The organism is Halostella pelagica (assembly GCF_004762015.1).
Classification (GTDB): domain Archaea; phylum Halobacteriota; class Halobacteria; order Halobacteriales; family Natronoarchaeaceae; genus Halostella; species Halostella pelagica.
The window spans coordinates 391,001-448,671 of sequence record NZ_SJES01000003.1; the positions used below are offsets into that span (position 1 = coordinate 391,001).

Genomic DNA, 57,671 nt, shown 5'->3' on the forward strand with positions numbered 1-57,671 from the left:
CGCAGAAACGGTGCCGACACTGGCGAGCAGCCGGCGGCGAGACGTTTGCTGCGTATCGTGGGACCGAGAGGGACTCGAAGACATCGTGCGTAAGTTCATCAGTACACCCCTCAATGTTTTCATTCGAGCACTCTACCAGTTCGAACCAGTTGTCTCAGAGTGATCACCTACATTTGTCTGTACCAGTAGATACCGCTACCGGCGAGTAAGAGGCCGGATATCAGGTGGAACGCGCCTGTCGGAAGAATTCGCGAAAATCCGACTATCGGGTTGGCAATGAGCATCAAACCGATAAGTAGCGTGATGAGACCAACGGCTTTGCTGGTGGTATCTGTGTTCCCGCCTGTATCCATATATGCCCGTTTATTTCATATGAATTTACAAATTTGGATCCGCGGAAAGATGCTGTTTCCTAGTCTCGGAACGGGCTACGGTCATTTGTCGATTACTACGCCCCAGTGTGTGACTCAGGCCGTACCCAAACGATATATGTGTAGTGTTTCTTCATTTACCAGAGGTTACGTATCAAATGGGACTTCTCGATTCGTTCGGCGCGTTGGTCAGTAGTATCATCGCCGGAATCGTCATGCTGGTGTTCGGTATCCTCAGTTTCTTCGTTACGGTGTTTATCGTGCAAATGGGTGCGGAGTTGGCAGGATACACCCCTAGCGGGGATTTCGTCGTTCTGTCCGCCGCACTTCTCGCAACGGGTGCGATCATCGCCGGCGCCACTCCGATGTCGGGTTCGACCGACACCGCTGAATAGCGGCGTCCGGGGCTGCGTTTCGGCTGAAACACTCTCGTAGCCCGCTATATTCGATAGCGAGAGCCCCCGCCACTTGCGGGCGAGATCAGTCTCAACTGTCACGACACGCGCACTGCGTCCGAGTGCGTCTAGTGCTATCTAGAGGCAGATTTCAAGCGAACTGATAGCGAGGAAGAGAGCGATACCGCATGGGAGAGGCCCCGCTGGACGCCGAACGGGACGTTCCTGCCGTTCGGGAGCGAAAAAGTACGCTAGCCGCGTGCGACGGGGACATCCTGTTTCTCGGTCTCGGCGTTGTCCGTCCTGACGCGCTGGGGCGGCCCGCTGGCCGGCAGACGGGCGCGACAGTTCAGCCAGCCGATACTCCCTTTGGTCGGTGCCGCATAGCGAGCGGTTACCTCGACCAGTTGGTCCGCGGCGTCGGTCTCGGCCGTCGCTCCGAGAAACTCGATGTCTACCCCCTCGCGCTGCATGCGCCCGATGGTCTCTTCGATGAGCGAGACGGCGTCAGTGTACTCGGCCCGGGAGCGACCGTCGAACACGTACGTGACTGTGTATCGTGTCTGTGCCATTGTCAGTGTCCCCACGTCTCGGTCGTGCCCTCGGGATAGAGAGCGGGCGCTGCTACACGCAGCGTGATCAAAAAGCACCGCTCAAACTATCGCTAGACCGGCGTCGTTACCGCTTCTCGAAGTCGACGAGTGTCGACGAGAGCGTGTGGAGCGCGTTGCGCAGGTGGTAGTGAAAGGTGGTCTCTGCGAGGTCCATCGACTCGGCGATGTCGCCTGCGGTGCTCCGGCGCGGCCAGTCGAAATACCCGGCGTGATAGGCACGTTCGAACGCCTCCTGCTGGCGTTCAGTCAATCGGTCGTCGATAGATTGGCGCATCTCTAGGGCTTTCTGAACGGGACGGTCGAACTCGCGCTGTGCGATCAACGTCGAGTCTGGGTACACGGCCTGAAGCCTGTCAGTCAACCGTCGAACGTCGGCCGACGGTGGCGCTTCGACGCTAAACCGTCCCCGTCCAGCGTCGGCGTGTCCCGACGTGAGGATGGCACCTTTCTCCGTGATTTCGTTCAGGGCCGGTCCCTTCAGAACGAACTCGACCAGGCCGCTGTCGCCCTCGTCTGCGATCACCCGAACGCGGTCCACGTCCGGGTCCTCCGTCGCGACGTCGCGTACGCCCGCCGGTGTCGCGCCGTCGACCGAGAGATATACGCTCCAGCCCCCGGACGCCGACTCGACGTATCCGGTGATGGTGAGTTCACAGTCCAGGCGGTCGGACGCCCGGACGAACACCAGTTCGGAGTCCGTGACCTCGAGCTCGAGTTCGACTACCGAATCGGCGAACAGGAGTCTCCGGTTTTCGATAGCGTTGATAGCGAATCCGACGGCCTTGCCGAGAGTTTCGAACCCCGCTTGTTCGCGCTGACTGAACGCGAGTGGTCGGGTCGCGTACACCGCCAGAACGCCGTACGTCGTGTCACCGTGGACCAGCGGGACGGCGGCGACCGACTTGACATCGCGGTCGAGCGCCTCCTCGCGCCAGGGTTCGAACGAGGGATCGGAGTGAATGTCCTGGCTGACCTGTATCCTCCCCGTGCGAAGCGCGCGACCGCCGGGACCCCGTCCGGGGCCCTCCTCCGCGGTCGTGACCGTTATTGCCTCGACGTACCCGTCGTCGATCCCGGCACTGGCGCGGGGGACGATCCGCTTACCGCGCCGTTCGGGTTCGCCGATCCAGGCGAACTGGTACAGTTCGGACGCCGCCAAGCGGTCACAGACGACCTGCTCGATCTCGGTTCGCGTCGGCGACTCGAACAGGTCACGGGTCACCTCCAGAAGAAGTTCGTTGATTCGGTCCAGCGTCGTCAATTCGTCGCGCTGGCGCTCTAGTTCCCGCTCGTGCCGCCGACGCTCCGAGATGTCGTTAGCCATCAGGAGCGCGCCGTCGAACTCGCCGTCTCGATACAGTGGAACCCCCCGTCCGGTGAAGTACGCCTCCGCGCCGTAGATCGATTCGAAGGGAAACTCGAACTCGATCGTTTCGCCCTCTAGCAGACGAGAGAACAACTCCGCCTCGCCGGTTTCGACGATAGAAGGGAGTTCGCGGATGTCCACCCCGATCGCGGCCGACGACTCCTCGTCGGTAGGGAGGCCGATGATCTCCTCCGCCCGCGGGTTTTCGTACGTGATCCGGAGGTCATCGTCGAGACGGAACATTCCGAACGGCGCGTTTTCGACCAGTTCCTGGTTGAACTGACGGGCGGCACCGAGTTCGCGCTCGCGCTCCGTGCGGTCGGTGATGTCGCGGGCGATACCGCACCGGTAGATGCCGCCCGTCTGTGGGTCCTCGAACGCCGACTCCCGGAACTCGTGTGGGATGCGTTCGCCGTCCCCGGTGACGATATCGAGGTCGGCTTGTCGGTCGCCGAGTTCGTCGACGGCCCCGGCCAGACACGGCAGGTGGTCGTGCTGGTCCGTCGCAACGAACTCCGTCGGGTCGGCCGCGGCTATCTCCGCGTCCGTGTAGCCCGTCACTTCGCGGAGTTTCGCGTTCCAGAGGACCAGAGAGCCGTCCTCGTCGAGGACGTACACGATGTCGTCGACCGTGTCGAAGACGCGTTCGACGAGTCGGTTCCGTCGCCCTGGTCGCTCGTCGTCCGCGGTCGCTCGCACGATACAGATGAACTGGTCGTCAGCCAGACGGGCGATCGAGAGTTCCTGCGGGAAGGTACTGCCGTCGCGTCGCCGGCCAGCGACCCGGCCTCGCCACTGGCCATCCGCGCGGCAGGTCGGTAAGACATCCAGTTCGAAGCGAGACCGCTCGCTCTCGGCGAGACGACGGTCCCAGGGCTCGCTATCGAGGTCCTCCGGTCGCGCAAACCCGTAGAGATCAGCGTACGGCTGGTTGACCGAGACGTACTGTTCGCCGTCTATGACGGCCATCGCATCCATCGACGCAGCCATCACTTGCGCCCCGTCCAGAGTGATCTCGGCTGCGTTTGCCATGGTGTGGTGTTTGCTAGCACTGTTCTTAAAATCCGGCACACAGCAGGCACGGAGGACGGAGAAAAGGAATTATTTCCTAGAACTATATCTGGAAATTTAATTCTGGGAATTATCGATTTGATCCGCTGAACCCCGGCGCATACGCCTGGGTTTCCGAAGTGCCTGACTCCGACGAGGAGGGGGTCCTGAAGCCGGTTACCGTCCCGTTCGACCACAGTTTCGGGCGTCGATAGGCACGGCGGACGGTCAGTACTCCCAGAGCCGCTCGATCCGCGATTCGATGTCGGGGTGGTCGTCCCGGAGCGCGTCGACGGCGGTTTCACCGCCGACGTTGATGACGTGGACTTCCCCCCGACGCCCGGAGTAGGCGTCTTGGAAGTCGTACACGACGCCGACGACCTCGACGTCCTGCGGAACGTCGTCGCTCTCTATGAGGAACTCGACCTGTCTGTCGACGTTGTACTCGACGAGCCGATTGATGGCCTCCGTGCGGTTCACGTCCGACGGAAGGAGTTCGACGCCGCTTTCGAGATGCGGCTTCAGTAGCTCGAGGCAGTGGTCGATACCCGCAGGCTCGGCACTCTCGCCCGTGAGCGCGTCGTACGTCGCGGTAACGGCTCCACAGCCCGTGTGTCCCACGACGATGATAGTGTCCGTTTCGGTGTGTTCGACCGGATAGAGAACGTCTCCCGAAACCACGTCGCCGGACTCCGTCCGCTGAACGACGCGGTTGCCGATGTTGCCGCACGTAAAGATGCGTCCGGGTTCGTCGTTCCCCCAGATGTGGTCCTGAAGGACGCGGGAGTCGGAACAGCAGACCGTGACCGCGTCCGGCCGCTGGGAGTCCTGTACGTCGTCGAACCGTGACTGAAACCGACTGGCGTGGTCCGAATTGCTCCGTAGCAGGTCGAGTAACGCCTGGCTCATGGGCGTACAGCGACTCTCGGAGAAGTATAATCTTGCGACTGCGCGGAGAGTCCTCCGATCCGAAAACGGTGCGTTCCCCGCGGCGACGAAGGCGTACATGATCAGTCGTCGTTCTACCCGTAGATGTGTTCCTAGTGCAGTAACAGGAGGATACCACCAGTGGTCCTCACAACAGCGTTTAACGTTTCGGATCCGTACCTTGCAGTAATGGTTATCATGGGGAAGTGTACTCGGTGTGGACACACGCAACCGGGGACGGAAAACGGGAAGACTGTCGACCCACTCGCGGAGGGCGGGTGTGCAAACTGCGACAACGGGACGTTCACCGTCGTGGAAGAGGACAACGCCGCGGCGCTGCGTCATGGGACGGCGGACGTAACCGTATCGGCCAGGTCCGGCTAGCGTCAGAAGTCAGCGCGTCCGATCAGGTCGACGACGGTCAGCACGAACCAGCCCATCCAGACCGCGAACGCGACCAGAGCAGCGCCGTAGTACGCGGTGCTGGAGGCAAACATCGTCGCGACCGCGAACGCGACGACGACCAGAGAGACTGCGACGAGGTGCCGCCGCCAGTTCGAGAGGGCGGCCGCGAGCGCAGTGGTAGCCGGTCGGTTCGCCACGGGTGAGTGTTTTCGAGACGCGGGAACATATAGTAGTGCTTGCAACTGTTTACAGATCCGATCGCACGCAGTCGTGCGATCGAGTGTGTGATGACTTGCAAGCGCTACTATAACTGTGGGCCACTGCGGAGAGGTCGGGGCCGAGTGCTCCGGCAGTGACCGCCGCTCGGGCCGGGCGGATCACCACTCCAGTCCGCGAGGGTCGTCCGGCGGTGAAAGCGGGGACGACGGAAGGCCGTCCGGTGGTTCCGGGTCGTTGTAGCCGCCGGGAGCGACGTCGTTCGGACTCTCCGGATAAAACAGCGACGCGAAGGCGTGAAGGTGCTGCCGGCCGACACCGAGTTCGAACTGGCCGCCGCCGTACAGTCGAATGTCGCGTTTGCGGGCGAACTCGATGGTGTCGAGGAGGGATTCGACGCTCCCGAACCGCGACGGTTTTACGTTGAGCCAGCGCGGTTCGAACGGCAGCGATTCGACGCTGTCGACGCCGGTGATGGGATGGTCCCACGAGACGCGGTCGGCCACCTCGTCGACGAACGCGTCCGTCTCGGCCGTCAGGGCGGGGTCTTCGATGACGGCCTTCGGGAACGCGTCGGCGACGAGTCGGTAGAGGTCGAGGTCGGCGCTCTGGTCGACGTCCGTTCCCTCGTACTGACCCTTCAGGTCGACGATGCGGACCGTCGCCCGCGACGCCAGGTCGGCGTCCCAGTCAGATGTCGGGTCGAGTTTGAACGCCAGATCCGGGTTGGCGTCGAGCAGCGTCTCGATGCGGTCGACCGTGGGCGGGTCGCCCAGACGGGTCGAGACGACGAAGTTCACCGGGTCGTACGTCCGTCCGAGCGCGGACGCGAGCGACTCGCCAGCCTGTCTGAGCGCCAGGTCGAGCGCCGCGCTCTCGAACCCCCAGCGGCGGTAGTTGCGTGCGGCCGCCTGCTCCGGGTCGACGTCCGGGAAGAGCTCCACGTCGTCGAGTGCCTCGGAGAACGCTGCGACGGTGTACTCCCCGGCCAGGTCGAACGGCTGGCGGTCGACGAGAGCGTCGTGGGGGGCCGCGTCGTACGTGACATCTTCCCCGCGGCCCGTCTCTCCGTCGCCGCGAAGGGTTATCTCGGTCGTCACGCGCGTGAACCCGCTGGAAGTGTCCCGTTCGCGTCGCGTCAGTCCGACCTCGTCGATCCGTAGCGGATGGTCAGCAACTGCGTCGTACAGCGCCATGGGCTACTCTGTGGTCCGGGAGACTATCAGTGTATCCGAGTTACCGTTTCGCGCCGGTCCTCCGACGGTGGTCTCGGCGGATGTCTGATCAGTTTAAGTGACACATCAAATCTGCCGACAGGAATATGACGGAGTACGCCCACTAGAAACATGATGACTGCAATTCGGACACAGAGCGTTCAGAAGTCCTACGGCGATCTGGAGGCGTTATCCGGCCTCTCACTGTCCGTAGACGAAGGCGAACTGTTCGGTCTGCTCGGCCCGAACGGAGCGGGAAAATCGACGACTATCGAGATCCTCACGGGACAGCTCCGGCCCGACGCGGGCGACGTGTCCGTTCTCGGGACGGACCCGACGACGAACCCCGCCGAAACCCGACGACGGGTCGGTATCCTGCCGGAGCGGGAGTCGCCGCCGAGTTTCCTGACGCCGCGCGAGTACTTCGAGTTCGTCAGTACAGTTCGCGACATCGACGACGAGACGCGAGAGCGCCGAGTCGAGGAGTGGGCGGACCGGCTGTCGTTCGCCGAACAGCTCGATACGCTGGCCACCGACCTCTCGCGCGGGCAACAGCAGAAGGTGATGATCGCCGGCGCGTTTCTCCACGAACCTGACCTCGTCTTCATCGACGAACCGCTGGCGAACCTCGACCCGATCGTCCAGGAACGCACCAAGCGGTTCTTCGAGTCGTACGCCGCCGACGGCAACACGCTGTTTTTCTCGACACACCACGTCGAGGTGGCGGAGGACATCTGCACCCGCGTCGGCATCGTGAGCGGCGGCGAACTGATCGCCGAACGCGACCCGCGAGCGCTGGACGAGGGGTCGTCGCTGCTCGACGCCTTCCTCGCGAACGTCGACGCGCCCGAATCGCGCGAGGCGCTGGCGACGGAACCATGAGCCTGCACTGGACGCTGTTTCGCGGCATGCTCGCCGAGGAGTGGCGGCTCCACACCGAACTGTTCGGCGGCCGGCGCTTCGCGGTGTTTCCGCTCCTCGTCACGGTGCTCGCCGCGGGGACCGCGTGGTTCCTCTCGCTCACCGAAGTGACCGTCGCGACGGTCGCCGCCGGTCTCCACGGGCTTGCGTTCGCGTTCGGGCTTCACACGGGTTCTATCGGCTTCGTCGGGCGTGACGCCATGGAGAATTTGCTCGGCGATATCACGATGCTCGTGTTCTCCGGGCGGACGCTTCCGGTGTCGCGGCGGACGCTGCTTTCGGTCTTTCTCGTCAAGGATATCGTCTACTACGGCGTCCTGTTCCTGCTCCCGCTCACGGTGGCAGTCGCGCCGCTCGCCTACGCCCGCGACCCGGCGCTGCTCGCCCGCCTGCCGCTGCTCTGGGCGACGACGACCGCAACGTTCCTGTTCGGTGCCGCTGTCACGTTCGCGTTCGTCGGCCTCTCGACGCGCGGCCTGCCTGGGCGCGTGGTCGGTCTCCTGGCCGCGGCGGCCGTCGGCCTGGCCTGGGCCGCAGGCGTCGACGTCGGAGGAGCAACGCCGTACGCGCTGTACGCCGACCCCTCACTCGCCACTGCGGCGATAGCCGTTGCCCCGTCGGTGGCCTTCGCTATCGTCGGCCTGTACGCCTACGACCCGTCGGTTCGGAGCGGGGTGCGAACGATCGACGCCGCGTTCGGACGGTGGCGTCGCCGCCTCGGCGACGACACCGGCCTGTGGACGAAGAGCCTGCTCGACCTGCACCGGAGCAGCGGCGGCATCTGGAAGGTGCTTTTCTCCGGCGGCGTCCTGTTCGCCGTCAGCGCCGCACTCATCTTTCTCACCGAATCAGTCACCGGCGTCGAGCCGTCGATCGGACTCTCGTTCGGTGCCATTCTCGGTCTGACGGCCTTCACGACGTACAACTGGCTGACGCAGTTCGACGACCCGGACGACTACCTGATCTACCCCGTCGGCGTCGCAGACGCCTTCGCCGCGAAGTTCCGGGCGTTTCTCGTCCTCGCCGTCCCCAACGGCCTGGCGTACTTCGCGCTCGCAGTGGTCTGGTTCGGGGCCGACCCCGCCCACGTCGCCGTGGGTGCCGTCCTCCTCGTCGGGATCGAACTCTACCTCTTCGGTCTGACGGTGGCGCTCGCCGGCCTACAGCCGAACGAGTTCCTCTTCGACAGCGTCCTGTTCGCCGCGTTCGGTGCCGCCGTCGCCGCGGCGCTCGTCCCGGTATTGATCGTCAGCTTAGTCGTGACGCCCGTCTCGACGACGCTTCTGGGCGCTCTCGCGGCCGCCGCAGTACTGCTCGGCGCTGTCGGCGTCGCCGTCTACCGCCGCGCTGTCCCGCGGTGGGAGCAACGCCTGCTTGCCTGACACTGATCAGACCGCCAGGCCGAACCCGAGTTCGTCGCTCCCGCCGTGGTCGCCTCGACCTCGTCCGGATCGACCTCGTGTTTCGCCGCGGCGTCGGCTACCGGAACCGCCGGCGGCCGAGAAGCGTAAGCGTCAGCGCGAGGACCGCACCGACCGGTCCGACGCCCGGTTGCCCGTCGCTTTCCGTCTCAGCGTCCCGGTCCTCTGCAGTGGTGGTCGACGGTTCGCCGGTCGATTCGGTCTCTGACGGATCGCTCACCGTCACGGTCCCGACGTCCGTTTCGCCGATGTTCAGGTCGTGCGTGCCCGGTCCGAGCGTCGGAGCGAACGACACGGTCCGCGCCTCGCCGGGCGCGAGAGAGACAGTTCGCTCAGCGACGACCTCGCTGTCCCGTTCGAGCGCGACGGTGGCGTTACCTCCGGCGGTTCCGGTGTTCGTCACCGTCGCCTCGACGGGAACCGACTCGCCGTCCGCGACTTCGGTCGCGCCGAGCGTCGCGTCGGTCACGGAGTACTCGGGGTGTTCGACGCCAACCGCGAACGCCGAGAACCCCGGAGTCGCCGCCTCGTACTCGTTCCCTGTGTGATTCGTCGGGAGGTCGCGCCACTCGCCGTCGTGATACCGATAGAGCGTCACGTCGTCCGGGTCGGCACTGTCGGGGAGCGCCGACTGGGACACGCTGAACCGGAGCGACGCCTCGGCGATCGCCTCCTCGGAAACACTGTCGCGGCCGACGTCGAAGTAGCCAAGCGCCGTCGACCGGTTGTAAGCCGGGACGTCCCCCGGCGGTTCCGCGGACGCCCCGACCGACAGGTCGAACTCGGGGGCGTTCTCGGCGAGAGTCACGTTGATACCGGTCGCACCGACGCCGTTCGCGGTCACTGACGCCGGGAGGTCGGCCGACGCGGTGTCGCCTCGCAGGCCGCGGACGACGGTGACTGTCGCACCGTCCGCGGTGGCCGTCACGTCCGTTCCGACGCCGAGCGACGGTTCGAGCCCCGACGACGGTGCGCCGCCGCTTCCGCCCCCGCTACTGTCGTCGCCGTCGTTGTTGTCGCCGCCGTCGCTGCCATCGTTCCCTTCACCTCCGCCGCCGTCATTACCGTCTCCGTCGCCGCCATCATCTCCCCCACCACCATCGTCGTTACCGTCTCCGTCGCTACCGTTGCCGCTGCTGTTATCCGGTCTGGCTTCGACCGAAACGGTCACCGTGTCGGTAGCCGAGACGCCGTACTCGTCGGTGAGCGTCAACGCGGCCTCGTACTCGCCGGGCGACTCGTACGCGTGCGAGACGTGTTCTCCCTTGGCGGTCGCGCCGTCGCCGAAGGACCAGTCGTACGCGACGACTGCGCCCTGCGCCGCGCTGTCGGCGGCGTCGAACGTCACCGCGTCGCCAACGGTCGCCGTCGCGGGGTCGGCAGTAGCGTGCGCGACCAGCGACGGCTCTTCGAGCGTCACCGTGAGGTCCCGCGGGCCAGTGGCGACGACGGTCCGTTCGGTCGTCGTGGGGACGAACGACTCGTTCTCCGGCGGCGTGACCGCGACTGAGACGTTCCCGGAGAGTTCGAGTCCGTCTACGGGAAGTCGTCCGTCCGCCGTCGTCAGGAACTCGCCGACGCGGACCGACGCCCCGTTCGCGCTCACGTCGACCGCGACGGACGCGTTCGCCACCGGCGCTCCCGACTCGTCCGTGACCGTCATCGTCACCGGATGGCCGTCCGGTATGTCGTGCGTTCCGAGGTCAGCGTCCGTTTCGGTGACAGTGTTCGCCAGCGGGTAGACGTCCGCGACGCCGTCCTCGGGGAAGAACTCGTCTGCGGTCGTGTCGTACTGACGGTAGCCCACGTCGACGGTCGCGTTTCGGCGAACGCCGACGGCGTACGACCCGTCCGCGTCGGTTCGCGAGACGTTCGTCCGCCTCGCCCCGTCGTGTGTCGTGACGACATCGTCGGCCGCGGCGGTACCGTCCGGGCCGCGGACCGTCCCTTCGAGCGTCACCGTCGGCGGCGCAGTCGACCGGTAGGCGTCGTACACCGTCGACTCCGCGAGGTTGCCCGACGCGTCGACGAGCGCGACGTTCAGGTGGAGCGTCGACGCGGTGATCCGCGACCCGTCCAGTTCGACCGCGTACTCGCCGTTGCCCGTCCGCTCGACCGCCGCCTCGTGCCACGCCTCGCTCGTGTTCGTGACGTTCCCGTCGTGGGGGGCGGTCGTCACGGACCCGTCCGCGTAGCGCACGCGGACGCTGCCGTTGGCGAGGTCCATGTCGTCGCTCGCGGCGAGCGACAGCGTCACTGGAAGCCGGTACAGGGAGTTGCCTTCGCCACCGTCCGTCACCCGGATCCCCCGGAGTTCCGGCGGCGTGACGTCCTCGCCGGGACGGTACGTCGCGGCGTAGCGAGTGATGGACCGCGTCGACAGGCCGTCGGAGCCGTTCGCCGTCAGCACCGCTTCGTACGTCGCGTTCTCGACGAGCGGGTCGTCGCCGGCGTACGTGAACTCGTCACCCGTCGTCGTCCGGGCGGCCACCGTCGTCCCGTTCCGGCGTATCTCGTAGTGGTTCGTCGCCGACGACCGGTGGACGAACCGCGTGGGGGGTTGGTCGACCTGGAACCGCGCGCCGACGCTGACGTTGGCGGCGGCGGGTGTCGCCCCCAGATGCCAGTGCCGGCGGTCCACCGTGAGCGGGTGGGCGCGGACGCTCACCGCTCTGTTCTCGCCGACCGCGAGCGACTGCATCGGCGAGACGAAACGCCAGTCGCCGCCGTTGTCGACCGCTGTCAGCCCGTACGCCGTCCGGACGTCGCTCCCGGAGGGTGTGACGTACACCGTCTGCCGAGTTCTGTCGCGACGGTCCCAGCGGGCCGTCGTGAGGCCCCGTGTCGGGAACGCCGAGTGGGTGACAGTCCGCACGACATCGTAATCGTCACCACTGCCGGTCCGGCCGTAGGTGACGGTCTGTGCGGCGAGGTCGGACTCGTCGGGCGCGACGGTCCGCGGCCCGTCGACGCCGACGGTGGGATACACTAGATGATACGCCTCGGAAACGTCGAGGTGGTGCCCGCCGTCGTCGTACGCGCTCGCTGGCGCAAGCAGGTACGAGACGCTAGCGTTTGCCGTACCCGTGCTGAATCGAACTGACGGTTCGTCGGGGAACGTCCGGAACGATTCGTACGTCAGCGACCGACCGTCGGCGGTCGTCCGCTGCATTTCGCCCGCCGCGCGGAGCGTCTCCAGTTCGGTTCCGTCGCCGAGGCCGCTCGCGTTCAAGCCGTACCGAACGGCGTCGTTCTCGTCGAACGAAACCGTCGCGTCGTCAGACACGGTCAGCGTCTCCTCCACGAGAACCGTCTCGCCGGTCGACTCGTCGACGCCGCCGCTGACGACCGTATACGTGCCCTCGAAAACGAGCGTCTCCGCGTCGTCGCCGGAGAGAGACAGCACCTCGGTCGATCCGCCGTCACCGTGGCGGTAGAGGACCACTTCGTCGCCGGCGACGTTCGTCCCGTTCGCGCCGTGTTTCGAGACGGAGAGGCGGTGGCCGATGGTGTATCCGAAGCTCCCGCGGTACTCGCCGCCGTCGACTAGCAGTCGACCGGAGTAGACGCCCGCGTCGGTGGTCCCGTTGACTCGCACCGCGACGGCCTCGGTGTCTCCGGGCGCGACCGAGACGGCCGTCCGGTTCAGCGACACGTCGCCGGTCGTGCCGTCGTCGATATCGGTCGCGTGGGCGGAGACGTCAAGCGTTACCGTTTCGGTTCCGCGGTTAGTGAGTTCGACGACGCGCGTCTCGTTCGCAGACGGCCGGACGACGCCGAAGTCGACGGTCGACGGCGCGACGGTCACGTTTGCCGTCAGCGCGGCGGTCGCGTTGACGCGGCCCGACCCCGCCTGGTAGATGTCGTAGTTGCCCTCGAGACGGTCCGTCCGCGTGACGAGCGCGCTCCGCACGTCGGTGGGGGTCCAGTCCGGATTCGCGTCGAGCAAGAGCGCGGCGATGCCGCTGACCGCGGGTGCCGACATACTCGTTCCGGAGTACTCGACGTACCTGTCGGTACCCGCCCTCGCGCTGGCAATGCCGACGCCGGGCGCGACGAGGTCGGGTTTCACGCGGTTCGTCGCCGTCGGGCCGCGGGAGGAAAACGGTGCGAGACGGTCGTCACCGTCGCTCGCGCCAACCGTGAGTGCCGAGGGAACCACGCCGGGCGAGAGAACGGTGCCGTAGCCGTCGTGGCCGGGGCGGCCGTCGTTACCCGCCGCGACGACGACGGTAACGCCGTTGTCGACGGCGTACTGGACCGCGTCGAAGTAAGGGTCCTCGTCGTAAACGGGTCCGCCGAGGCTCACGCTGATCACGTCTGCGTCCGTCTCGTCGACGGCGTACTCTATCGCGTCGATGACGTTGGAGCGACTGCCGTATCCGTCGCTTTCGATGACTCGGAGGTTCAGGACGCTCGCGTTCGGTGCGATGCCGGTGTAGGTTCCGTTGCTCGCGGAGCCGTCGCCCGCGACGATTCCGGCGGTGTGGGTCCCGTGCCCGTACGGGTCGTCAGTGGTCCCCTCGCCGGTGAAGTCGACCTGACGGGTCACGGCGTCCTGCAGGTCGGGATGAGAGTCGTCGACGCCCGAGTCGAGGACGGCGACGGTGACGTTCTCACCGTTGACGCCGTATCGAGAGCGCGCCGCGCCCGCACCGGTGAGTTCCGAAACGTCGTCGAGGGAGACGCTCACGCGTGCGTCGAGCGACACGTGTTCGATCTCGGCGCTCGTCCGGAGGGTCTCGTAGACGGCCGCAGACTGGTCTTTTGACACCGAGGCAGAAACCGCGTCGACGGAGTCGAGCGTGCGTTCGGCCGTCAGACCGCGCGTTCGGCCCATGTCGTCGCGCAGGGCCGCGGTCGGACTCCGCTCGGCATTGCCGTCCGTTCGACCGACTTCGTCCGGACTGCCTCGGCGCTCGACGATCACCGGGATCGAGTCGACGTTCGCGTCCGTCAGGTTCTGTTCCACCAGCAGGTCCACGTTGAACAGACGAGGATCGAACCGCTCCAGGTCGGCGTTCTCGGGGAACACGTACGTCCCGTCGGGTGTCGATATCCGCCGCATCGCCGTCTCCGCATCGGTCGTGTAGACGGTTTCACCGCGGCGCTTCTCGACGGTCACCGTCTGGCCGGTGATGAGCGTCAGCGTTACGGCGGACTCGTTCGCCGCTCCGGCGCGGTCAGCGCCCGGACCGGCAGTCGGGGAGCCGGTAGTTCTCCCGTCAGTCGAAGCGTTCGTGACCGAGAGGTTCGCATGGGTGTCCGATATCTGAACCTCTCGGTCGCCGGGCGGAGCCGCTTCTGCGTACGCGACAGCGGGTGCCGCTGTCGCCGAGACCAGCAGTAGAGCGACCAGAAACAGCGTCCGGAGAGACGCGTTGAGGCGAGACGATACGTCGTGGGACTCGCCTCCGCAGGGGCTGTCAGATTTCATATCAGTCTGGATATCAGTATCGATAGCTGATATCGCCAGTACCTTGATGTGAAACGTAAATCTTGTGGTGGTACCGTCTCTACTTAGTAAGATTCAATTCGTAACTCAGAGAGAAATAGCAGACGTTCGGAGCGGTCGGCGGCACTGCCGGCGGCGACATCTGCGTCGGGAAATAGCGGTCGACGAGTCCGGGAACAACCGCTCCGCCTACGACGGTTCTACAATGTGCTGTTACCCACGTCCGTCGTAGAATGAAAGCCGGAGGTTTGAACCACGCCCGCGTCGGTCGTTTCACTTCCCCGTTCCGTATTTCAGTCCCTTACGAGACGTATTGATCGCTCGCAGGATCGCTTGCGGCAAAAGTAAGCCGGTGGGGGGATTTGAACCCCCGGCCTAATCCTTACGAAGGATTCGCTCTAGCCAGTCTGAGCTACACCGGCGCACTGCGCGCCGAACCCTGCATCGCTACGCTCTGCAGGACACCGGTACACTCCACCTCAACATAGGCGCGATAATCGGTTTAAGGATTCCGAATTCCGACGCCGTTATCGAGTCAGTCGCACGTCGAGACAGACGTTCAGTTCGTGCGGCGCGTACGACCGGACGGTGTGGCGCGTCTCGACGGCAACCTCGTACTCCGGTTCCGCTGCCGCCCTGATCGCCGCCTCCCCGGGACCGAAGGGGTCGTCCTCGTGCTGGATATCGTAGTAGTGGACGACGCAGTCGTCGCCAGCGACGGTGACGGCGGCGTCGAGGAACTCGTCGGCGCTGTGTGGCAGGTTCATCACGATCCGGTCGGCCCAGTTCTCGTACTCCGGTGCGTCATCTCGCACACCGTCGCTTCTCTCCGGCCGCTCGCGAGCCTGCGGCCCGCTCGTCTCATCGATGCCCTCGCTTCGTTCGCGTCCCGCAACTCGCGACGAGCCTGAGACAACGTCTCGGACGTCGCCCGCGATAGCGGTCACACGGTCGGCCACGCCGTTTCGCTCGGCGTTCTCGCGGAGGTACTCGACCGCGCGCTCGTTCAGGTCGACGCCGACTACCTCCGCTCCGCGTTTCGCCGCCGGGATGACAAAGGGGCCGACGCCGGCGAACATGTCGAACACGCGCTCGCCCTCCTCGACCTGCTCGGCGACGCGGTGGCGCTCCGTCGCCAACCGCGGCGAGAAGTACATCTCTGCGATGTCGAGCGCGTACTCGCAGCCGTACTCGCGGTGAGTCGTTTCGGTCCGCTCTCCGGCCAGTAGCTCCCAGTCCCTGATGCGGAGTTCGCCCTGGATCTTCGACGCTCGGTCGACGACGGTTTCGACGGGGACATCCGACTCGACGACGGCGTCGGCGATGTCGGCCGCGCGCTCCGGGTCGTCCTCGTCCACGATGACGATGTCGCCCAGGCGCTCGTAACTCGGGTCGAAATCGAGCAGGTCCGCTGGCGTCTGCTGCGTAGCGCGCTCTGGCACGTCGCGGACGACCACGTAATATTTCTCTGGGACGGTGGCCGCGTCTGTCACCGGAATGTACAGATACCCCTCGTCGAACTCTATCTCCAGGTCCTCGTCGACGAGATCGTCGGCCGCGAGGGAACGGCGGGTCGCCTCGCCGTCCTCCCGCTGAACGCGAACGCACGGCGCTTCCATACGCTGACTCTCGTCCCGTGGCGGGCGTAAGCCTGACGCTTCCGGGCCGAGCGTGTCGCGCGTTCACCGTCGAACCCCTGGCGTTAAGCGGGCACGACTCCGAGTCCGGGTATGCTCACGTTCATCGGTCTCGGCCTCTACGACGAGCGGTCGATCACCGTCGAAGGCAAGGAGGCGCTTCGCGACGCCGACCGCGCGTTCGCCGAATTCTACACCAGCACGCTTGTCGGCACCACCGTCGCGGAACTGGAGGAGTATCACGACACGCAGATCGAGGTTCGCGACCGCGAAGGCGTCGAACGGAGTCCCGGAGAGATCCTAGACGCCGCCGAAACGGCTGACGTCGCCTTCCTGACGGCCGGGGATACGATGATCTCGACCACGCACGTCGACCTCCGCCTGCGCGCTCACGACCGCGGCATCGAGACGCGGGTAGTCCACGGAACGACGGCTCAGGCCGCCGCGAGCGCGCTCACCGGCCTCCAGAACTACCGGTTCGGCAAAGCGACCACGCTCCCGTTCGCGTACGCCCACGGCGCGGACGGGCTTCCGGCAAGCGTCACCGAGACCATCGACGAGAACCGCGACCGCGGCCTCCACACGCTCGTCTATCTCGACATCAAGGTCGACAACGCGGCGGCGGTCGCCCGGTCGGAAGACGACGAGATAGAGGAGTACATGACCGCGAGCACGGCGGCGGAGTATCTCGCCGACGAGTATCCAGAGACGCTCGGCGTCGTCGTCGCCCGCGCGGGCAGTCCGGACCCAGTCGTCGCGGCCGACAGTATGTGTGGCCTCGCGTCGCGGTCGTTCGGCGGTCCGCTTCACCTGCTCGTCGTGCCGGGAGAACTCCACCACATCGAACGCGATGCCCTTCGTGACCTGGCGGACGCTCCCGACTCGTCGCTCGACTGACGCGAACTGCTTCTGAAACCCGTTCGGGGATGCGATATCGCGTGCTGCGGCTGTTCGGCGTAGCGTTCGAAAAAATGTGAATCGTCGAAAGCCGGCGTGAGCCGGTAGTTAGCTACCTGAATTAGTCCTGACGACGGACAGCCAGGAGGGCAGCAGCGATGAGCGCCACGATGGCGACGCTGATGCCGAAGCCGGGCTGACCGTCACCGTCGGAGTCACCGTCCCCGTCGCCGTCCTCGGGGGTGGTCTCCTCGGTGGTGGTGTTAGTCGGTTCTTCGGTAGTGGTGTCAGTCGGTTCGTCGGTAGTGGTGTCAGTCGGAGTCTCCGTCTGCAGCGTCACGTCACCGGCGTCAACGACGATGTCACCGTTACTGTCGGTGTACGGAGCGTCGTTATCGCCTTCGGAGTCAACGAAGTCGTACTCCTGGTTGTCGTTGTCGTCCATGTGCGGCATCGCGATGAGGGTCTGATCCTCTTCGATGGCGCTGTCGAGTTCGACCTGCACATCCGTGTGCGTGCCGTTCTCGAGGTACTGGGACGTACCAACGACGCTGCCGATCGGGTCGTCCTCGACGGATGCGTCGTGGATAGTGACGAAGCCACCTTCGGGCAGGTAGACCTCGTCAACAGTCACGACGGAGCCGTCTTCACTGATGCCGCCAGAGTAGGACACCTGAGCGGTCGGAGCTTCGCCGACAACTCCGCTGACGGAGTCAGCGAGCGAGTTGCCGTTAGAGTCCTCGAGGTAGACCGTGAAGTTGGAGCCTTCCTCAGGCTCGCCGCCGAAGTCGAATTCGGCGCTGAAGCTACCGTCGTTCTGGACGGTTGCGGTCTCCTCAAGCAGGAACGGGTTGTCAGTGTCGTCGCCTTCGGCGGTGATCCGCACTTCGGAGCCGGCGGCGATGGACGTCGTGCCGCTGATGGTCTGGCCGGACGAGGCCTCGACCTCAGGCGGGTGGATGGTGCCTTCGCGGCCGTCCATCTCGAAGGTGTCGCTGACCGTCTCAGCGTCGTCGGACGGGTTCAGCTTGGAGTTCTCCGCGACGGAGAAGGTAGCCTCGTAGCTACCGTCGTCGGAGGAGATGTCAAGTGCCGAGCTGTCGACAACGAGGTAGTAGAGGTCCTCGTCGCCGTTCGTGTAGACGTCCGTGTTACTGTCGCTGAGTTCGGCCGTTTTCGGGTCACGGTTCGCTTTCGCTTCTTCCTGCTCGACCGTGATCGAAACGTTCTCGTCGTTAGTGAACTCGGAGTAGTCGTCCGTGCCACCAACGAGACCCTCGATACCGGACGCGTCAACCTCGACCACTATCTGATCGCCTTCCGAGATAGTGCTGTCCTGAGAGACAGAGTCGGCGAGGTCTTCGACGTCATCGTAGCTCATGTCCTGCGGTGCGGTACCGACAGACAGGCTGTTAGTCGAGCGCGGGCGCAGGTTGAGCGTACCGGGGTCGTCGGAGTCAACGGTCGGGTCCTCACCAGCACGGACCGTCATCCGGTAGCCGTGGTCGGTGAGAAGCCGGCTGCTGCTGAACGTGGTTGCGGTGAGGTTGTCGCCTTCGAGAACCGTGACGGAGTCGTCGCTGTTCGCTGCGGATGCGAGATCCGACCCGGTCGTGTTACCAGCTTCGTACGTGTTGAACTGGATGGTGACCTCACCGTCGTCGTTACCGTCTTCGACAGTCAGGTTGGCCTGATAACCGTCGTCCTGGATGTTACCGACGGTGACAGCGGCCGTGTCGGTGTTCTCCAGTTCGACCGTGATGTCGGCAACGTCGCCGACCTGGTCGCTCGTGACGGAGCTTGCGAACTCGGCCTCGCTGTCGCCGGCGTCCGAGACGTTGATGTCTACGGAGTCCTCGGCGTCAGTGTCGGTGACAGAGAAGTCGAGCGTGTAGTTGTCTGCGTCGATACCGGAGAAGTTACCGGTGGCCGTGCTACCACCGCGGACGGAGAACGCAACGCCGTCCTCGGTGTTGCTGACATCGTCCTCGTCAGCGAAGATGTTCTGAAGTTCGTCGGCGTCGAGGTCGTCTGCGGTGACCTCAACGTCGAAGCTACCGCGTTTGGAGTCAACCTCGAACTCCTCCTCGGAGTTACCGGAGTTCCGAACCTCGCCATCGTCAGCGGTGATGGTGAGGTCCTGTTCGACGACAGTGAAGTTGAACGAGCCGCTAGACTTACTGAGCGTGTACTCGCCTTCACTGAGACCGGACGTGTCGATCAGGTGCGCGCCGTCGGCGTTCGCCGTGCGCTCCCGCTCGAGAATTCCGGTTTCGGAGTTGATGATCTGGTAGTCCTCGTTGGACTCGAAGCCGTCCTCGTAGAGGACCTGGCCTTCCCAGTACGTACCACCGGCGTTGAGGTTCGCGTCAGACTCGGACTGGTTCGTACCTTCCTGGCCGTCGTTGCCGTCGTTACCGTCTTCGCCATCGTTACCGTCGCCGTCGTCGGCGGCGGTTTCGAGGGTGGTCGAGCCGGTGTTAACTTCGTCGTCACCACTGGAAGCGGTACCAGTGATTTCGTACGTCATGTCTTCGGAGTCAGCGGTGGTGACCGTGTACGTCAGCTCGACCGTTGCGTCTGCGGGCACGGACGAGATCGTAACCACGGCACCGGTGCTGTCAGCCTCCGCGATGATGGTATCTGCATCCTCACCGTCGACAGTGACGCTGTCGATGCTTGCGGACTGGACCTCGGGACTGAACTCTTCCGAGATCGTGAGTGACCCGCCGTCACTGTCCATATTGACTGTTGTCGTAACCGTTGCCTCTCCACCAGGACTCACTTCCGAGTCACTGATGTTGCGATCCGCATCGGCGATCCCTGCAGCTGCGGTGCCTGCGAATGCGGCAGACATCGCAACTACTGAGACCACCATTAACGCAGCCATCAGCAGGCTACGCATCTTATCGTTATTGCTTGACATTTTGTGTTGGGTTTGTCGGTTGGATCAGTTGTTTAACTGGAATACGCGCCAGCAACTTGACTGAGTTCCATCAGCGAGATCTGGCCGCTGGAGTATGCGTTGGCCGCTGCAGAGAGCTCCATCAGGTCGATCTCGCCGTTGTTGTTTGCGTCGTACTCGGCTACAATGCTGCTGTTGCTGTTATCGTCGTCGGACGATTCAACAGTCAGCGTACCGGTCTGGTCGTCGTCTTCGGTGTACACGCCGTGCGTGTGGTCACCAGCGGCCAGACCGCTCGTGTCGACATCGTCGAAGGTGACGGTAACGTTCTCATCGCCAACGAGCTGGACGTCCTGGCTCGCAAGCGTGTTACCGTCCACGCGCAGTTCGACGGTCTGCGTACCCTGCTCGTCGCCAATGTTGGTGACCGTCGCGGAGACGTCGATCTGGTCTCCCTGCGTGACGGTCTTGTTGGACGGCGAGAGGTCGCTGACATCGAAGGTTGCTGCGTCCGGCGTAACGCCGACGATCACGATGTCGGCGTTAGTCGTACCGGCGCTGCCCTTGTAGATCTCGTTGAAACCGGTCTCGTTCTCGAAGGTACCGACTAGGCGGTAGGTCTCGCCGGTTCGGACCTCCGTGAAGGAGTACGAACCCTGCGGACCCGTGTAGTCCGTATCGAGGAGCGTTTCGCTACCGTTGTTCTCGACACGGAGCAGGTCGACCTTCGCACCGGGGAGGTTGTCCGCCGGGTTCTTGTCGTTGACCACGTCGCCAGTGATCTCACCGACGCCGTAGACTTCGATCTGGACGGTGTCGTTGAACACCATGTCCTCGCCGTTGGTCACTTCAGCCGTCAGGTTAGTCACACCGGTACTGCGGGTGGACTGGAAGACGGTCGTCTCGTTGCTCTCCGTAACGGTGAGCGGGTCGTCGACGACGTTTCCGATGACGGTGTTGTTCGTGCTGAAGTTGACGTCTTCGCTGTCAACGAGGTCGGAGTTCTCGATCGGGGTGAACTCGCTGTCCGGTTCGTTCTGGGCCTTCACGTCGAGTCCCACACGAACGTCGCGCTCGGAGCTGATCCCCATCGCGATCGAGTCAGAGTAGTTGCCGTCTTCGCCCTCTGCGGACAGGTTCAGACGGTAATCGAGCGTAACGTCGACCGGAGCCACGACGACGTCGTGGTTCTCGGTCTCAGACTTGGGTCCAGCGGTCTGTTCGAACTCGCTCGCCGCGACGAACTGGCCGACGCTCGTGTCGGTCAGGTTCTCGCGGTTGTAGTTGGTCGCAGTGACGTAGATCGTCACGTTAGTGTCGTTGCCTGCGAGACCGGGGATGGCGTAGCGGCCATCGTCGTTCGTCTCGTCGACGAGGAACGCGTTCCCGTCGTCGTTAACGAACGTGTTCTCGGTGAACGCAAGCGACTGGTTGCCGGAGCCCTCGTAGACGGCCCAGACAGTAGCATCGGAGACACCCTCACCGTCGATATCGATGACTTCACCGGTGAGCTTCTCTTCACCTTCCAGCACGTACTGGACGGTAGCGTCGTTGTCCTGCAGGTTGTTCTCCGCGTTCGACGCGTTGATGCCAACCTCAGTGAGCGGGTTGGCAAGCGTGTCGGCACTCGCGTTGTCCGCCGTGACGTTGAACGTCACGTAGGACTCGGAGTATCCGTCACCGTCGATGTCACCGCGCTCGGTGGTCGTGACAGTGGTGGAGTTGTTGAATGCGCTGTTGTCCCAGAAGTCACCGACGTTAGCGTCGGTCTTGTTGAATTCCAGGTCGACGTCGATCGAGAAATCAGAGGAGTCGATAGGCGTACCGACGTTCTCGACGTTGGTGTTCTCGACCACGACGGCGTACGTCGCAGTGTTGTCGGACTCGTTGTTGCCGAGCAGCGTCGAGGTGTTACCGGCGACCTCGCCGTTGTCGAAGCGCTGGACGTCGACGTTGTCAGGCTGAAGGTTGAATTCCAGCGTGACCGGGAAGTTGACCGTCTCCTGCGACCCGACGAACTGGGTCTGGGAGTACGTCGTGTACCCGAAGCGGTCGACGTTCACGGTGTAGTTCTGTCCAGGTGCAACGCGGACACGGCTCGGGTCGAACTGACCGTTAGCGTCGGTGGTCAGCGTTTTGACCGTCGCGTCGTTGTCCTCGTTGACGATTTCGACCTGAGCGTTCTCGATCGGCTCACCGTTGGAGTCCTCGACTTCACCGGAGATGAAGGAGGACTTAGTGGTGACGTTCTGGAGGCTGCGAGTGTTGTGAGCGCTGAGCGTGGTTCCGTCGTCAGCCTCAATATCGACTTCTGCGTCGAGGCTTTCGTCGCCGTCGACGGTGGCACTGGACGCGATCTGAGCGTAGACTACGACACGGTCGACCGTGTTGTTTGTGTCGGAGTCAGCGGCCGTACCGTTGAAGTCGACCACGGTGTCGTGCGTGACGTAAGACGACGAAGCCTCGGCGAGAACGTCGCTGCCGTTGTACGTAACGACACGGACGTCAGTAACGTCGCCGGAACTGACGTTGAGGGAATCAGGACCAGCAACGTCAACCGTGATGTTGTTCATCTCTCCAGAGTCGTCGCTGAAGTCTAAGTCAGCGACTTCCGTCTCTTCACCGGAGAGAGCACTTACGCTTTCAGTATGGTCATCAGTAACGCCCCCGTTACTACCGGGAGCGTTAGCCGCGGCAGCCGCTCCTGCGAACGCGATGGATCCTCCGACCACGGAGAAAACCATCAGCGCCGCGAGGACGAGGCTGCGTACCTTGTCTTTCGAATTCGTTGTTGTCATGTTATTCTGTTTGTCTGTCGGTCGGCGCCAGCGACTTTCTCTCGGACTCGGCCAACGAACGCACGCCGAAGACCAAGGTACTCGTTGCTGTCACCATGGGTAGGGGTACGGTAGAAACCGTTGTGACCTCGTTATAAATGCTTTGTGGTGAATGACGCGTATGGTAATTATTCACACCACTAGATACGGCCGGAGTCGTGCGGTTTCGGCGATATGGGGGATTCGGGGGGGACGGGGGTTTACCATATAAACAGCTTCGCCCTCGTTCGTCCAAGCGATTCGACCAGTCCGACAGTTGACGGCAACGCGTCGAAGTGACCGTTGTAACGTACCGGTAGTTTCCGACCTTGCGTCGGCGAACTACCGAATCGAACTACGACAGTTCCAATCAGTCGCTCGTGACGATTTCGAGTTCGTGGCCGTCCTGGTCCGTGGTAAAGGCGTAGCGCATGTCACACGATTCCGGGTCGCGGTACTCCGCCGCGCCGCGTTCCATGAGCGTGTCCCAGAACTCCTGTAGGTCCGCGGCTTCCACAGCGAGATGGCCCCAGGCATCGCCCATTTCGTACGAGCGACCGTCGTAGTTGTACGTGAGTTCGACCGCCATCCCCTCGTCCGCGGCGTCCGCCGGCTTCATGAAGTAGTTGGCGAACGTATCCGACTCCCAGCGTCCGGTGTGTTCGTACTCGAGTTTTCGGGTGAACCAGCCGATGGCCTCGTCGGCGTCCTCGACGCGGATCATCGTGTGGTCGAGGCTCCACCTCGTGCCGTAGTCGCGCTCGACTATCTCGATCTCGTGGCCGTCCGGGTCCGTCACGAAGGCGTAGCTTCCGCCACAGGAGTCCGGGTCGCGGTACTCCTCGACGCCGCCGTCGACCAGTTCGTCGTAGGCGTCGTACACGTCCGCCACGCGAACGGCGATGTGGCCCCACGCGTCGCCCATCTCGTACGTGCGGCCGTCGTGGTTGTACGTGAGTTCCAGCAGTGCCCCCTCGTCGTGAATGTCCGTCGGGCCGAGAAAGACGTTGGTGAACGTGTCGGCTTCCCAGCGACTCTTCTCCTCGTAGTCGAGGTGGGTCTTGTACCAGGAAAGCGACTCGTCGAGGTCCTCGACGCGCATCATCACGTGGTCGAGCGGTGCACTCATACCCGTAGATCGGGTCGCTCCGGCGAAAAGGATACCGAAAGGGGCGGTCGGATCCGGGTCCGAGTCCCCCGTTCCGAGAGAAGTCAGGAGCGATGCGGCCGGACGAGACGCACCAGGTCGTCGGCATGAAACCACCAGGCGACGGCGAAAAGTACCACCGGACCGACCGGAATCGAGGTGATTCCGGAGTGGTCGGTGCCGAGAGTGAACTGGAGGTGTGCGATGGCAGCGACGAGCAGGAGTGCCGCGGTGACGCGACGGTCCTCGCGGTCGACCACTGTCGCGCCTGCCGCGCTTGCGGCCGCCGCCGCGTACGCGAGCGTTCCAACGCCCCACGAGAGCAGATATGACGGCAACCCTCTCGCGTGCGCGTGCACGAAGAAATAGTCCATAATCGGAACGAACTGTATCGCCGGCCCCGTCGAAAGCAGTCCCCACGGAAACACGAACCCGCTCCCGCCGGGATACAGAGTCACGGTCCAGGGGAGCAGACCGACGATGAGAACCCAGCCGAGTCGTCGCGGCAGCGGACGCCCGTCCGATGCCGCGCGACCGCCAGTCGACCGCGAACGACCGTCCCGCGCCGTCATTTCCGCGTGATGATGCGGAGAACGTCCTCGTCGGCGAGTTCGTGGTCCGTCCCGACCTGTTGGTCGTCGTGTTTGGCGCTCGGCCCTTTGACGCGGGCGAAGCGGAACCGCTCTTCGAACTCGCCCCCGAGTTTGTGACAGGCGTCCTCGATGGTGCTTCCCTGCGGGAGGACGAGCGGTTCCTCGTAGTCGACGCCGCGGCCCGGCTTGTCCATGTATATCCGCATCAGTCCGAGTTCCGTCCAGATCCGCTCGGCCAGCGAGTCGAGTCCTTTCTGCTTCTCGGCGCTGATGAAGATGGCGTCGTCCGGGTCGATGTCGTGGTCCCGCAGGTTCCCGTTGACCGTCTCCAGATAGTCGGGGTCGATGAGGTCAGCCTTGTTGACGGTGACGACGGAGGGGAGGTAGATCCGGTTGTCCATCACGCCGTCGATGAGTCGGTCCACGTCCATCTGCTCGCCGATGGCCACGTCGGCGTTGATATACCCCTGCTCGCGGAGGACCTCCTTTATGACGTCCTCCGAAACGTCGAGGTCGACGCTCGCGTTGACCTTCAGTCCGCCTTTCCCCTTCTTGTTGATCGAGACCCGCGGCGGTTCCTGGTCGATGCGGATCTTGTTTTTGTACAACTCCTCGTTGAGGCGTTCGTACTGGTCGATCTCGAACGGGGAGAGGACGAACACGACCATGTCCGCGGCGCGCACGACCGACAGGACTTCCTGTCCGCCACCGCGGCCGCTGGCAGCCCCTTCGATCAGGCCCGGAACGTCGAGCATCTGGATGTTAGCGCCGTTGTATTTCAGCATGCCCGGGTTGACGTCGAGCGTCGTGAACTCGTACGACCCGGTCTCGCTATCGGCGTTTGTCATGGCGTTCATCAGCGTCGACTTACCGACGCTGGGGAAGCCGACCAGTGCGACGGTCGCGTCGCCGTGTTTCTCGACGTGGTAACCGGTGCCGCCGCCGGCGGAGCTCTGGTTCTGTAGCTTCTCTTTTTTCTCCGCGAGCTTGGACTTCAGACGGCCGATATGGGCCTCTGTGGATTTGTTGTAGGGCGTGTTGGCGATCTCCTCGCGCAGTTCGTCGATCTCCTCTTCGAGCCCCATTACCCGTGAATCGGCCATCGACGCCGAAAAAGCCTTCCTTTGTACTGTGGGTACTCGCGCGTCGGCGGGACGGTTCGCCCGGCCCGCCCTGAGACGCGGTTGAGGACGTTCCAGAGGGGTTGACTACAAAGCCGGACGGGGGTTTCACGGCTCGATACGACGCTCTGTCGGTGCCTTGTCGCCGAGAGCAAAACTTCGACACGTTAATACGCTGGCCACCGCTCGGGGCCAATGTACGATGCCGGACCCGTCCAGGTTGCGTGATAGCACGCAGATCGTCCTCCCGACCGCCGACCTGGACGGCCCGTCGGAGGACCTCAAAGCCGCCCTCAACGACGCCTGCATGGTAAGCATCCACGAGGAGGACGGCTACTACCGCATCATCGGTAGCCCCGTCGAGATAAAAGAGGCAAGCAAGTTCCTCTCGCGTCACGGGATCACTCTCCGGTGACGGTGGTTCGTGGACGGTGACCCACACCGGACACCGGTGTGATCGGTCCGTTCCGCGACCTACTCGCTTCTGACCGCGTCGAGCGCTTCGAGAAACCCCGCAGCGTGCGCTCCGTCGGTGACGGTGTCCGCGGCGGCCCGGGCCGCATCATCAGCGTTTGCGACGGCGAAACTCCGACGGGCGCGGTCGAACGTCGACACGTCGTTCTCGCTGTCGCCGACGGCGACGAACTCGTCGGGAGCGTGACCCAGATGCTCGCAGAGCGCTTCGAGGCCGTTTCCTTTGCTCACGGACGGGGATTTGACGTGATAGGCGTACCCGGTGTCGACGACGGTCAGGCCGTGGTCGTGCGCCAGTTCCCGAAGCGGTTCCTCGGGGACCGTCCGGCGGACGGCTATCTCCGTCTCCCGCCAGCGGTTGACGAGGTCGGCGTTGCCCCACCCGAGGTCGTGGCCGAGTTCGAGGAACTCCCGCGCGACCGCCTGTGCGGCCTCGCGGTCGCCCACGATAGAAACGTCGTCCGGCGTGCAGACGACGCCGCCGTTCTCGGCAACCACAGCCTCCTCGATACCGACGAACTGACAGAGCGCGACCGGATACGGGAACGACTTCCCGGTGGCGACGACCACGTCCGCGGGCCAGTCGCGGATCGCGTCGAATGTCCGGGGGTCGATCCCGCCGTCGGGACGGGTCAGCGTACCGTCGATGTCGAGTGCGAGCGGAGGCGCGTCCATACCTGCCGTTTCGGTGTCAGCTACTTAATCGACAGCAAAAGAAGCCGCGTCGACGGGCGTTGTCTCTCTTACGGAACGGGCACCCAGACGGCCGTCGGCAGGAGTCCAGTGAGAAACATCGCGGCGATGATGAACGTCCCGAAAACGATCGCGGCCGCGGGCGGGTCCCAGTGGGTGTCGCCGTGGGCGTAGAACAGTCGCTGGAACAGTTCGCCGAACAGCGCGACGACGACCCCCATCAACGCGGCGAGGAGTAGCGCGGGCGCGTCTCCGACCCCCGCGATCGCCGCGTCACCGCTTTCGGCCGCGGCGAGTGCGATCGTACTCGACGTGAGCGTCATGTGGTGGGTGACGGGTATCTGCTCGACGCCGCAGTTGAGGAACAGAAGCGACGCGGCACTGATGCCGAATCCGAGGAACGGGCTCCCGGTCACGAGTGCAGTCCACCCGCCGAGAATACCCGTGACGAGTCCGAGCAGCGCGACGTTTGCCCACTTGTACTGGTGTGGGAGCCACGGTTCGACCAGCAGGCGGTTGGCCTGTGCGGTGCCACCGTCAGTGGCGCTCTCGGGACTGTCAGTAGGGCCGCCGCCACCGGCAGTGGCCATCCGCTTTTCCTCGCGCTCGAACGGAGCCATATTCAACAGTCCCTCGCGCGCTTCGCCGATAAGGCTGTAACCGAGGACCAGACGATGGAACAGCGCCGAGAGGACAACACCCATCGCGATCGGGTCCCAGGGCATGCCGAAAGAGCCGGAAACTTGCCGAATAAACATGCCGAGAACGCCGAACGCGCCGCCGACGATCAGCACGTCGGGCTTGGTGCCGTGTGCGAACAGGATGTTCTTCCCCTCGTGGTAATCGAAGCCCGTGTCCATGTACCCCTTCTTCGCGGCGTAGGCGGCCGCGGCCGCGCCGCCTGCGAATGCGATGTGAGGACCGAAGACAGGACCGAACGCGACCTGTCCGGTGATCCCGGTGCCGATATCTGTAACGCCGACTGCGCCCACGTCACTGGCGATGTCTACGCCGATCTGGTTAGCCGCCTCACCTGCGATCACCATGAAGCCGGTGAAGATGAACGCCGGCAGGGCACCGAGCGCCGCGCCGAACGCGCCGCCAGCGAAGGCAGCCATAAGCAGGGATAGCGTAATGTCGCCCCAGATCTCGATCGCCATCCTCAGGTCCCTCCGTCTCGCGCCCAGTCGCGGCAGCGATCGATCGCGTCGTCCCAGCGACTGTACATCTCGTCGGCCATCTCGCGGTCCATCTCAGGTTCGAACTCGCGGTCGACCTGCCAGTTGTCTCGCAGTTCGTCGACGGAGTCCCAGTAGCCGACTGCCAGCCCCGCGGCGTACGCGGAGCCGAGCGCGGTGGTCTCGTCGACCTCCGGCCGGACGATGCCAGTCTCGATGATGTCGGACTGTAACTGGCAGAGGAAGTTGTTCTTGACCGCGCCGCCGTCGACGCGCAACGTCGACATGTCGATGCCAGAGTCGGCCTCCATGGCCTCGGCCACGTCGCGCGTCTGATAGGCGATCGATTCGAGCGTCGCCCGAACGATGTGTTCGCGGCGGGTGCCCCGAGTCATCCCGACGATGGTCCCGCGTGCGCGCTGGTCCCAGTGGGGTGCGCCGAGCCCGGTGAACGCCGGGACCATGTAGACGCCGTCCGTCGAGTCGACGCTGCGGGCGAGTTCCGCTGTCTCCGCGGCGTCCTCTATCAGATCGACGTCTTCCAGCCATTCGATGGCGGCCCCGGTTACGAAGATGGCACCCTCAAGCGCGTACTGGACGGGTTCGCCCGAACGCTGGAAGCCGATGGTCGTCAGTAGGCCGTGGTCGCTCTCGACCGCGTCGTTACCGGTGTTCATCAGGAAGAACGAGCCGGTTCCGTAGGTGTTTTTCGCGTCGCCCTCGTCGAAGCAGGTCTGGCCGAACAGCGCGGCCTGCTGGTCGCCGAGTGCGCCGGCGACGGGGATCTCCGTTTCGAGGAAGCCGTCCGGGTCCGTGTACCCGTAGTAGTCGTCGTCGCTGGACGGGCGCACTTCGGGCAGCATCCCGCGGGGGACGTCGAACTCCCGAAGGAGGTCGTCGTCCCACTCCAGATCGCGGATGTTGTAAAGCATCGTCCGCGACGCGTTGGTCACTTCCGTGATGTGGTTGCCCGTCAGATTGTATATCAGCCAGGAGTCGATCGTTCCGAAAAGTATCTCACCTTTCTCGGCGCGGTCCTGAACGTCCTCGGGACGGCTGCGCTCCATCTTGATCGGGTCGGCGTTCGCCAGCAGCCACTCGGCCTTCGTCGCGGAGAAGTACGCGTCGGCCTCCAGGCCGGTTTTCTCACGGATATCCTCGACTTTTCCCTGGGATTCGAGTTCCTCGACGCGGTCGGTGGTTCGTCGGTCCTGCCAGACGATGGCGTTGTGGATCGGCTTGCCCGTCTCGGCGTCCCACAGGAGCGTCGTCTCCCGCTGATTCGTGATTCCGAGCGCCTCCAGCTGGTCGGTGTTCAGACCCGCCTCGTTGAGGGCCCGATTTACGACCGTCTTCGTGTTCTCCCAGATCTCCATCGGATCGTGCTCGACCCAACCGGGGTCGGGGTATATCTGTTCGTGCTTTTCGTACGCGTTCGCGACGACCTGGCCGCTGTGGTCGAAGACCATAAAGCGCGTGCCAGTCGTCCCTTGGTCGACCGCCCCGACGTAAGTGTCTGTCATTGGTATCACCAGTTGTGTGCCGGCTGCTGCCGGACGTACGGCACCGCCGTATCTTTACTACTAGTGCCGCTATACCAGTAAACATCAATGACTTTCGTTATAAAAGTTTCCATGAACCGGAATTATAGCGGCTTTTACCCGCTTGTATGATCTGCGTGGTACTCAATTCGTCTTGAGTTTACTGGATAATGCCTTATGGCGGTAAAGTAAAGTGGGAGCGACACGACGTTCCAGAAAACGGATGACTTACGACACCGAGGCCCTGGTCGTCGGTGGCGGGTCGACAGGAACTGGGATCGCCCGTGACCTGGCTATGCGGGGGGTAGACGTGACCCTCGTCGAAAAGGGGAACCTCACGCACGGGACGACGGGTCGGATGCACGGACTGCTCCACAGCGGCGGGCGGTACGCCGTCGCTGACCAGGCGAGCGCGAAAGAGTGCATCGAGGAAAACCGGGTCCTTCGAGATATCGCGAGCCACTGCGTCGAGGAAACCGGCGGTCTGTTCGTCCAGCGACCGGAAGACTCGGACGAGTACTTCAGGGAGAAACTGGAGGGCTGTCGGGAGTGTGGAATTCCCGCGGAGGAACTCACCGCCGAGGAGGCCCGGGAGATGGAACCGTATCTGGCGAGTGACATCGAACGAGCGATCCGCGTTCCGGACGGCGCGGTCGACCCGTTTCGCCTGTGCGTCGCAAACGCCGTCAGCGCGGAAAACCACGGTGCACGCGTAGAGACGCACGCGGAAGTCGTGGACCTGCTCGGCGACGAGGACCGCGTGGAAGGGGTGACAGTCCGACACGAGAGCGTCTCGCAGAGCGACACGGATCGGGGTTCGTCACGAGAGGAGCGAGCTGACGGCGACCCCGACAAGCGCGAGTATCAGGAACCCGGTAGTACCGAAGATATCCGCGCAGACTACGTCGTCAACGCGACGGGCGCGTGGGCCGGACAGATAGGTGAGATGGCCGGCGTCGACATCGAGGTGCGCCCGTCGAAAGGCGTGATGGTCGTGATGAACTGTCGACAAGTAGACACGGTCGTCAACCGCTGCCAGCCGAAAGGCGACGCGGACATCGTCGTCCCCCACGAGACGACGGCCATCCTGGGCACGACGGACGAGGAGGTCGACGACCCCGAGGACTACCCCGAGGAGCGGTGGGAAGTGGATCTGATGATAGACGAGTTGAAGCAACTCGTCCCTATCCTCGACGACTCCCGGACGGTCCGGTCGTTCTGGGGGGTTCGTCCGCTGTACGAACCGCCGGACGTGGGGAGCGACGACCCGACGGACATCACGCGGGACTACTTCCTGCTCGACCACGAGGAGCGCGACGACCTGGAGGGGATGACCTCTATCGTCGGCGGGAAGTTCACCACCTACCGCATGATGGCCGAGGAGATAAGCGATCACGTCTGCGAACAGTTGGACGTCTCCGCCGAGTGCCGCACCGCAGACGTTCCGCTGCCGGGGAGCGAGGATACGTCGGTCCTCGACGAGGGCATGGACCGCTTCGGACTCCGTTCGCCCATCGCCCGCCGGAGCGCCCAGCGTCTCGGGTCACGCGCAGACGACGTGCTCTCGTCGGTCGACCCGAATCCGGTGGTCTGTGACTGCGAGGCCGTCACTCGCGCGGAGATACAGGACGCCATCGACGGGGCCGGCAGCGATCTCAACGCCGTCCGCATCCGAACCCGTGCGTCGATGGGCAACTGTCAGGGCGGCTTCTGCTGTCAGGGTATGGCCCACGAACTCCATCCGGAGTACGGCGAACCGACCGTCCGCAGGGCGCTGGACGAACTGTACCAGGAGCGCTGGAAAGGCGAGCGCCACGCCCTCTGGGGGGAACAGCTTTCGCAGGCGATGCTCAACTACGCGCTCCACGCTACTACGATGAACCGCGACGAGGACCCCGCTGAGACCGGCGGTATCGACTACACCGCGTTCGACGACGGTGTGGACGCGCCGGGCGGGACCGGCGACGAACGGGGCGTGGTGCCGGACGGGGGCAACCACGCCAACAGTACGGGCGGCCGTACCGCCGACGAGGGTGATTATGGCGATTGAGGACGACGTCCTCGTTATCGGCGGCGGCCTCGCGGGCGTCGCGGCCGCACTGACCGCGAACGAAGACGCGCAGGTGCGCCTGATCTCGCACAAGCAGAGCACGCTCCGTCACGCGAGCGGCCTCGTCGACGTCCTCGGGTACACGCCCGAGAGAGAGGGACCGCTCGCCGACCCGTTCGACGCGCTGGCCGACCTCCCGGAGGGCCATCCGTACGAACGCGTCGGGAGCGACGCCGTCCGGTCGGGACTGGCGCTGTTCGACGATATCGTCGGCGACGCGTACGCGGGCAGGCACACGGACAGAAACGCCCTCGTTCCGACCCACGGCGGAACGGTGAAACCGACCGCGCGCTATCCGAGAGCCGCCGCCGCCGGTCTCGCCAGCGACGAGCGGGACGCCCTGCTCGTCGGCTTTGAGTCGATGACTGATTTCGACGCGCCGCTCGCCGCCGAACATCTGGCGGCGGCCGGCGTCCCGTTCGAGGCTCGCGGCGTCACGATACCGTTTTCCGGTGATTTTCGGGCGGACGCGAAGGTGACGCGGTACGCCCACGCGCTCGACCGGAACGAGGAACTGGACGGAAATGACGGAGGCTCCGGAACGCCCGCGCGGCGAGCGCTGGCCGAAGCGGTGAAACCCCATCTCGACGACCAGGAGCGCGTCGGTTTCCCGGCCGTCCTTGGCGACGATGACCCATCGGGGATCCGATCCTCCATCGAACGCGCCCTCGGCGTCGACGTGTTCGAGGTGCCGATGGGGCCGCCGAGTCTCCCCGGACTCCGCCTCGAAGACCGTCTCTACGCCGCGCTGGAAGACGCCGGCGTCCGCATGGCGACTGGGAACCCGGCCGTGGACGTGGCGACGGAGGACGGCCGGGTCCGCGCGGTGTACGTCGACCGGACCGGACGGCGCGTCCCGTACCACGCCGACCAGTTCGTGCTGGCGTCGGGCGGTCTGGTCGGTAAGGGGATCGATTCGGACCGCGAGACGGTCCGCGAACCGGTTTTCGACTGCCACGTCCCGCATCCGACAGACCGGTACGACTGGTTCGAGGACGACGCGTTCGGCGACCACCCGTTCGCCCGCTTCGGCGTGGACGTGGACCACGACCTTCGGCCGCTCGCCGCCGATGGGACCCCGGAGTACGAGAACCTCCGGGCCGCGGGGAGCGTCCTCGGCGGCTACGACTTCGCGGCCGAGAAATCGGGAAGCGGCGTCTCGCTCGCGACGGGGTACGCCGCCGGCCGTGCGGCGGGCGAGGCGGCCGCCCGCAGTGACAGCACGTCAGCGACTGCGACGACTCACGGTGATACCAAATGAGCGACGCCGAGAACCCAGACGACGAGTTCGAACCGGTACAGGTGTTCGGAGACGAGGACGGCGGGGACCTCCGGCCCGGATCAGACGACTGCTACAAGTGCTCCACCTGCGACACCAACTGTCCTGTGGCGGAGGTAGACGACGACTTCCCCGGCCCGAAATTCCAGGGGCCCGAGCAGTGGCGTCTCAAGCGCAAGGAGGACCACGACATCGACGACTCGGTGATGAAGTGTTCGAACTGCATGCGCTGTGACGGGGCCTGTCCCTCGAACGTCCCGCTGAGCCAAATGCACAACACGGCCCGCGGGGAGTACGTCGACGAACAGATGGAGACACTCTCACGGGAGTACGTCCGCAACCGCATCCTCTCGAACTACCGCTTCTTTGCGAGTCTCGGGAGCAAGGTGCCGCGCCTGTCGAACTTCGTGATGGGCCTCGGAATCACCTCGTGGCTCGGCGAGAAGGTGATGGGTATCTCCAGCGAGCGCGAGATGCCGGAGTTCGCGACGCAGACGTTCCGGGAGTGGTGGGAAGAGCGAGGCGGCAAGGCTGCCTCGAAAAAGCAAGCACGGGAGGCGCGAGCAGAACGTGGCAGGGACAAAACGAACAGTCCCGACAAGCGCATCGCGTATTTCCACGGCTGTTACTCCAACTACAACACGCCCGAGGTCGGCAAGGCGATGGTCCGCGTATTCGAACACTTCGGCTACGAGGTCGTTGTGCCGCCCCAACGCTGTTCGGGCACGCCGATGTTCGCAAACGGGATGGTAGACGACGCACGCCGCGCCGCCGAGACTAACGTCGAGGAGTTCGTCGCCGCCATCGGCGACGGCGCGGACGTCATCGCGTCCTGTACCTCCTGTTCGATGTCGCTCCGCCAGGAGTATCCCGAACTGTTCGACATCGAGGGGATCGACGACCTGTCAGCTCACACGTACGAGGCGGTCGAGTACCTCCGGATCTACGAGGACTTAGATACCGCACTGGCGGGGGCCGACGCTGATTTCCCGGATACGGCGTACCACGCACCCTGTCACGCCCGCAACCAGGGGTTAGAAGGGCAGGCTATCGAAGTGGCGGACCGGATAGACGGCGTCGAAGCGACCGACGTCGGCGATTCCTGTTCCGGTATCAGCGGCACGTACGGCTGGAAAGCGGAGAACTACGACACATCTATGAAGATCGGATCAGAGATGTTCGACCACATGGACGAGACGGAGGCGGAGACGGGAATGACCGAATGTCCGACCTGCGCCATGCAGATGGAACACGGCACCGGATACGACATCCGGCATCCGCTCGAACTACTGGAGGCCGCCCTCGTCGAGGGCTGACACGATGGATCTCCACGAGCGAATCGAACGGAGACAGAACACGGCCCGAGAGAGCGGTCTGATCGTCGACCGAACTCCGCTCAACCCCGCCGTCCACTTGCCGGAACCCGTCGGGAGAGGACCAGTTCTGGAACGGTTGCTGGACGTGCTCGATCCGGTGTTCCGTCAACAGCTCCCCGACGACGTGGCCGTGTTCGGTCCGAAAGGGTCGGGGAAGTCCGCGCTCGTCAGCGCGCTGTTTGCGGGCCTGAACGACCAGATCGGTCGGGACCGCCAGCGGATCGGAACGACGACTCGGGCCGGAAGCGCCGAGGGCACGACCCAGTTCGTTCGGATCGACGCAACGAACGCACGCAGCGAGTTCCGTTTCTATCACACGCTGCTTACCGCCGTTGTCGACGAGTCAGTGCCGGAGCGCGGCGTCGGGACGGACACGCTCCGAGAGCGACTGGCCGACCAGTTGCAGGTACCGACACGCTGTGCTGTCGTCGCCGTCGACCACCTCACGGACGTCGAAGATGTCTCCGTAACTGACCTGCTCGAATGGTTCGAACCGGTCGACGACGCAGTGACGGTCGTCCCGATCGGTCACGAGGTTCCGGAGACGTGGACCGGCGAAACCGTCCACGTCCCGGAGTATCGACAGCACGCGCTCGTCGACATTCTGACGACCCGCGCCTCGCAGGCGCTCGAAAGCGGGGCGCTGAGACACGGCCAGGCTCGCCGGATCGCCGAATGGGCCGGCGGCGACGCCCACGACGCCCTCGCCGCAACCTTCGGCGCGGCGGACACCGCTGACCGGGCTGGTGCCGACCGGATTCGGGCCAACGACGTCGACGCCGGTATCGACGCCGTTCCGGAGAACTGCGTCCATCTCGGACGCGTCCTCGGCCTCCCCGAGAACCGCCAGCGGGTGCTCTCCGAACTGCTCCGTCTCGACGGGACACCCACGATCCGCGAGGCCGCCGCCGCGATCGCGGAGGGGTCCGATCTCACCGCGAGCACCGTCAAGCGGTTCCTCTACGAACTCGCCGAGAACGGCGTTCTCGAACGGGTGCAGACGACAGACGCCCACGGAAACGGTCGAACTCCCAGCCACGTTGTCCCGCGTTTTCCGACCCTCGTATTCCGGCGACTCGACGGAGACCTGTAGCCGTCGGTGAAGCCTTCGGTACGGGGCGGGGCGACCGAGATCAGGTGTACTCCAGATCGTCCGTCAGATGATCGACTGCAAGGACTAACAGCCCGCCGGCGACGGCGGCGACGACGGCGAGAACGGTCACACCGCCGTTCGAGACGACCCGCTCCGCGGGCAGACGAAGCCCGCCGACCATGAGACTCACGAGGAAGGTGAGCGTCGCCGCCCGGTAGTTCGACAGCGCCCAGTCGATAACGCGGGCCAGCGTGAGCAGGCCGGCGAAAGCGCCGGCCATGAACGCGGCGACGGGTGGAACTGCATCGACGACCGCCGCGACCGATCCGCCGTCCGCCAGGTCGGCCAATGCGTCGGTAAAGCGGTTGAGCGCGCCGAGCATGTACTCGTACTGACCGACGAGTATCAGGAGGAACGCCCCCGAAACGCCGGGGAGGATCATCGCACACACCGCGAGCGCACCAGCGAGGAGGATGACCGGTAGCGCGTGCGAGACGCCCGCTGACGCCCGTCCCGTCACTGCCGCGGCGAGCCCCACGCCCGCGACGGCGACGGCGACGCGTCCCGACGTGGTGAGGTCGACCTGTTCATAGAGAACGGCAGCGGACGCGCCGATGAGGCCGAAGAAGAAGGCGTACGTCGGGGCCGGATAGGCGTCGACGGCGCGTTCGAGCGCGTGCGACAGGCTGACGACGGCCGTCATCATCCCCACGCCGAGCGTGAGCAGGAAGACGATGTCCATCCGGACCAGTTGCGACCGAACCGCGCGGCGGGACTCCGGGTCGTGGACGCGGACAACGTCGCGGAGAGTTCGGAGGTCGATAGCCGTCAGCGCCGCGATGAGGCGCTCGTAGATGCCGGTGATGAGCGCGATGGTCCCGCCGGAGACGCCGGGAACGGTGTCGGCGCTTCCCATGAAAAACCCTTTCAGGTAGATCGCCAGCCACTCGCGAAAGGAGTCGACGGACTGGCGCTCCCGGAACGAGTCGACTGAGCCAGACACCATATGATCAGGACGTCGTAGCTCTCACGAACCGGCCGTCGAGTGCGGTATCCGACTCGTTACCGTCGCCGGAGGCACCGTCGCTGCCGGTGCCGTCGTCTCCGACCGTCGTGTTCCCGTTGTCGGTCGTCTCGTTGTCGGCGGTCTGGTTTTCGCTGGTCTGGTTATCGGCGGTGTCGTTGACATCGAGGTTCTCTTCGATGCCCTCCATCTCGACGGTGACGTTGCCGCCCTCGTAGATGGCCCGTTCGGGCACGTCGGCGTTACCGATCTGGCCGGGGTTCTCGAGGTTCTGGAGGATGTGTCGGTCCCCGATCCGTTCGGCGTTGACGCCCTCCAGGCTCCCGGTGAAGACGGTGTAGTTGCCCGCCGCGCGGACGCTGGAGTTCGTGTAGCCGTCGTCCGGTCCAAGCGTCTCCTCGGTCGGATACGGAACGGTCACCGTGAAGTCGCCGTTCTCGTCGGTTTCGACGCTCTGGTAGTAGGTGAACTGACGCTGGTCTTGCGTCCCGTTGAGTTGAACCATCGCAGTCACCGATGTCGCGTTAGAGGCGTTGACGCTGCCCTCGAGGGTCGCCCCGTCGACGCGTTCGAAGGTTTTGACGGTCGACTCTCGACGGATGTCGTAGGCACCGACATCAGGACGCTGGAGCATGTTCGCGAGGCGACCCGTGAACCGTCGGTTGATCGCCACCGGTCGCGTTGCCCCACCCTCAGTCCGCTGGGCGAGGCTCAGTATGGTCGTATCGGACCGGGTTTCGTGCACCAGCCGATAGTGCGAGAGCTGCTGGCTGTCGTGGTAGTACATCCGCGACAGCATCGTGTTCTCGAATCGGTCGTTCATTCCGTAGAGGTTAGCCGGCTGTTGTGCCTGTCCCTCGGCTGTCTGGAACGTGATCATCCGCTCTTGCGTGCTGAGGTAGTCGCCGAACGATGGACCGGCCCAGCGCGTTATCGGGCTGAACTTGTTGCTCGCCATCTGGTCGTCGATCATCACGTACCGGGTGTCCTCCCGTGCTTCCGCTTCGCTCTGTTGTGCGATGACCTCGCGGAGTTCGTCGTTCGAGAGGTCGCTGATGTGTTCGTCGCGCTCGTCGAGCGACGGCAGCGCTTCCAGAACGAGTTCGGCGCGCGTCTCGTTTGTCGTCTGGAGGAACTCGGACGCAGGCCGCGGTCCCTGCTGGAACGGGTTGGCGTTCGGTATCCGCTCACCCTGGACGGTGATCCAGTGGCCGTAGTCCCACCACGACATCACGCCGTAGGCGCCTTCGGGATAGTCGTAGTCGTCGGTCTGCTCGTACGTCTCGTACATCTCCATCGGTTCGCCGTCGGGGTTCGCGTAGGTTCCCGGTTCGGGGGTGTTCTCCTGGAGCCAGCCGGTGCTTTCGGCCCAGTACGCGGACGAGCCCGGACCGGTCGAATTGCCGGCTTCGGCCGCGGCCGTGCTCGCTGACGAGGACGCGAGCGGTCCGACGAGGGGGACGGTTACGAGCAGGAGGACGGCGACCAGCGTCAACACCTGATACCCCTTGATGTCGGTCAGACGCTTCGCCGACGTCGGAACGTCGAGCAGGCGGAGTATCTGCCCGAACAGCCAGGCGTTCAGCAGGACGACGGAGATAGCGAGGTAGTAGTTGAACCGCTGCTGCGTCAGTGACATCAGGACGAGGAAGACGGTGAGCACGACCAGCAGGAGTTCGTCCGGGCGGTAGTCGTCGCCGGCGAGCGCGATATGCGCTGCCATCCAGAACAGACCGAACGCCGCCGTGAGATAGGTCAGTCCGTACTGGCTGATCATGAAGGAGCCGGCGTCATCGAGTGAGACCGCCTGCACCTCTCCCACGGTCCGGCCCGTGTCGCTCGACCCGAGCGCGAAAACGCGGACGACGTTATCCTGGATGAGCGAGAACGCGTCGGGGAGTGCAACGGCCATCAGAACAGCCCCAGAGAGGATGCCGCCCGCGATCACGGCCGGGTAGTAGTGGCGGGCGATGTCCCGGTCGTCGAACTTGCGGGCGAGCCACGCCATGAACGCACAGCCGGCGGCGACGGCGATGGCGATCAGATACTGGGTCAGCGAGATCGTCGTCGTCTCGAAGCTCAGCGAGCCAGTTTTGACGACGAGCATCGGAACGACCGTCGCGAGGCTGACGACGCCGACGAACGCGGTGTGGTCGGGGCTCCGTCCGCGGACGTAATCGAGGGTCAGCGAGACGGTGAAGAAGGCCCCGAGGATGCCGATAAAGATGATGCCGGGCGGCCAGGTCCACAGGTACAGCGCGATGGCGACGCCCGCGAGAACGCTAGCGATCGTCGGGTCGCGGAGGGCCTCCCAGTCGCGGTCCACGACGAGTTCGTACACCGGCTTTTCCTGCTGGGCGACTCGGAGGGCGCGGACAACCATGACGAGGGCGATAGAGAGGAAGAACGCCTCGGCGATGTGGTGGTCGCCGAACCCGACGGTGCCGCGGTCCAGAATGTATCCCGGGAGGATCGCAAGCACGAAGACGCCGAACAGAGCGCCGAGGCGGCCGGCGTAGTGTTTGCCGAGGTAGTAAAGCGGGAACACGAGAAGGGTCCCGAACACCGCGGGTGCGTAGAGAAGCACCGTCCGGACGGTCTCGCCGGAGGGGTCTCCCAGGCCGACGACCAGGGCGGCGGTCGCGACTATCTGGTCGAACAGCGAACCGAACTGGCCACCGGACGTCGTGCCGTAGGGGAAGTGCGTGTACGGATCGAACGGCATCGTCCAGGGCCAGTTGTTGACCGTGTACTGGATTTCGCGGTAGTGGTAGTATGCGTCGTTACCTCTGAACAGTATCTCGCCGCCGCTGGTGAAGCGCTCGCGCGCCTGGATCCGGACCCAGAACATGAACGCCACCAGCACCGAGAGAACCGGCACGTGATACCAGTCCTCCCAGATATCGAGCACCGACCGCTCGTTGGCGGTCTCGTCCTCGACCGTTTCGGTCTCGCTACTCATTAGGTTTGGATCCTCCGAAAACGCCTATAGGCCTTGTGATACGGATCGCCGACTGCTGTCGGGATCTGGACGCTTCGCGGCACGGACCGAACCGGACGGGTCAAAGGGGAAAACCACTACTGTGGGGCCGACGAATCGCGTCGTGATGAAGGTTTCAGTGGTTCTATGCACCTACTCGCTGGACGTGTACGGCCACTTCCGCGAGGCCGCCGACAGCATCCTCGACCAGACGTACGACGACGTCGAACTCGTCATCGTCGTCGACGGGACGACGAAGGTGTACGACCGTGTGCGCGAGGACTACGGCACCCGCGACGGCGTCGTCCTCCACTGCAACGACGAGAACCTGGGATTACTGAAGAGCCGGAACAAGGGGACCGAACTCGCGTCCGGCGATATCGTCGCGTTCACTGACGACGACGCGGTTGCCGACGAGGAGTGGGTCGCGGAACTCGTCGACACTTACGAGACCCACGACGCTCTCGCGGCCGGCGGGAAGATGACGCCCGCCTGGGTCGCCGGGAAACCGTCGTTTCTCCCCAGCGAGTTCTACTGGCTGGTCGGCGTCACGCACCGCGGCTTCGCAGACGGCCCTGGCGAAGTGCGCAACACGTTCGGCGCGAACATCTCCTTTCGACGCGACGTCTTTCTCGACCTCGGCGGTTTTGACCCGAACATCGGCGGCCGGAAAGGCGACAAGAATCTCCAGGGCGGTGAGACGGAACTGGCGGCGCGTCTCCGCAGAGAGTACGGGGAGGGCGTCCAGTACAACCCGAACGCGACGGTCGCCCACAAGGTGTTCGAGTACCGAACGGACCCCGTCTGGTTGCTGAAACGCGCGTTCTGGCAGGGGTATTCGAAGCGCGCGATGGAGACGCTCGTCCCCGATTCGACCGGCGAAGAGAGCGAGTTCCTCGGCAAGTTGCTCTTCCGGTTCGTTCCGGACCGGACGAAACGGGCCATCTCCGAACAGTCCGGGTCGCAGGCGCTCAAGGCGCTCTCGCTGCTCGTCTTCACCGGCGTCGTCGGCCTCGGCTATCTCTACGGGACGGTGAAATGGTGACGAGCGATACCGCGGGCGGGGATGTCGACCCTCACACCGACGACGCGGGGGTCTGCGTCGTCACCCACCCTCTTGCCGCCGCGGGGGAGAACGCGACGCGAACGCTGCTGGAGATCATAAGCGCCGTCACGACGGTGTCGCTGATCACGGCCGACCTTCCCCGAGACTCCGCGATCCGCGACCGGCACGAGGTCGTCGAGATAACGCGGGAGGGTGCGGGCGACAACATCGCCGTCGCCGCCGTCCGCTTCGTTCTGAACCAACTGCGGATGTGTCGGGCTATCGCGCGGCGGGACGAGGAGGTCGTCCTCTTCTTCGGCGCGACGTCGTACGTCCTTCCCGTCGTCGTCGCGTCGCTTCTCGGCAAGACCGTCGTCCTCGAACCCCGCGGCGACGTTCCACTGACGCTCCGCCTCAACTGGGAGGAGCGCCTCCCCTCGCCGGTCGCGCGAGCGCTGGCTGGCGTCGTGTGGACGCTCGAACGGATCAACTACCATCTGGCGGACGCCGTTATCACGTACACGCCCTCGATGGCCGCGGAACTCGGCCTCGACGACTTCCGGGAGAAACTCCATCCGAACGGCGCGCGCTACGTCGATACCGACGAGTTCGACGTGGACGTTCCGTACGAAACGCGCGACCGAACTGTCGGGTTCCTCGGCCGCATCGACGAGGAGAAGGGGATCCGGGAACTCGCCGCCGTCGCGCGCCGCCTGCCCGACGACGTGACGTTTCGCTTCATCGGCGACGGCGACCTCTCCGACTGGCTGGAATCCGAACTCGCGGACGAGATCGCGCAGGGGTCGGTCGAACTCGCGGGGTGGGTCGACCACGACGAGGTTCCGGCGGAGCTGAACGACCTCCGCCTGCTCGTCATGCCGTCCCAGCCGACCGAGGGCTTACCGACGACTATCCTGGAGTCGCTCGCCTGCGGAACGCCGGTGTACGCGACGCCGGTGTCTGGCATTCCCGACGTGGTACGCGACGGGGAGACCGGGTTCCTCATGACCGAACGCGACCCCGAGGCGATAGCCGACGAGATAGCGCGCGTGCTGAGCGAACCAGACCTCGTCGCGGTGAGCGGGAACTGCAGGGCGTTGACCGAAGAGGAGTACTCCTTCGAGGCCGCCGTCGAGCGGTACGCGGCGATCCTCGACGGCATCACGCGGTGACGTTCGCCGGGAGCAGCGCGACGGCCTTCTGTCGGACTCTGGTCGAGAGCACGACGAGCGTCGCCCCGTAGACGGCCCCGCCGACGAGAACGAGCGCGACGGTCGCGTAGTGCGACCCCGGAACGACGCCGGCGAGCGCGTACACCGCGCCGGTCATCACCAGACTCGCGCCGAACTGGTGTGCCATCTCCCGGTAGGGAACGTCCGGCCGGCCGATGAGCGAGGTGAGAGCGAAATAGCCGAGGACGAGCGTTATCGTCGCCGAGAGCGCCGTCGCGATCGCCGCACCGTACCAGCCGAACTGGGAGATGAGACCGACGTTGAGGACGACGTTCGAGACGACGAAGACGAGGTTGATCCGGAAGGCAACGTCGGGACGGTCGATCGCGTTGATCGCGCTGAGAAACTGCGCCCCGAACGCCGCTAAGGTGCGAGCGACGATGAGCACGAGCAGGATCGTCGCACCGCGGGTGAACTCCGGTCGGTAGATCTTGAGCAGCCGCGGGCCGATGACCGCCGCGCCGAACAGCCCGGGGATCGCGAACACGCCGGTGAACACGAGCCCTTCGTTGATGTAGTGATGGACCCGGTCGTAGTTCTCCTCGACGGAAAGCTCGCTCAGTTCCGGGAACAACGTCTTCTGAACGGAGTTGCTCACAAGCGCCAGTGTCGAGGCGAGTGTCCACGACACTTCGTAGATACCGATGAGCGCCGACGGAACGAAGAAGGCGAGAACGATCGTGTCCATCCACCCGAACGCGCGGGTCTTGATCGTCCCGAGCCAGGAGTATCGGGCGTACTCGGCCAGACGCCTGACGTGCTTACGCGTCGGCCGCGCGGGCCGAACCTCGAAGAGAAACACGCCGAGCACCGCGGCCGCCGCCAGCGACACCGCGTGGCCGACGAGAAGCCCCGTCAATTTGTACCCGAGCAGGATCAGCGCCACCTGAAAGCCGGTCCGGCCGACGCGCTCGACGGAGCGTAGGATACCCGTCTGGGCCACTCTCTTCTGGCCGTTGAGTGCCCCGATGACGGTTATCATCGCCACGTTGCCGACGACGAGCGCGGCGACGAGGCCGCTGACGGACGCGCCCACGTAGTCGTTGACCTGCTCGCCGAAGGCGACGATACCGACCGCGACCGTGGCCGCGACTGCGGCGTTCAGCAAGAACCCGACAGTGAGATACGACCCGCGGTCGGAGCCCTCGCTGACGCGCTTGTTGACCGCGCTACCCACGGCACTCGCCGGGATGTTGAGCCAGAACAGAAGCGCAACTGCGACGGCGTACGTCCCGAGTCCGGACGCACCGAGAACGCGGGCGATAGCGAAGGTGGCGGCGAACCCGGCGAGCGAGACGCCGACCTGCGACGCGAAGTGGATCAGCGTGGTTCTACCGAGACGCATTATTCCATGTAGCCGAGGTCTTGGAGTTGTTTTTGCATCGCGTCGGTGAGTTCTGAACCTTCGCCGGTTGCAATGAGTCGCCCATCGGTCGATAGCCACTCCGAGAGAGCGTCGTCCAGTTCAGACGCTGTGTTCGGGTGTTCAGACGTGACATCCGTGATCTCGTCGGGCAGTTTGAACAGTCGGGAGCGCCCCTCACTTTTCTCGTACCTGAACTCTCGGGTGCGGAGGCTCGTGAGCATATTGGAGTGAAACTGCGTCGTGTCGAAATCCGGGTTTCGGTCCAGATAGGGCTCGAAGTTCGCCCCCTGGCGCTGCGAGATAACCCGTTCGCGGACCGTTTGTCGCATATCGATTCCCTGTAACCCGTCGGTGGATGCGCCACCCATATCGGCGAGCGTTCGCATGAGATCGAGATGTTGAACGAGGCCGTCGGACGGATAATCGACGTCGTCGAGACCGTGAACCACCAGCGGCACGTGCGTTACCGCGTCGTTGATCACGATGCGATGGGCGAGCATCCCCCGCTCGCCGAACAGTTCGCCGTGGTCGGCGGTGATGACGACGACGGTGTCGTCCAGATCGAGCGACTGGACGTGATCGAAGAGTCGGCCGACCATCTCGTCGGTGTATGCGATCTCTGCGTCGTACATCGCCTCGATCGCGCGCTGTTCCGTCTCCGTGAGGTTGTAGCCGTCAGCGACTATCTCCTCCATGTCGTAGTGGACACGCATCGCGATGTCAGCCGCCTCCTCGGCGGAGATATTCAACCCGTCCGTGTATCTGTCCAGATACGGGAGCGGCGGATAGTAGGGACGGTGCGGTTCGTTGTAGTGAAGGTAGAAAAAGAACGGCTCGTCGCTGCCGAGGTCGGTGAACCACTTTTTGGCGACTTCGTTCATCAAAAACGGGGTCGCGTGTTTGGCCGTGTCGTGCGTTACTCCGGCGGAGTGGCTGCGAATGTTCAGGAAGTACTTGGCTATCGTCTCCGGACCGAGAACGTCCAGAAACGTCGAGGCGGCGAGCCACTCGAACCTGTCGAACCCTCGGTCGAGACCGGTGCCGGAACTGACGTAGGAGTTCCGGGAGAGTCCGGCCGTTGCGTATCCGGCGTCACCGAGCCGTTCGGCGACAGTATCGAGTTCCTCTGGGATCGATTCGTTGGCGATCCGTAACCCGTGGTGTGACGGGTACACGCCGGTCAGAATAGAGGCGGCGGACAGCGCCGTCGCGTTCCCCGCAGCAAAGCAGTTCGAGAGATACTCTCCGCTTTCCGAGTCCGCGATCCGCTGGAGGTTCGGCGTCGTATCGCGGTCGTACCCACCCATCGTGGTATGGTCCGCACGGACGCTGTCGAGGGTGATCCAGAGGATATTCGGAGGGGTCGCCATCGTTACGTAGTCCACCGGGAAGTTATTTCCATCTTTCCCTCTCAGTCGCCGTTACGGAGACGTATCGGTTCGATGAATACCGCTAGTTCAACTGTCTCGGATGACGCGTAGTATCCAAGCCCTGTGAGATCGGGTCCGAGTTCCGTTCGAGTCGGGAAACCTATCGTTTACCGCGGGGCGGGTCTGATAACAGACGGTACCTGATGAATAATGGTGAAGTAACTTACTTAATGGAGTACTGTTTACACCCGCGAAATGACTGTTGTCGTACTGGGTATCGACGCTCTAGATCCCGACCTCGTGGATCCAGCCCAGCATCCTCACCTCACGCTAGAGAACTACCGCTCTATCGAAACGATCTCCAGCAGTGCCGGCGAACCGAGTACGCACGAACTGTGGCCGACGATCATTACCGGGCTCAAACCGGCTAATCACGGATTAACGCTCGAAGATGACGGAGTCGCATGGGGTAACCCCCTTCTCGACGCCGGCAGTACTGCCGCGGACTACGTCCTTCCCGACGGGCTACAGAACCGGATCGGGGAATGGCTACTCACGAATACGGCGGCGGATGCGTTCCGGACTCCAGCGGACTACTACGAGGAAAACGGGATCGAGACGGTGTTTGACGGACGCGACGCGAAACCGATCGGGATCCCGAACTACGTCGTAGACCCCGACGAAGAAGACCGCGAACACGCGTTACGTCGGAGTCTCGGCGACCTCTTCGAGCGCGACCAGTCTGCCGTAGGCGGACACAGTTCGTCGGACGCGGACGCCTTCTACGAACAGTGTATGGAGATGGCGATGATCCGACTGGCACGAACTCGCCGGGCCCTCCGGAACGGCGAGTACGAACTCGTGTTCGGCTACACGAGCGGCCTCGACCTCATCGGTCACGTGGCCTACGACCGTCCGGACCTCCAACACCGTGCGTACGAGGAACTGGACCAGTTCGTCGGTGAACTCGGTGACGACCTCGGACCAGAAGACGAACTGCTGCTGGTGAGCGACCACGGACTCCAGGACGGAGTACACACCCACGAGGCGATGGTCGCCGCGACGAACGAACGGCTGGTAGAGGGTGTAGAGAGCGTCACCGACGTGCGAGCGGCCATCGACGCTGAACTCTCCGCGACGGACCACGACCGGACACCACGAAGGGATATCGAAGGCCCGGCCGATACCCACGACGGAGACGAAGTCCGCGAGCAGTTAGAGAACCTCGGCTACATGTAGTACTTATGAAACCAAACGTCCTCCTCGTCGTCCTCGACAGTGTCAGAGCCAAAAACGTCTCCGCGTACGGTCATCACCACGAAACGACACCGTTTCTGGACCGCTTCGCAGACCGGGCGACGCGCTACGAACAAGCCCGGTCGCCCGGGGCCAAGAGTCTCACGAGTCATACGAGCCTTTTCACCGGCCTCCACGTCGAGGAACACGGCGTCACGTCGACCGACCACTCTATCGACCCTGAATACACTGTGTTCGCCGACCTCCGCGACCAGGGGTACGATACCGGTGTGTTCTCGGAGAACACCTGGATCACGGACGTCGAAGTCGGGCTGAAGGACGGCTTCGATACCGTCGTGGGCCCCCAGAACTCGCCGTTTCCGGACGCCGTCAATCCGAAGGAGTTCGTCGCGAAGGAAGGCCGCGGCCAGTACGGGGAGTATCTGAAGGCGTCACTGACGAGCGCTGCGCCCGTTAAATCGTTACTGAACGGCGTCGCGATGAAGTTGGCCTGGGACCATCCCACTCTCGTACCCGACTTCCTCAAGGCGACGACGCCGGCCGACGTCTACACCGATTTCTTCCTCGACTGGCAAGCGGAGCGCACCGGTCCGTGGGCCGCTTGCATCAACTTGATGGATGGACACATCCCGTACGAACCGCGCGACGAACACGACCAGTGGGGCGGCGAGAGAGCGCGGGCGATCCAGAACGAGACGGAGGATCACAAGTGGGAGTTCAACGGCGGTCAGCGCCCATGGTGGCAGCGAAAGGCCGTCGAAAGCCTCTACGACGGTGCGATACATCAAATGGACGCGGAACTGGAGCGACTTCTGAAGACGTTGGAAGAGCGAGGCGTCCTCGATGAGACGCTGGTTGTGATCACGAGCGACCACGGAGACGGGTTCGGAGAGCCGAGTTTCGTTCGGCCGAACACTCGCGTGTCGGAACACGGCGTGGCGATCCACGAAACCCTGTTCCACGTTCCGCTGTTCGTGAAGTCGCCCGGCCAGACGGAGGGACGAACCATCGAGGAACCGGCCACGCTGACGGAGTTCCCCGCAGCAGTTCGTGCGGCAGTGGACGGAACGTACCGTGACGGTGACGAGTTCGTTCCGGACGGACCCGTGCTGGCGTCGGCGGCGGGACTTACCGAACCCCTGAAAGAACGTGCGAGTGAGTACGTCGACGACCTCACACCGTACACGGCACGGTCGAAAGCCGTGTACGAGACACACGAGAACGAGGTTCGAAAGCACGTCACGTGGCGCGACCAGTCGGCGACCGTCGGCATCCGAGACGCACAGACGGTGTATCTCTCGTCCCGAAACGACTCGGCATCGGGAACGGCAGTCGAAGCGGCGTTCGACGGTATCGACGATGCCGGCGTCAAAGCGGACGCCGGCGGCGTCGAGGAGGTAGACGAGACGACGTATCAACGCTTGGAGGACCTCGGCTACGTGTAGGACCGGAACGTTCGGAGAGAAACCTACTTTTATTGTAGCTCACCGTTGCGAATACAGACATGCAAGCAGTCATCCTCGCTGCGGGCAAAGGAACCCGCCTCCGCCCGCTCACCGAAGACAAACCGAAAGTCCTCGTCGAAGTCGACGGAAAGCCGCTCATCGAGGACGTGTTCGACAACCTGGTCGACATCGGCATCGACGAGTTCGTCGTCGTCGTCGGCTACAAGAAAGAGAAGATCATCGAGCGCTACGACGACGAGTACCGCGGCGTCCCGATCACCTACGCTCACCAGCGCGAACAGTTGGGGCTGGCGCACGCGCTTCTCCAGGCCGAACCCCACGTCGACGACGACTTCGTGCTGATGCTCGGCGACAACATCTTCCGGGCGAACCTCGGCGACGTGATCCGCCGTCAGCAGGAGGACCGCGCGGACGCCGGCTTCCTCGTCGAGGAGGTACCGATAGAGGAGGCGTCGCGGTACGGCGTCTGCGACACGAACGAGTACGGCGAGATCGTCGAACTGATCGAGAAACCGGACGACCCGCCGTCGAACCTCGTGATGACCGGGTTCTACTCGTTCACGCCGGCGATATTCCACGCCTGTCATCTGGTCCAGCCGAGCGACCGCGGCGAGTACGAACTCCCGGACGCCGTCGACCTCCTCATTCAATCCGGGCGGACTATCGACGCGATCAGGATGGACGGGTGGCGGATCGACGTCGGCTACCCCGAGGACCGTGACGAGGCGGAGCGTCGATTGGACGAGACAGAGGCCGCGGATCACTGAGTCGGATCGAAACCGTCAGAACCGGAAACCACAAATCCCTCGTCGTGGACAGGTCGGATATGAACGTCCTCGTTACCGGTGGCGCGGGCTTTATCGGCTCGCACATCGCCGAACGACTCCTCCGTGACGGGCACCGCGTGACGGTGCTCGACAACATGGACCCGTACTACGACCTGGGGATCAAAGAACGCAACGTCGAACGCTGCCGTGACGCCGGTGACGACCGCTTCGAGTTCGTCGAGGGGTCGATCACTGACGAGGGGTTAGTTCGCGACGTGATCGCTGGCGACGACATCGAGTTCGTCTACCACGAGGCGGCGAAAGCCGGCGTTCGGACGAGCGTCGAGAACCCACAGGCGTACAACGAGAACAACGTCGGGGGCCTCCTGAACCTCCTCGAAGCGGCGGACGACCACGGCGTGACGCGACTCGTCAACGCCTCCTCCTCCTCCGTGTACGGCAAGGACGACTATCTGCCGTACGACGAGGAGCATCCAAACTACCCGCAGAGCCCTTACGCGATCACGAAGCTGAGTTCCGAGCACTACTGTCGCGTGTGGGACAACCTCCACGATATTTCGACGGTGAGCCTGCGCCACTTCACCGTCTACGGCCCGCGGATGCGGCCGAACATGGCGATCACGAACTTCACGACCCGATGTCTCAACGGCGAACCGCCGGTGATCTACGGCGACGGTCAGCAGACGCGCGACTTCACGTACATCTCCGACATCGTCGACGCCAGCGTCGCGTTGCTCGATACCGACGCTGCCGACGGCGAGGAAATCAACGTTGGCTCGTCGGGCAACATCACGATCCAGAAACTCGCCGAACACATCATCGCGGAGACGGGCGCGGACGGCGACATTGAGTACACCGACGCCAACGAGGCCGACGCACGCCACACGCACGCCGACGTGTCGAAAGCGGCGGAGTTGCTTGACTACGAACCGCAGGTGAGCATCAGGGAGGGGGTCTCCCGGTTCGTCGACTGGTATCGGGAGAACCGCGAGTGGTACGAACCGCTGGTGATCAACTCGTGAACGTCTCTATCGTCGGAAGCGGCTACGTCGGAACGACCGTCGCGGCCTGTCTCGCCGACCTCGGTCACGAGGTCGTCAACGTCGACATCGACGAGGACGTCGTCGCGTCGATCAACGACGGCGACGCGCCGATCCACGAGGACGGCCTCCAGGAACGGATCGAACGGAACGCGGGCGGTCGCCTCCGCGCGACCACCGACTACGCCGCGGCCGCAGAGACGGACCTCACGATGCTGTGTCTGCCGACGCCGTCGGAGGCGGACGGCAGCATCGACCTCGCAGTCATGGAGGCCGGCGCGGAGGCGCTCGGCGACGCGCTCGCCGAGAAGGACGGCCGTCACGCCGTCGTCACGAAAAGCACCGTCGTCCCCGGCACTACGGACGACGTGGTCGGCCCCGCCGTCGCCGAGGCATCGGGCAAGACCGTCGGCGACGACCTCGGCCTCGGGATGAACCCCGAGTTCCTCCGGATGAGCACGGCCGTCGAGGACTTCCTCCACCCCGACAAGATCGTCGTCGGAACTGAACAGCCGTGGGTCCGGGACCGCCTCCACGAACTCTACGCCGACCTCCGGGAGGAGACGACCGTCGTCGACACCGGCCTGCGAGAGGCCGAGATGATCAAGTACGCCAACAACACGATGCTGGCGTCGAAGGTGTCGCTGGTCAACGAACTCGGCAACGTCTGCAAGGAACTGGACGTCGACGCATACGAGGTGTTCGACGCCGTCGGCCTCGACGACCGCATCTCCGACCAGTTCCTGCGCTCAGGGCTCGGCTGGGGCGGCTCGTGCTTCCCGAAGGACGTCGACGCCGTCCGCGCGGTCGCCCGCGAACAGGGGTACGAACCCGAACTGCTGAACGCCGTCGTCGACGTGAACGACCTGCAGCCCCGCCGGATGGTCGGCCTCCTCGCGGACCACGTCGACCCCGAGGGCGCACGCGTCGCCGTCCTTGGAGTCGCGTTCAAACCCGGCACGGACGACGTTCGGGGGTCGCGCGCGATGGACCTCATCGGTGTCCTTCGGGACCGCGGCGCGGAGGTCGTCGCGTACGACCCCGTCGCGACCGAGAACGCGCGGGAGAAATACCCCGACGTGCGCTACGCCGACTCCGCCGAGGACGCGCTGGCCGACGCCGACGCCGCCATGGTCGCGACCGACTGGCCCGAGTTCGACGAGCTCGATTTCTCGGCGATGGCCCGCTCGGTACTGATCGACGGCCGCCGGATCGACGTGGACACGGATGCGCTTGACGTGTATGAGGGATTGACCTGGTAGGCGGTGACGTGGCGGTGATCTAGTCGTCAGTGAAGAGACGACGCGGCAGGGGAACAGGCGCAGTGATCACGGCGGCCGGTTTCTCGGTTCTCGCAGTGATATGGGCTCTACCGTGTGAGTACGACATCGAGGAGAGCGGACGCTCAGGCCGAACCGGACCGAGATGGAAACCACTTTACTTTCGAATCGAAATAGTACTACCACGTGCGACGCATTCCGAATCCCGTCCGCCTGCTGATCCTGGCGACGAAGTTCCCGGCGCGGCTCCTGGCAGCGTTCATGCGACGCAGTCCGAACCCCGTCCGCCTGCTGATCCTCGTGATCGGTCTCGGCCTCGCCCGCGCCGGTTTCATCGACGAAGAGCGCGCGCGCCGGACAACGGATCTGGCCTGGCCGCGCATCGTCACCGGTATCGCCAGGATGTCGAAAAACGCCGTCGACGTGGCGATGGTCGGCGTCGCGCTCGGGTCGGTCGCTATCGCGGGCGTCGGATTCGCCTCGGCGTACTGGGGCATCGCGTTCTCACTTGGCGGCGGGTTCGCCGCCGGGACCATCGCGCTGGTCTCACAGCGCTACGGCGCGGAGGCGTACGACGAACTCGGACAGGCCATCCGGTCGAGCGTCGCCTTGGTTATCGCGGTGACGTTGCCCGTCGCCGCGCTGTTCTATCTCGTTCCGGCCGAACTCGTGTCCGTCATGACCGACGACCCCCGGACGATCGAACTCGGGGCCGACTACCTCCGAGTGCTCGCCTTCGGCGTCCCCTTCGCCGGCCTGAACCTGATCGGGAGTCGGATCTTCATCGGCGTCGACGACGCGTACACGCCGATGCTAGTTCGGGCGGGCGGGGCGACGGCGAACGTCGTCGCCAACGCCGCGCTCATCTTTGGTCTGGGAATGGGCGTCGTCGGCGCAGCCATAGGGACGGTGCTTGCGAACGTCCTCGTAACCGCGACGTTCGTCGGCGGTCTCGCTTTCGGATGGCTTCCCGGCAGAGGGGACCTCTGCGTACAGGTCGACTTCCGTGGAACCTACGCAGACGTCGGCGTGTTGCGGGACATCGTCACGATCGGTCTCCCCGTGGTCGGGCGGAACTCGGTGTGGACCGCCGCCAAGTTCCCCATGCTCGCAATCGTCGCGCTCTTCGGACAGAACGTCGTCGCGGCGTACGTCATCGCGCGGCGCATCTGGGGGATAATGAACACGCCGGGGTGGGGCTTCGGCCTGGCGTCCTCCAGTCTCGTCGGGCAGGCGCTCGGCAGCAACGACGAGGCGCTCGCCGACGCGTACGGCCGCGACATCATCCGGTTCGCTATCGCGACCTACGCCGTCGCAGCGGTCGTGGTCGCGGTCTTCGCCGAATCTATCGTGATCTCGTTCGTCGGCGACGCCTCCGACCCCTCGGTCCCCGTCGCCGTGGCACTGCTGTACGCGGCCTGTATCGCCACTCTCGCGCAGGCAGTAAAGGGTGCGGCGGCCGGACCGCTCGACGCGAGCGGCGACACGCGCTGGCCCTTCTACAGCCAGGCGATCGGGATGTTCGGCTGCGCGATACCCATCGCGTATCTCGGGGCCACGACGCCGCTGGGGCTGATGGGTCTCTACCTCTCGTTCGTCGCGGAGACGACGGTTCCGGCGGCGATCAACTACCACCGCTTCGCGACGGGGAAATGGAAGTCGATAAGCCGAGCGTTCCGCCCTGACTCCGCCGTGGCTGACGACTGAGTGGAACTGTTGTACGTCAGTGCTGTAGTTCGCCGACACGGGATCGCGAAATCGGGACACAGTCACAACAGTCCCTATGAGACCGGATCATGGCCGTCACTCCGCGCCGGAGGACGGCGGCGGTTCGCTGGCAGGCGACGACTCCTCGACGGGCGCTGGTTCGTCGTCGAGCGCCGGGTCATCGCGGGACTGCTTACCGTTCGACTCCGAGAGCGTCGACTGCTGATACCCGCCCGTCTCAGCGGAGAGTAGTTCGACGCCCTCGACGAGAAGCCCAACGGCGAGCGGCCCGGCGATGATGCCGATAGGACCGAGGCTGAGCAGTCCGCCGGAGAAGCCGATGAAATACAGGGTACTCGGGAGATTAGCGCTCCGGCGGGCGAGACGAGAGCGGATCAACACGTCGGGGAGATAGCCGATGAAAACGGCACCGGCGACCCCCATCAGCGCGGCGGCGGCGGCGTCGCCAGCGAGCAGTTCGTAAACGACGAGGACGCCGATGAGGACGCTCGGGCCGACAATGGGGAGGAACTGCAACACGCCAGCGACGACGGCGAAGGTGAGCGCTCCGGAGTAGCCGAGTGCGGTGAACACGACGGCCGCGACGGCGAACGTGCCGACCGCCGTCGCCGCCTGCAGGACGTAGATAGCAAACAGCGTGGACCGGGCGCGGGCGTGGAGCGCTTCGACCACGTCGCGGTACTCGACCGGAACAGTGCCAACGACCGCGCGATAGGCCCGCTGCTGACCGAGCAAGAGGCCGAACACGACGAAGGCAAACAGCGCGAACTTGACGGCGAGGATGGACGTGGTGCCGAGTAGGCTGACGGCGATATCTCCGAACGAGTCGGCGACGGCCGCCTGAACGTCGCTGACGACGATGACCTGCTGGAAGCCGAACGCATCGACAGTGACCGACGGCGGGAGCGCATGAAACAGTTCGACCAGCTGATCGCGTCGCCGGTAGAGAACGAGTCCGAGCGGAGCAAACACGGCGATTGCAGCCCCGAACGCGAGCGACGACGTGACAGCGCTCGCCCACCACGGCGGGAGTCCGTAAGCGACTAACCGGCGGTACAGCGGGGCGGAGACGGCGGCGACCGTGACCGCGAAAAACACTGTCGCCAGGACATCGCGAAGGATGACCGCCGCGATGACGGCGAGGAGAACGACGATGCCGGAGAGGACGTGTTGACGACTGCGGGACACGAACCTATCGTGACGCGGAACCGATAAAAACGCTTCTCCCGGACGAACCGCTCGCCGCAACCGACCGACTATTCCCCGAACTGACGCTGTTCGGCCTCTCGGAGTTCGATCCGCCGGATCTTTCCGCTGGATGTCTTCGGGAGTTCGTCGACGAACTCGATCCGCCGCGGGTACTTGTACGGGGCTGTCTCAGCTTTCATGTACGATTGGAGGTCGTCGATCAGGTCGTCGCTTCCCTCGTAGCCGTCCGCGAGGACGACGTACGCCTTCACGACGTTGCCTCGCTCCTCGTGCGGGCTGGCGACCGCCGCTGCCTCCGCGACGGCCTCGTGGTCGACCAGCGCGTCCTCGACCTCGAAGGGCCCGATGCGGTAGCCCGCCGAGATGATGATGTCGTCGGCCCGCCCCTCGAAGAAGAAGTAGCCGTCCTCGTCCCGCCGGGCGAGGTCACCGGTGCGGTAGTAGTCGGCACCGGAAGAGGAATCCCCTTCCGAGCCCGCACTCGCTTCGCTCGCGCGGACGCGAAACGTCTCCCGGTCGCGTTTGGGCTGTTCGTAGTAGCCGTCGAAGATGGCGGGGCTGTCGACGGGAACGGCGATCTCGCCGGTTTCTCCCGGTTCGGCCTCCGTCTCCTCAGCCACATCGAGTATTGTCGTCCCGACGCCGGGCGCAGGTTTGCCCATGCTCCCGGGCTTTACGTCGATGCCGGGGTAGTTCGTCACCAGCGCGACCGTCTCTGTCTGGCCGTAGCCGTCCCGCGGCGTGACGCCGACGGCGTCCTCGAACGCCCGGATCGGCTCGCGGTTGAGCGGTTCGCCGGCCGACACGGCCTCCGTCAGGGCGAGGTCGTAGTCGGCGAGGTCGGTCTGGGTGAACAGCCGGTACTGGGTCGGCACCGCACAGAGGCGGGTGACTTCCTCCTCGGCCATGAGGTCGAGAAACGTCTCCGGGTCGAACTCGCCCTCGTAGAGGAACTGGGGAGCGCCGGTCGTCAGCGCGACGCCGACGGGGCTCCAGAACCATTTGGCCCACCCGGTGCCGGTGGTCGCCCAGAGTAGCTCGTCCGAGAAGTCGGTGTCGCGGTCGACCCCCCACCAGTACGGCCCGTTGATCCGTTCGAAGCAGTAGAGCCAGCGGTGGCGGTGGAGGACCGGTTTCGGCTTACCCGTCGTGCCGCTGGTGTAGTTGATCGACATCGGGTCCGACGCGCCGAGGTCCGGCCCCTCGTGGTCGGGGTCACGGCCGTCGACGAGGTCGGCGTACGCGTGCCAGCCCTCGCGGTCGGCAGTGCCGCTTGCGTCCCCCTCGTCGTCCAGCACGATCACGGTCTCAAGCGGCGTCTCAGAGGAGGATTCCGAGTCCGAGGCATCACGGACCGAAGCGTCCGACGGCGTTTCGTCGAGCACCGGTTCGACCATGTCAGTCAGGTCCGCGTGGACGACGATGGTGTCGGCCTGGCAGTCGTTCGCCCGGAAGGCGATATCGTTCGGCTTGAGCATCGACGAGCAAGGCACCAGGATCGCGCCGCGGGCGAGCGCGCCGATCTGCACGGCGAACGCGTCGGGGTGGCGCGGGAACAGGTGCATCACCCGGTCGCCCTCGCCGACCCCGAGGTCGGCGAGCGCCGCCGCGAAGCGGTTCGCGTCGTCGCGGACCTCGCCGAACGTCCGCTCCGCCTCGCCCCCGTCGGCGTCGCGGTATCTCACCGCGAGGCGGTCGCCGAACGATTCCGCGTGGTCCTCCAGAACGGATGGGAGGGCGTAGTCCGCGGGGATATTCCACTCGAAGGCGTCGCACTCCCGTTCGTAGTCGAGTGACATACCCGATTCCTCAACGATCAACCATTTGAGTTTTGCGCCGAACCCGATATCGGTTCCCGACGCCGTCATGGCGGATCGGCGGGGTTAAAAACACCCAGTACAACCACCGAGTAATGAGACGGCGAACGTTTCTTACGGCGAGCGTCGGCGCGGCCAGCACTGCGCTTGCGGGTTGTATCACGCAAGACAACGATGACGGGGCCGACGACGACGACGACGAGGAGTCGACGCTGACGACGCCCGAGAGCTTCGACGGGACCCTTACCGTCGCAACGTACGAGTCGTTCGTCGACGCACCGAGTTCCAGCCCCGGAGAGTGGGTCAAAGAGAAGTTCGAATCGATGCACGACGGCGTCACGCTAGAGTGGCAGATAGCGGAAAACAGCGTCACCGAGTTCGTCCAGCGAGCGCAACGGGACGCCGAGATCGATGCCGACGTGTATCTCGGCCTGAACGTCGACGACCTGGTTATCGCAGACCGTGAACTCGACGAGTCGCTGTTCATGAGCGCCGACAGGTACGGCTTCGAGAACCGGTCGGCCATCAAAGACGACCTGCTGTTCGACCCGCAATCCCGCGCGCTCCCCTACGACACCGGGTACATCTCGCTGGTGTACGACGAGAACGAGGTCGACGAGCCAGAGACGTTCGACGACCTGACGACCGACCCCTATGAGGGGACCCTGCTCGCACAGAACGCCCAGTCTAGCGACCCGGGCCGGGCGTTCATGCTCTGGACGGTCGACCAGTTCGACGAGGACGGCTACCTCGACTACTGGCAGGAACTGGTTGACAACGACGTCCGCATCTTCAGTTCGTGGGGCGACTCCTACGACGCCTACAGCGCGGAGGAGCGGCCGATGGTCGTCTCCTATTCGACTGACCAGGTGTACGCGAACCGCTACGACCAGGACATGAGCCGTCATCAGGTCGCCTTCCCGAACGGGCAGGGGTACGCCAATCCGGAGGGGATGGCCGTGTTCGAAGCGAGCGACAGTCCCGCGCTCGGCTTCGAGTTCATGGACTTCATGCTCTCGCAGTCGGCCCAGTCCGAAGTCGCCGTTCGCAACGTCCAGTTGCCCTCGACGGACCACGCCGACCTGGACGAGGAGTTCGACCAGTACGCTCACGTGCCCGACGAAACCGTCATCTTCAGCTACGACCAGTTGCAGGGCAACCTGAACGACTGGGTCGACGACTGGGCGCGCGAGATAGCCGGGAACTGAACCGGGAGAGACGACCGTGAAACCCGTCGAGCGAAGTGTGTCGTGGGTCGAACGCCACGCGCTGGGAGTCGCCGCCGCGGCGACGGCCGCCGTTATCGCGGTCATGTTCTATCTGCCCGTGGGGATCGTCCTCTCGGAAGCTGTTGGGATCGCCCCCGGATTCCCGCCAGCCGTCTCGCTCGACGCCTTCGCCGAGGTTCTGTCCGACTCATTCTACGTGGGCGCGCTCGCCGGCGTCGGCGCGGACCCGTTCGCCGTCAGCCGCCACGCCGACAACGTCGCGTCGTGGGCCGCCGCCTTCCTCGCCGGGGAGGCCGGGCTGCCGTCGTTCGGCCTGTTCGGCTTTACTGCCTATCAGGCGCTCCTCTCGACCGTCGCGAGCGTCGCCCTCGGCCTCCCGGGCGCGTACGTCCTCGCCCGGTTCGAGTTTCCCGGCCGGCGGACGATCCGTTCGCTGACGATCCTTCCTTTCATCCTCCCCTCGATCATGGTCGCCATCGGCTTCATCGCCATGTTCGGTCGCCGCGGCGTCGTCAACGACCTCCTCGCTACGGTCGGACTCGGACCGATAGACGTGATGGGGACGCTCTCCATCGTCATCGTCGCCCACGCGTTCTACAACGCGCCGCTGGTCACGCGGGTGACGGCCGCCGCGTGGGAGAGCGTCGACGCCCGCACCGTCGAGACGGCGCGCAGTCTCGGCGCGAGTCGACGGCGTGCGGTCCTCGACGTCGTCGCGCCGCAGCTCCTGCCCGCAGTGCTGACCGGCGCGCTCCTCACGTTCGTTTTCACGTTCATGACGTTCCCTATCGTCCTCGCGCTCGGCGGACTGCGGCTGGCGACCGTCGAGGTGTGGGTGTACAATCTATTAGGGAACATGAACTACCGTGAGGCCGCCGCGCTGGCGACGCTCGAAACCGCGCTGTCGCTCGCGCTGACCTACGCGTATCTGCGGTACGAGGCCCGCCAGGCCGCGGGGAGTCGCGGGGCGAATCCGCTACAACGCGTCCCGCTGTTCCCGTCGCTCGGGTCGCTCCGGTCCCCCGTCCGCCTCGGCGTCCTCGCCTACGCCGCCGTCGTCGTCGTCGTGTTCGTCGGCCCCGTTCTGAGCATGGTGTGGACGAGCGTGACCGGCCCCGACGGTCTCACCCTCGCGTACTACGAGTTCCTCGTCCAGCGGCAGGCCGAAGGCTCCGCGGTCCAGACGAAACCGTGGCCCGCGGTGCGCAATTCGCTGACGTTCGGCGTCGCGACGCTCGCGGTCGCCCTACCGATGGGCGTCGCCGCCGCCGTCGTGACGACCCGGAAGTTCCGCGGCCGCGCCGTCGTCGGTGCCCTCGCGATGGGACCGATCGCCGTCAGCGGCATCGTCACCGGCGTCGGTCTCCTGCTCGGCCCCGTTTTCGGCATCCCGCTCGGCGGCGGCTGGCGTCTCCAGGTGACCGGCGCGACGGCTATCGTCGCCGCCCACGCCGTCGCCGCGTACCCGTTCGTCACCCGCTCCGTCGCCCCGCTGCTGGGCCGTCTCGACCCCGCGATGGTCGAGTCCGCTCGCGCGCTCGGCGCGAGTCGCGCCCGGGCGCTCGTGGATGTGGAACTCCCCCTGGTCGCCGCGGGCGTCGTCGCAGGCGCGGCCTTCGCCTTCG

Annotated in this window: 42 protein-coding genes, 1 tRNA gene and 1 pseudogene (2 of these 44 running past the window's edge); 20 read left to right on the plus strand and 24 right to left on the minus strand. The window is 64.6% G+C overall.

Going from position 1 to position 57,671, the window contains the following annotated elements:
- On the minus strand, positions 1-84 hold the 5' end (the start) of the coding sequence (locus tag EYW42_RS10105; RefSeq protein WP_161972934.1) for a hypothetical protein. Its footprint begins 351 nt before the window's first position; 84 of the gene's 435 nt are visible here — the first part of the coding sequence; the start codon lies at positions 82-84; its stop codon lies off the left edge, out of view.
- 445 nt (positions 85-529) lie between these two features.
- Between EYW42_RS10105 and EYW42_RS10110 the strand changes: the two genes are divergently transcribed.
- The gene (locus tag EYW42_RS10110) at positions 530-766 is read left to right on the plus strand and encodes a hypothetical protein (RefSeq protein WP_135535138.1); all 237 of its coding nucleotides are present in this window, start codon (positions 530-532) and stop codon (positions 764-766) included.
- 251 nt (positions 767-1,017) lie between these two features.
- Here EYW42_RS10110 and EYW42_RS10115 read toward each other — a convergent pair whose 3' ends face one another.
- The 3 genes from EYW42_RS10115 to EYW42_RS10125 form a co-directional block, all read right to left on the minus strand.
- The gene (locus tag EYW42_RS10115; protein WP_135535139.1) at positions 1,018-1,338 is read right to left on the minus strand and encodes a hypothetical protein; all 321 of its coding nucleotides are present in this window, start codon (positions 1,336-1,338) and stop codon (positions 1,018-1,020) included.
- A 106-nt stretch (positions 1,339-1,444) separates the two neighbouring features.
- Positions 1,445-3,778 (minus strand): bacterio-opsin activator domain-containing protein, encoded by a 2,334-nt coding sequence (locus tag EYW42_RS10120; protein WP_202613866.1) that lies wholly within the window; start codon positions 3,776-3,778, stop codon positions 1,445-1,447.
- 246 nt (positions 3,779-4,024) lie between these two features.
- Positions 4,025-4,705: a carbonic anhydrase gene (locus tag EYW42_RS10125; RefSeq protein WP_135535140.1), complete on the minus strand. Its 681-nt coding sequence runs from the start codon at positions 4,703-4,705 to the stop codon at positions 4,025-4,027.
- Between the two features lie 159 nt (positions 4,706-4,864).
- Here EYW42_RS10125 and EYW42_RS10130 point away from each other — a divergent pair, with 159 nt between their 5' ends.
- The gene (locus EYW42_RS10130) at positions 4,865-5,107 is read left to right on the plus strand and encodes a hypothetical protein (RefSeq protein ID WP_161972935.1); all 243 of its coding nucleotides are present in this window, start codon (positions 4,865-4,867) and stop codon (positions 5,105-5,107) included.
- Positions 5,108-5,109: 2 nt separating this feature from the next.
- Here the strand turns inward: EYW42_RS10130 and EYW42_RS10135 are convergent, their stop codons facing one another.
- On the minus strand, positions 5,110-5,325 hold the full coding sequence (locus EYW42_RS10135; RefSeq protein WP_135535142.1) for a hypothetical protein: 216 nt from the start codon (positions 5,323-5,325) through the stop codon (positions 5,110-5,112).
- A 180-nt stretch (positions 5,326-5,505) separates the two neighbouring features.
- Positions 5,506-6,540, minus strand: a complete 1,035-nt coding sequence (locus EYW42_RS10140; protein ID WP_135535143.1) for a hypothetical protein — start codon at positions 6,538-6,540, stop codon at positions 5,506-5,508.
- Positions 6,541-6,693: 153 nt separating this feature from the next.
- Here EYW42_RS10140 and EYW42_RS10145 point away from each other — a divergent pair, with 153 nt between their 5' ends.
- Positions 6,694-7,440 carry an ABC transporter ATP-binding protein gene (locus EYW42_RS10145; RefSeq protein WP_135535144.1) on the plus strand — a complete coding sequence of 249 codons (747 nt, stop codon included), beginning with the start codon at positions 6,694-6,696 and terminating at the stop codon, positions 7,438-7,440.
- Positions 7,437-8,861, plus strand: coding sequence for a hypothetical protein (locus EYW42_RS10150; RefSeq protein WP_135535145.1), 1,425 nt, complete (start codon positions 7,437-7,439; stop codon positions 8,859-8,861). The genes EYW42_RS10145 and EYW42_RS10150 overlap by 4 nt, the downstream gene beginning before the upstream one ends.
- A gap of 97 nt (positions 8,862-8,958) precedes the next feature.
- On the opposite strand, the gene EYW42_RS10155 is transcribed toward EYW42_RS10150, so the two are convergent.
- From EYW42_RS10155 to EYW42_RS10165, 3 genes are all read right to left on the minus strand, one after another.
- Complete coding sequence (locus EYW42_RS10155; protein WP_135535146.1) at positions 8,959-14,337, minus strand: S8 family serine peptidase; 5,379 nt, start codon at positions 14,335-14,337, stop codon at positions 8,959-8,961.
- A gap of 365 nt (positions 14,338-14,702) precedes the next feature.
- Positions 14,703-14,777 (minus strand) — tRNA-Thr (locus EYW42_RS10160).
- A gap of 105 nt (positions 14,778-14,882) precedes the next feature.
- Complete coding sequence (locus EYW42_RS10165) at positions 14,883-15,974, minus strand: class I SAM-dependent methyltransferase (protein ID WP_161972936.1); 1,092 nt, start codon at positions 15,972-15,974, stop codon at positions 14,883-14,885.
- A 111-nt stretch (positions 15,975-16,085) separates the two neighbouring features.
- On the opposite strand from EYW42_RS10165, the gene dph5 reads away from it, so the two are divergent.
- Positions 16,086-16,889, plus strand: coding sequence for a diphthine synthase (gene dph5 / locus EYW42_RS10170; protein WP_135535147.1), 804 nt, complete (start codon positions 16,086-16,088; stop codon positions 16,887-16,889).
- Positions 16,890-17,010: 121 nt separating this feature from the next.
- Here dph5 and EYW42_RS10175 read toward each other — a convergent pair whose 3' ends face one another.
- The 6 genes and pseudogenes from EYW42_RS10175 to EYW42_RS10195 all read right to left on the minus strand — a co-directional run bounded on the left by EYW42_RS10175 (position 17,011) and on the right by EYW42_RS10195 (position 25,435).
- Complete coding sequence (locus tag EYW42_RS10175; protein ID WP_237561306.1) at positions 17,011-19,632, minus strand: DUF7282 domain-containing protein; 2,622 nt, start codon at positions 19,630-19,632, stop codon at positions 17,011-17,013.
- A 93-nt stretch (positions 19,633-19,725) separates the two neighbouring features.
- Positions 19,726-19,815: pseudogene (locus tag EYW42_RS20540) on the minus strand (surface glycoprotein); the annotation flags it as partial.
- Between the two features lie 32 nt (positions 19,816-19,847).
- On the minus strand, positions 19,848-22,592 hold the full coding sequence (locus EYW42_RS10180) for a carboxypeptidase regulatory-like domain-containing protein (RefSeq protein WP_135535149.1): 2,745 nt from the start codon (positions 22,590-22,592) through the stop codon (positions 19,848-19,850).
- Positions 22,593-22,980: 388 nt separating this feature from the next.
- Entirely contained in the window at positions 22,981-23,739 is a 759-nt protein-coding gene (locus EYW42_RS10185) for a VOC family protein (protein ID WP_135535150.1), read from the minus strand.
- An 83-nt stretch (positions 23,740-23,822) separates the two neighbouring features.
- Complete coding sequence (locus EYW42_RS10190; protein WP_135535151.1) at positions 23,823-24,329, minus strand: TIGR04206 family protein; 507 nt, start codon at positions 24,327-24,329, stop codon at positions 23,823-23,825.
- The gene (locus tag EYW42_RS10195) at positions 24,326-25,435 is read right to left on the minus strand and encodes an OBG GTPase family GTP-binding protein (RefSeq protein WP_135535152.1); all 1,110 of its coding nucleotides are present in this window, start codon (positions 25,433-25,435) and stop codon (positions 24,326-24,328) included. The genes EYW42_RS10190 and EYW42_RS10195 overlap by 4 nt, the downstream gene beginning before the upstream one ends.
- 238 nt (positions 25,436-25,673) lie before the next feature.
- Here EYW42_RS10195 and EYW42_RS10200 point away from each other — a divergent pair, with 238 nt between their 5' ends.
- Entirely contained in the window at positions 25,674-25,886 is a 213-nt protein-coding gene (locus EYW42_RS10200) for a VNG_1110C family protein (RefSeq protein WP_135535153.1), read from the plus strand.
- 59 nt (positions 25,887-25,945) lie between these two features.
- On the opposite strand, the gene EYW42_RS10205 is transcribed toward EYW42_RS10200, so the two are convergent.
- The 3 genes from EYW42_RS10205 to glpK form a co-directional block, all read right to left on the minus strand.
- Positions 25,946-26,620 carry a phosphoglycolate phosphatase gene (locus EYW42_RS10205; RefSeq protein ID WP_135535154.1) on the minus strand — a complete coding sequence of 225 codons (675 nt, stop codon included), beginning with the start codon at positions 26,618-26,620 and terminating at the stop codon, positions 25,946-25,948.
- A 68-nt stretch (positions 26,621-26,688) separates the two neighbouring features.
- Positions 26,689-27,798, minus strand: a complete 1,110-nt coding sequence (locus tag EYW42_RS10210; protein WP_135535155.1) for a hypothetical protein — start codon at positions 27,796-27,798, stop codon at positions 26,689-26,691.
- Between the two features lie 2 nt (positions 27,799-27,800).
- Positions 27,801-29,339 (minus strand): glycerol kinase GlpK, encoded by a 1,539-nt coding sequence (gene glpK, locus EYW42_RS10215; protein WP_135535156.1) that lies wholly within the window; start codon positions 29,337-29,339, stop codon positions 27,801-27,803.
- Positions 29,340-29,580: 241 nt separating this feature from the next.
- Between glpK and glpA the strand changes: the two genes are divergently transcribed.
- Genes glpA through EYW42_RS10235 form a run of 4 tightly spaced genes read left to right on the plus strand, consistent with a single transcriptional unit; the run spans position 29,581 to position 35,215 of the window.
- On the plus strand, positions 29,581-31,407 hold the full coding sequence (gene glpA, locus EYW42_RS10220) for an anaerobic glycerol-3-phosphate dehydrogenase subunit GlpA (protein ID WP_135535157.1): 1,827 nt from the start codon (positions 29,581-29,583) through the stop codon (positions 31,405-31,407).
- Positions 31,397-32,728, plus strand: coding sequence for a glycerol-3-phosphate dehydrogenase subunit GlpB (gene glpB, locus EYW42_RS10225; RefSeq protein WP_135535158.1), 1,332 nt, complete (start codon positions 31,397-31,399; stop codon positions 32,726-32,728). The genes glpA and glpB overlap by 11 nt, the downstream gene beginning before the upstream one ends.
- The gene (locus EYW42_RS10230; RefSeq protein ID WP_135535159.1) at positions 32,725-34,062 is read left to right on the plus strand and encodes an anaerobic glycerol-3-phosphate dehydrogenase subunit C; all 1,338 of its coding nucleotides are present in this window, start codon (positions 32,725-32,727) and stop codon (positions 34,060-34,062) included. The genes glpB and EYW42_RS10230 overlap by 4 nt, the downstream gene beginning before the upstream one ends.
- A 4-nt stretch (positions 34,063-34,066) precedes the next feature.
- Entirely contained in the window at positions 34,067-35,215 is a 1,149-nt protein-coding gene (locus tag EYW42_RS10235) for a Cdc6/Cdc18 family protein (RefSeq protein WP_135535160.1), read from the plus strand.
- 40 nt (positions 35,216-35,255) lie between these two features.
- Here EYW42_RS10235 and EYW42_RS10240 read toward each other — a convergent pair whose 3' ends face one another.
- Together EYW42_RS10240 and EYW42_RS10245 are read right to left on the minus strand one after the other, a co-directional pair.
- Positions 35,256-36,221, minus strand: a complete 966-nt coding sequence (locus tag EYW42_RS10240; protein ID WP_135535161.1) for a DUF368 domain-containing protein — start codon at positions 36,219-36,221, stop codon at positions 35,256-35,258.
- Positions 36,222-36,225: 4 nt separating this feature from the next.
- Positions 36,226-39,201: an oligosaccharyl transferase, archaeosortase A system-associated gene (locus EYW42_RS10245; RefSeq protein ID WP_135535162.1), complete on the minus strand. Its 2,976-nt coding sequence runs from the start codon at positions 39,199-39,201 to the stop codon at positions 36,226-36,228.
- 145 nt (positions 39,202-39,346) lie between these two features.
- Here EYW42_RS10245 and aglG point away from each other — a divergent pair, with 145 nt between their 5' ends.
- Entirely contained in the window at positions 39,347-40,264 is a 918-nt protein-coding gene (aglG, locus tag EYW42_RS10250; RefSeq protein WP_135535163.1) for a glucosyl-dolichyl phosphate glucuronosyltransferase, read from the plus strand.
- Complete coding sequence (locus EYW42_RS10255; RefSeq protein ID WP_135535164.1) at positions 40,258-41,436, plus strand: glycosyltransferase family 4 protein; 1,179 nt, start codon at positions 40,258-40,260, stop codon at positions 41,434-41,436. The genes aglG and EYW42_RS10255 overlap by 7 nt, the downstream gene beginning before the upstream one ends.
- Here the strand turns inward: EYW42_RS10255 and EYW42_RS10260 are convergent.
- Positions 41,426-42,841, minus strand: a complete 1,416-nt coding sequence (locus EYW42_RS10260; RefSeq protein ID WP_135535165.1) for an oligosaccharide flippase family protein — start codon at positions 42,839-42,841, stop codon at positions 41,426-41,428. The genes EYW42_RS10255 and EYW42_RS10260 overlap by 11 nt on opposite strands.
- A complete protein-coding gene (locus tag EYW42_RS10265) occupies positions 42,841-44,232 on the minus strand; it encodes a sulfatase (protein ID WP_135535166.1) in 1,392 nt (463 codons plus the stop codon). The genes EYW42_RS10260 and EYW42_RS10265 overlap by 1 nt, the downstream gene beginning before the upstream one ends.
- A 255-nt stretch (positions 44,233-44,487) precedes the next feature.
- On the opposite strand from EYW42_RS10265, the gene EYW42_RS10270 reads away from it, so the two are divergent.
- The 6 genes from EYW42_RS10270 (at position 44,488) to EYW42_RS10295 (ending at position 51,770) form a co-directional block, all read left to right on the plus strand.
- A complete protein-coding gene (locus tag EYW42_RS10270) occupies positions 44,488-45,471 on the plus strand; it encodes an alkaline phosphatase family protein (RefSeq protein WP_135535167.1) in 984 nt (327 codons plus the stop codon).
- Between the two features lie 5 nt (positions 45,472-45,476).
- Positions 45,477-46,934, plus strand: a complete 1,458-nt coding sequence (locus tag EYW42_RS10275; RefSeq protein WP_135535168.1) for a sulfatase — start codon at positions 45,477-45,479, stop codon at positions 46,932-46,934.
- A 59-nt stretch (positions 46,935-46,993) separates the two neighbouring features.
- Complete coding sequence (gene aglF, locus EYW42_RS10280) at positions 46,994-47,722, plus strand: UTP--glucose-1-phosphate uridylyltransferase AglF (RefSeq protein ID WP_135535169.1); 729 nt, start codon at positions 46,994-46,996, stop codon at positions 47,720-47,722.
- A gap of 59 nt (positions 47,723-47,781) precedes the next feature.
- Positions 47,782-48,765, plus strand: a complete 984-nt coding sequence (locus EYW42_RS10285; RefSeq protein ID WP_135535170.1) for a GDP-mannose 4,6-dehydratase — start codon at positions 47,782-47,784, stop codon at positions 48,763-48,765.
- Positions 48,762-50,045 (plus strand): UDP-glucose 6-dehydrogenase AglM, encoded by a 1,284-nt coding sequence (gene aglM, locus EYW42_RS10290; protein WP_135535272.1) that lies wholly within the window; start codon positions 48,762-48,764, stop codon positions 50,043-50,045. Before EYW42_RS10285 ends, aglM begins: the two co-directional genes overlap by 4 nt.
- A 279-nt stretch (positions 50,046-50,324) precedes the next feature.
- On the plus strand, positions 50,325-51,770 hold the full coding sequence (locus EYW42_RS10295; RefSeq protein WP_135535273.1) for an MATE family efflux transporter: 1,446 nt from the start codon (positions 50,325-50,327) through the stop codon (positions 51,768-51,770).
- Positions 51,771-51,866: 96 nt separating this feature from the next.
- Here the strand turns inward: EYW42_RS10295 and EYW42_RS10300 are convergent, their stop codons facing one another.
- Complete coding sequence (locus EYW42_RS10300; protein ID WP_161972938.1) at positions 51,867-52,979, minus strand: AI-2E family transporter; 1,113 nt, start codon at positions 52,977-52,979, stop codon at positions 51,867-51,869.
- Positions 52,980-53,047: 68 nt separating this feature from the next.
- Entirely contained in the window at positions 53,048-54,799 is a 1,752-nt protein-coding gene (locus tag EYW42_RS10305; protein ID WP_135535172.1) for an acyl-CoA synthetase, read from the minus strand.
- A 113-nt stretch (positions 54,800-54,912) separates the two neighbouring features.
- On the opposite strand from EYW42_RS10305, the gene EYW42_RS10310 reads away from it, so the two are divergent.
- Both EYW42_RS10310 and EYW42_RS10315 read left to right on the plus strand, forming a co-directional pair.
- Positions 54,913-56,025, plus strand: coding sequence for a thiamine ABC transporter substrate-binding protein (locus tag EYW42_RS10310; RefSeq protein WP_135535173.1), 1,113 nt, complete (start codon positions 54,913-54,915; stop codon positions 56,023-56,025).
- A 16-nt stretch (positions 56,026-56,041) separates the two neighbouring features.
- Positions 56,042-57,671, plus strand: the 5' portion of a protein-coding gene (locus EYW42_RS10315) for an ABC transporter permease (RefSeq protein WP_375137130.1). Its footprint extends 197 nt past the window's final position; 1,630 of the gene's 1,827 nt are visible here — the first part of the coding sequence; it begins with the start codon at positions 56,042-56,044; the stop codon falls past the right edge of the window.

Bases quoted from the DNA above. Each gene is read 5' to 3' on its own strand.
- EYW42_RS10110 (WP_135535138.1), top strand. From the start codon at position 530: ATGGGACTTCTCGATTCGTTCGGCGCGTTGGTCAGTAGTATCATCGCC.
- EYW42_RS10115 (WP_135535139.1), bottom strand. From the start codon at position 1,338: ATGGCACAGACACGATACACAGTCACGTACGTGTTCGACGGTCGCTCC.
- EYW42_RS10120 (WP_202613866.1), bottom strand. From the start codon at position 3,778: ATGGCAAACGCAGCCGAGATCACTCTGGACGGGGCGCAAGTGATGGCT.
- EYW42_RS10125 (WP_135535140.1), bottom strand. From the start codon at position 4,705: ATGAGCCAGGCGTTACTCGACCTGCTACGGAGCAATTCGGACCACGCC.
- EYW42_RS10140 (WP_135535143.1), bottom strand. From the start codon at position 6,540: ATGGCGCTGTACGACGCAGTTGCTGACCATCCGCTACGGATCGACGAG.
- EYW42_RS10145 (WP_135535144.1), top strand. From the start codon at position 6,694: ATGACTGCAATTCGGACACAGAGCGTTCAGAAGTCCTACGGCGATCTG.
- EYW42_RS10150 (WP_135535145.1), top strand. From the start codon at position 7,437: ATGAGCCTGCACTGGACGCTGTTTCGCGGCATGCTCGCCGAGGAGTGG.
- EYW42_RS10155 (WP_135535146.1), bottom strand. From the start codon at position 14,337: ATGAAATCTGACAGCCCCTGCGGAGGCGAGTCCCACGACGTATCGTCT.
- EYW42_RS10165 (WP_161972936.1), bottom strand. From the start codon at position 15,974: ATGGAAGCGCCGTGCGTTCGCGTTCAGCGGGAGGACGGCGAGGCGACC.
- dph5 (WP_135535147.1), top strand. From the start codon at position 16,086: ATGCTCACGTTCATCGGTCTCGGCCTCTACGACGAGCGGTCGATCACC.
- EYW42_RS10175 (WP_237561306.1), bottom strand. From the start codon at position 19,632: ATGGACAGTGACGGCGGGTCACTCACGATCTCGGAAGAGTTCAGTCCC.
- EYW42_RS10180 (WP_135535149.1), bottom strand. From the start codon at position 22,592: ATGACAACAACGAATTCGAAAGACAAGGTACGCAGCCTCGTCCTCGCG.
- EYW42_RS10185 (WP_135535150.1), bottom strand. From the start codon at position 23,739: ATGAGTGCACCGCTCGACCACGTGATGATGCGCGTCGAGGACCTCGAC.
- EYW42_RS10190 (WP_135535151.1), bottom strand. From the start codon at position 24,329: ATGACGGCGCGGGACGGTCGTTCGCGGTCGACTGGCGGTCGCGCGGCA.
- EYW42_RS10195 (WP_135535152.1), bottom strand. From the start codon at position 25,435: ATGGGGCTCGAAGAGGAGATCGACGAACTGCGCGAGGAGATCGCCAAC.
- EYW42_RS10200 (WP_135535153.1), top strand. From the start codon at position 25,674: ATGCCGGACCCGTCCAGGTTGCGTGATAGCACGCAGATCGTCCTCCCG.
- EYW42_RS10205 (WP_135535154.1), bottom strand. From the start codon at position 26,620: ATGGACGCGCCTCCGCTCGCACTCGACATCGACGGTACGCTGACCCGT.
- EYW42_RS10210 (WP_135535155.1), bottom strand. From the start codon at position 27,798: ATGGCGATCGAGATCTGGGGCGACATTACGCTATCCCTGCTTATGGCT.
- glpK (WP_135535156.1), bottom strand. From the start codon at position 29,339: ATGACAGACACTTACGTCGGGGCGGTCGACCAAGGGACGACTGGCACG.
- glpA (WP_135535157.1), top strand. From the start codon at position 29,581: ATGACTTACGACACCGAGGCCCTGGTCGTCGGTGGCGGGTCGACAGGA.
- glpB (WP_135535158.1), top strand. From the start codon at position 31,397: ATGGCGATTGAGGACGACGTCCTCGTTATCGGCGGCGGCCTCGCGGGC.
- EYW42_RS10230 (WP_135535159.1), top strand. From the start codon at position 32,725: ATGAGCGACGCCGAGAACCCAGACGACGAGTTCGAACCGGTACAGGTG.
- EYW42_RS10235 (WP_135535160.1), top strand. From the start codon at position 34,067: ATGGATCTCCACGAGCGAATCGAACGGAGACAGAACACGGCCCGAGAG.
- EYW42_RS10240 (WP_135535161.1), bottom strand. From the start codon at position 36,221: ATGGTGTCTGGCTCAGTCGACTCGTTCCGGGAGCGCCAGTCCGTCGAC.
- EYW42_RS10245 (WP_135535162.1), bottom strand. From the start codon at position 39,201: ATGAGTAGCGAGACCGAAACGGTCGAGGACGAGACCGCCAACGAGCGG.
- aglG (WP_135535163.1), top strand. From the start codon at position 39,347: ATGAAGGTTTCAGTGGTTCTATGCACCTACTCGCTGGACGTGTACGGC.
- EYW42_RS10255 (WP_135535164.1), top strand. From the start codon at position 40,258: ATGGTGACGAGCGATACCGCGGGCGGGGATGTCGACCCTCACACCGAC.
- EYW42_RS10260 (WP_135535165.1), bottom strand. From the start codon at position 42,841: ATGCGTCTCGGTAGAACCACGCTGATCCACTTCGCGTCGCAGGTCGGC.
- EYW42_RS10265 (WP_135535166.1), bottom strand. From the start codon at position 44,232: ATGGCGACCCCTCCGAATATCCTCTGGATCACCCTCGACAGCGTCCGT.
- EYW42_RS10270 (WP_135535167.1), top strand. From the start codon at position 44,488: ATGACTGTTGTCGTACTGGGTATCGACGCTCTAGATCCCGACCTCGTG.
- EYW42_RS10275 (WP_135535168.1), top strand. From the start codon at position 45,477: ATGAAACCAAACGTCCTCCTCGTCGTCCTCGACAGTGTCAGAGCCAAA.
- aglF (WP_135535169.1), top strand. From the start codon at position 46,994: ATGCAAGCAGTCATCCTCGCTGCGGGCAAAGGAACCCGCCTCCGCCCG.
- EYW42_RS10285 (WP_135535170.1), top strand. From the start codon at position 47,782: ATGAACGTCCTCGTTACCGGTGGCGCGGGCTTTATCGGCTCGCACATC.
- EYW42_RS10295 (WP_135535273.1), top strand. From the start codon at position 50,325: ATGCGACGCAGTCCGAACCCCGTCCGCCTGCTGATCCTCGTGATCGGT.
- EYW42_RS10305 (WP_135535172.1), bottom strand. From the start codon at position 54,799: ATGTCACTCGACTACGAACGGGAGTGCGACGCCTTCGAGTGGAATATC.
- EYW42_RS10310 (WP_135535173.1), top strand. From the start codon at position 54,913: ATGAGACGGCGAACGTTTCTTACGGCGAGCGTCGGCGCGGCCAGCACT.